Origin of the sequence: Bacteroides sp. 1_1_30 (genome assembly GCF_020982715.1) — a bacterium.
Taxonomy (GTDB): Bacteria; Bacteroidota; Bacteroidia; order Bacteroidales; family Bacteroidaceae; genus Bacteroides; species Bacteroides xylanisolvens.
Window position 1 is genome coordinate 1 of record NZ_JAJKHN010000005.1, and the last position, 57,671, is coordinate 57,671.

Sequence of the window (57,671 nt, forward strand, 5' to 3'; positions counted from 1 at the left end):
TGACACGTCTATATGAGGAAAAGTAACTAGGAAGACTTTATTTATTATTAGATATACAAGAGTATTGCCATTAAATATGTTTTGAGAAGAGAAGGGAACTATTGATTATTAAATAATTAGCACTCATGCGTTTTCCCTGCTTAAGCAACTGATACTTTGGTACTAATCCAAAAGAAGTTTGCAAAGGGATAAGAGTAACTTTTCTATTAATAGATTACGGGATAGATAGCGTACTTTATCCCTTATGTTCTTACTTTAAGTAATTCTTTAACGGGCAATCGCTCTTTTTCAACCCTTCAACAATGCTTTTCGCATTCATGTGCGCTCCTTTCAAAGAAGAGTGTGTATGGTCATGATTATAGTAAGTTGCTGCTTTCTTCACACCTTTCTTTTCTAGTTTATCGGCACTAATCTTATTCAGATCGATAAAATAAGCTCCCGTAGCTTCCGCAGCTTCACGTGTCCACTTGCCAAAAGACTCGGTATTACGTTCTATTTTTCCATCTTTCCATTTGTTGCGTGGCGTATGACTAAGAACGATGGGAATGGCACCTTTCTCCTGAACATCCATGATGAACTTTCGAAGATACCAGCCGAAAGTATAAACAACTTGATATTTGCCTGTCTTTTCCATTAGAAAGACTTTGCTCTCATCTCCCGAACCGCGCAATTCGGCACGGGCTTTCCCTTTGTTTATATCTCCTGCATCATTATGTCCGAACTGAATCAGAACGAAGTCCCCCGGTTGCAAGGCATTGTATACCTTATCCCAACGACCTTCATCGAGGAAAGTACGTGCACTACGTCCTGCCATCGCACGATTTTCTACAGAAATTTTATTTAGATTGAACTCGTCAGCAATTACGCTTCCCCAACCCCACATACCGTTTTTGTCTTTATCTTCATTTCTGACCGTACTATCTCCGATAGTAAACAATACCGGACGTCCCTCTTTCCGACTGGAACCTGTCACTGTATCTTTCTCAACAGGTTTCAGATAATTGGCTAATTCCAGTCCTTCATACGCACGTATTCCGTCAGCAGCAGATTCAGCATTTACTTTAGCACCGAAAGCACTTGTATGTATACGGTCGATGTAGAACATATATTTCACCTTATTCTTGCCGAACTTTTCAAATTTGCGGGCACTGATATCATTCAAATCAATAAAAGGAACATGCTGTTCTTCGGCTACTTGCTTTGCCCACAATCCAAAAGTCTTGTTGACACGTGTGATGATGGTGCTGTCTTTGTCTTCCCAAGCATTGCGGGGAGTAAGCGAAAAAAGGATCGGATGAGCACCTTTGGCTTTTACATCTTGAATGAAACGACGCATATATTCCCCGTAGGTATATACGGTTTCTTTTACTCCGGTTTCTTTAATCGTTACGTTCAGTGTATCTTTGCCAATTCCGGGAATGGAAGCACGGGCACGTCCGCTGTCGTATGGGCCGTTGTCATTGTGCCCCAGTTCGATGATAACCCAGTCTCCCGGGCGTACTCCTTTGATTACATCCGGCCATAAACGGTTATAGAAAGTACGGCTACTGGTTCCACCCAGTGCATGATTTTCTACAGTAATCCGGTTAGAGTCGAAATAATCGCCTGCATAATAGCCCCATCCCCATTGTCCGTTGTTGCCGTTTCCTAAAGTTCCGGTACGCATGGTAGAGTTACCTACCAGGAACAGAACAGGGTTGTCACCTTTCCGGCTCGAACCGGCTTCCGGTCGCGAGGTACGTGCTTTATTCAGGCTGTCCAGCGTGTTGTCAATTACCTGATTGACATCTGCCATGGGAGCGGAAACTTTATTTTGTGCTTGCAGTTGCAAACTAAATGTAATGGCCATCAGCCAACATATATACGGGAATAATTTGTTTTTCATGAATCTGTTTTCTTTGAAATCCCTCACTGACCGGTGTCTAAACAGTCAGTGAGGGAACTAGCTACTAACTAACCTCTAACTAAACCTAATGAATGATTATCTTTAAACCTAATGAAAAAACTGTGTATGTTATTTTAATTTATAAACTTCTGTTCCGGCAAGCAGGAAACAACCGACTCCGTAGTCTTCAAAGTCGGGCACACTCTTATAAGTAACCGGCTGTCCGTCTTTAGGCTCTTTGCCTGTTCCCTGCACATATCCCAGGAATCCGTTCGGGTGTACTGCATCTTTCACCATAGCGTTCCATGCTTTTAAAAGGACGGGAAGATATTCTTTGCGGTCGAGCAGTCCGTTACGGACTCCCCAAGCCATACCGTATACAAACAGCGCTGTTCCGGAAGTCTCTTTGCCTCCGAAGTTCGTCGGATCATGAAGACTCACATTCCAGAAACCATCTTCACGCTGACATTTTTTAAGTGCCTTGCTCATAGCGAGAAAATCATTTATATAATCCTGGCGATGTGTTTCATTAGTAGGGATTTCATCCAATACCCGTACAAGAGCTGCATATACCCAGCCATTTCCACGACTCCAGTAGCAATCTTCTCCATTCGGTTCTTTGTAAGGAGGATCAAAATCCTGATCGCGCCACCATAAGCAATCTTTAGGATTATACATTCCGGCTTCTCCGTGCACGTTACGAGTGTAAGAATACATATCCCACATCTTATCGTAGTATTTCTGTTCACCGGTCATTTTTCCAAACTTAGCGTAGATTGGCATTGCCATCTGGATAGCGTCAATCCACCACCAATCGTTCACCTGCGGAGTGTTGACTACCATATCGATACTTGCTTTTATATTCCGGATCATATTCGGATCGGACGGACACATATTATAAAGGTCGATATACGTTTGTCCGCAGCAATGGTCGTCTGCGTTACGGGTCGTATTGCCGTTTCTCATTCCCCATTTGTGGAAATCAGCCCAATCGTAGGCATACTTATAATAATCCTCACGAGGGTAAATGCCATACAGAGCCATTAATCCTTCATAATATACGCCTCTCGTCCATATATTGCTTGGACGAACTCTGCCATAGAAAGAAGGCAATGTGTAATCGGCATACTTTTTCATAAAGTAGTCGTTTACTTTTACGATAGTCTCTAAAGTCTCTTTTTGTGCAGGTAACTCTTGTGCCATGACCGGCTTTCCTGTCATAAGACAAAGAAGGGTTACTGTAAAGAATGAGAGTAGTGATTTCTTCATGGTGAAATAATTCTGTTTTATTAATTGGGTGTTCATTCTAATTTTCATTGGCAAAGATAAGGGACGCACTTTTCTTTTTCAATGGATTTCCGTTCAGATATATTCATTTTTGTTCACCAGGTAGTTATAATGCGGTTTAAAAGTGGGCTATATGATGATTTCTACATAGATCTGTACAATATTCTATTTTATAAGTAGGCTGTGCCGCTTACTTTTGTGTTGTAAATTGATTAACGATAAAACTATGAAATGCATAAGTGCTTTTTTAAGTCTGTGTCTGATAGCTGCTTTTGTAGTGGCGCAGCCGAACTATGACTTTTCGAAACTGAAACGCGAACATTTGGGACGCGGTGTAATTGCCATCAGAGAGAATCCATCTACTGTTGCCGTGTCTTGGCGTTATCTGTCCTCCGACCCGATGGACGAATCTTTTGATGTTTATAGAAACGGTGAAAAGGTAAACAAATATCCGATAAGAAATGCGACTTTCTTTCAGGATATATATAAAGGTACGGAATCCGTACTTTATACCGTCAAAGCTATCCAATCAAAAACGGAAAGCTGTTATCAATTGCCGTCCGATGCTCCGGCTGGTTATCTGAACATCCCGCTGAATCGTCCTGAAAACGGTACGACTCCGGCAGGGCAAAGTTATTTCTATGCTCCTAATGATGCCAGTATCGGCGATGTAGACGGTGACGGGGAATATGAGATTATCTTGAAATGGGATCCGTCGAACGCACACGATAATTCGCATGACGGTTACACCGGAGAGGTATATTTCGATTGTTATAAATTAAACGGGCAACATTTATGGCGCATTAATCTGGGACGTAATATACGTGCTGGTGCACACTACACCCAGTTTATGGTGTTTGACTTCGATGGTGACGGTAAAGCGGAAGTAGTAATGAAAACCGCCGACGGAACAGTGGACGGAAAAGGAAAAGTGATTGGAGATGCGCAAGCTGACTATCGGAATGAACAGGGACGTATTTTGACCGGACCGGAATATCTGACTGTCTTCAACGGACTGACAGGAGAAGCGATGCAAACGATTGATTATGTAACCGGAAGAGGAAACCTGATGGACTGGGGAGACAATCGTGGTAATCGTAGCGACCGCTTTTTGGCTTGCGTAGCCTATCTCGACGGTATCCATCCTAGTGTTGTGATGTGTCGTGGATATTATACCCGTACAGTATTGGCAGCATACGACTGGAATGGAAAGGAACTGAAAGAACGCTGGATTTTCGACAGTAACCATCTCGGTTGTGAAGACTATGCCGGACAAGGTAATCATAACCTTCGGGTAGGTGACGTAGACGGTGACGGATGCGATGAGATTATCTACGGCTCGTGTGCCATCGACCATAACGGCAAAGGGCTGTACACAACGAAGATGGGACATGGGGACGCGATTCATCTGACTCATTTCGACCCTTCTCGCAAAGGATTGCAAGTATGGGACTGTCACGAAAACAAGCGTGACGGAAGTACGTACAGAGATGCGGCAACCGGAGAAATACTTTTCCAGATAAAAGATAGTACAGATGTCGGGCGTTGCATGGCGGCTGATATTGACCCGACCCATCCGGGCGTTGAAATGTGGTCTCTTGCTTCCGGAGGAATAAGAAATATAAAAGGAGAAGTGGTGAAAGCCCGTGTCAGAGGATTGTCATGTAATATGGCTGTCTGGTGGGACGGTGATTTACTGCGCGAACTATTGGATAGAAACATAGTCAGCAAATATAATTGGAAGAAAGGAGTCTGTGAGCGTATAGCCATTTTCGAAGGAGCTCTTTCCAACAACGGAACGAAGGCAACACCTTGCCTGCAAGGAGATATTGTAGGCGACTGGCGGGAAGAAGTACTGTTGCGCACAGCCGATAATACCGCTTTGCGGCTTTATGTCTCTACCATTCCCACTGATTACCGCTTCCACACCTTTTTGGAGGATCCTGTTTATCGCATCAGTATCGCTACCCAGAACGTAGCCTACAACCAGCCGACACAACCGGGATTCTACTTTGGACCGGATTTGCAGGGAACCCTATTCAGAGGATGTAAAATACCTAAAAAATAAAATATGAATATTCGTATCATAGCCATTGCTTCGTTGCTGATAGCTTTGCCTGTCAGCGCGCAGAAAAAGAAAACTGTAGTGAATGACTCAAACACCCCTTTGCATTTATTGCAACCTGCTTATCAGGGCACGTATGGTGATTTGACACCGGAACAGGTAAAGAAAGAGGTAGACCGTGTATTTGCTTATATAGATAAGGAGACTCCCGCCCGTGTGGTAGACAAGAATACGGGTAAAGTGATTACCGACTATACAACGATGGGAGAGGAGGCACAACTGGAGCGTGGAGCTTTCCGTTTGGCAAGTTATGAATGGGGAGTGACCTACTCTGCCTTGATAGCGGCATCCGAAGCTACGGGCGACATACGCTATATGGATTATGTACAGAATCGTTTTCGTTTTCTGGCCGAAGTAGCACCGCATTTCAAGCGTGTTTATAAAGAAAAGGGGACAACGGACCCGCAGTTGCTTCAAATCCTCACTCCGCACGCACTGGATGATGCGGGAGCCGTATGCGCAGCGATGGTGAAAGTCCGTTTGAAAGATCCCTCGCTTCCTGTGGATGAACTGATACGTAATTATTTTGATTTCATCATAAATAAAGAGTATCGTCTGGCAGATGGAACTTTTGCACGCAACCGTCCGCAGCATAACACTCTTTGGCTGGATGATATGTTTATGGGTATTCCGGCAGTAGCACAAATGAGTTATTATGACAAGGAGCAAAAAGATAAATATCTGGCAGAAGCAGTGAGACAATTCCTGCAATTTGCCGACCGCATGTTTATCCCCGAAAAAGGACTGTATCGCCACGGTTGGGTGGAAAGCAGTAGCGATCATCCTGCTTTTTGTTGGGCGCGCGCCAACGGTTGGGCTATGCTGACGGCTTGCGAACTGCTCGACGTTCTACCGGAAGATTATCCTCAACGTGCGAAAGTGATGGATTATTTCCGGGCTCATGTACGTGGAGTGACAGCCTTGCAAAGCGGAGAGGGACTTTGGCACCAACTGCTCGACCGGAATGATTCTTACCTGGAAACTTCCGCTACTGCAATATATGTATACTGTCTGGCACACGCCATCAATAAAGGATGGATTGACGCCATTGCTTACGGACCGGTTGCTCATCTGGGATGGCATGCCGTAGCCGGCAAGATAAATGCGGAGGGGCAAGTGGAAGGCACCTGTGTCGGTACGGGAATGGCTTTCGACCCTGCTTTTTACTATTACCGTCCGGTCAATGTATATGCGGCTCATGGTTACGGACCGGTTCTTTGGGCAGGTGCGGAAATGATTCGCTTGTTGAAAAATCAATATCCGAAGATGAATGACAGTGCCGTTCAATACTACCAGGTGAAACAAAAGACGACAGCACCTATTTTTGCTATCGACACGGAAGAAAAGAAAGATTAACTTTAAATAGATTGAAACCATGAAACGAGAAGCATTTAAAATGTATTTGAAACCCGGATGTGAAGCCGAATATGAAAAAAGACATGCTGCCATCTGGCCCGAACTGAAAGCACTGCTTTCACAGAATGGAGTGTCGGACTATTCGATTTATTGGGATAAAGAAACAAATATCCTGTTTGCCTTCCAAAAAACGGAAGGGGGAGCAGGTTCGCAGGATTTAGGCAATACGGAAATCGTACAGAAATGGTGGGACTATATGGCGGATATCATGGAAGTGAATCCGGATAACTCACCGGTATCCATTCCTTTGCCGGAAGTATTCCACATGGATTGAGTTTTCAGTAATTCTATCAGTCTGTAATTTTTTAGACGCGGATTACACGGATGACACAGATTTAAGAATAAAAAAACCGCGTCATCCGTGTAATCCGCGTCTAAAAAATGGTAATAATTGTCCTTTAGCATATTCACTTCCTACTATTTAATGGAGTGTTTCTTTTATTATCTCAACTATCTTGATTATTTTTGTCCAACATTTATTATTAATCTTGGAATCTTTATGACGCAAAGACACCTTTTAGTCTTCACTTTCCTTGTTAGCTTTGTACTGAATGCCTATAGTGCAATAGAGCTTCGTTCTACAATTAGGAGAACTAGTGATGGTCTTCCCAACAACTCTATCCGATACATCTATCAGGATAGCAAAGGCTTTTTGTGGCTGGCTACCTTGAACGGATTAAGTCGTTATGATGGCAACTCTTTCCTGACCTTTCGTCCGGAAGCCGGAGATAAAGTGTCTTTGGCCGACAACCGGATTTACGATCTCACAGAAGATAAAGATGGCTTTTTATGGATTTCCACTACACCTGAACTATATAGCTGCTATGATTTGCAACGTGCCCGTTTTGTTGATTATACGGGTTGCGGCGAGTTAAGGCAGAATTACTCTACTGTATTTGTTACAGCCAACGGAGACGTATGGTTATCACATCAAGGCAATGGTTGCCGACGTATGGTGCATCAGAAAAACGGTGAAATGACATCCACCGTATTCAGGACAGAACGTGGAAACCTGCCGGACAACCGGGTGAAATTCGTGAATGAAGATGCCAGTGGACGTATCTGGATCGGCACTCAATGCGGATTAGTTTCTGTCTCCAACGGACAATATCGGATAGAAGACCGGTTGATTCATTTCACTTCTTCTCTGGCTTATAAGGATGACATGTATTTCCTTACGGCAGATGGAGATATTTATTATTACCATTCGGCTACGCAGAAGATGCAGAAGCTGGCTGCCCTTTCAACCGTTGCAGGGCAGACGTCGCCTACCGGAAATTTCTTGTTGAAAGATAAATGGATGATTCTGACTACGACCGGAGTATATACTTATGATTTTACGACCGGAGAAGTAGCCGCTGATCCTCGTCTGAATATTAAAAAGGGCGAACTGATTCGCGACAACCACGGAGACTATTGGATATATAATCATACAGGACGCCTCACCTACGTGGTTGCCGCAACCGGTGAAAGTAAAGATTTCCAGTTGATCCCTCAAGACAAGATCAGTTACATCGACTTCGAACGTTATCATATCGTACATGATTCCCGCGGAATCATCTGGATTTCGACCTATGGGAATGGGCTTTTTGCTTATAACACAGCCGAAGATAAACTGGAACATTTCGTTGCCAACATCAACGATCAAAGTCATATCAGTTCGGATTTCCTGCAATATGTCATGGAAGATCGTGCTGGTGGCATCTGGGTAGCTTCGGAATATTCGGGTTTATCCCGCATTTCAGTGTTGAATGAAGGAACTTCTCGCATCTATCCCGAGTCCCGTGAACTGTTCGACCGTTCGAATACCATCCGTATGTTGACCAAGATGTCTAATGGCGATATTTGGGTAGGTACGCGTAAAGGCGGACTTTATACTTTTGACGCGAATCTTCAGTCGAAAATGACGAATCAATATTTCCATTCCAATATTTATGCAATCGCTGAAGATCGCCAGGGACGGATGTGGACTGGAACCCGTGGTAATGGATTGAAGGTGGGAGATACCTGGTATTATAATACCCCGTCCGACCCGACTTCATTGTCGGATAATAACGTTTTTGCTATTTATCGCGATCGTAAAGACCGTATGTGGGTGGGTACATTCGGCGGGGGGCTCGAATTGGCTGAACCTACTTCTGACGGGAAATATAAATTTCGGCATTTCTTCCAGCAAACGTTCGGAATGAGGATGGTGCGTGTGATAGAAGAAGATGAAAACGGAATGGTCTGGGTAGGAACCAGTGAGGGGATTTGTATCTTTCATCCGGACTCACTGATTGCGGATGGTGATAATTATCATCTCTTCAGTTATACAAACGGAAAATTCTGCAGTAATGAAATCAAATGTATCTATCGTGATACGAAAGGACGTATGTGGATTGGTACTTCCGGTTCGGGACTGAACCTCTGTACGCCGCAGGACGGCTATCATTCATTGAAATATGAGCATTACGGAACTTCCGAAGGGTTGGTCAATGATGTGATCCAGTCTGTTTTGGGAGATAGAAAAGGAAACCTTTGGGTAGCGACTGAATATGGAATTTCCAAGTTCACCCCGTCCACCCGTTCTTTTGAGAACTATTTCTTTTCTTCCTATACTTTAGGAAATGTGTATAGTGAGAATAGTGCCTGTATGCGTGAAGATGGGAAATTGCTTTTTGGTACAAACTATGGATTAATTGTGATCGACCCTGAAAAGATACAAGATAGTGAAACGTTTTCTCCGGTTGTTTTCACTGATTTGTACGTCAATGGGACCCAGATGAATCCGCAGATGGAGGATTCTCCTTTAAAACAGTCTCTTGCTTATTCGGATGAAATTACGCTGAAATATTTTCAAAACTCATTCCTGATAGATTTCTCCACTTTCGACTATTCGGATAGCGGACATACGAAATATATGTATTGGTTGGAAAACTACGACCAGGGATGGAGTGCTCCTTCTCCACTGAATTTCGCCTCCTTTAAGTATCTGAATCCGGGAACCTACATACTTCATGTCAAGTCCAGCAATGGATCGGGTATATGGAACGACAGTGAGACTACACTGAAGATTGTAATCGTCCCGCCGTTTTGGAAGACTACCTGGGCAATGTTGTGCTATGTTCTGTTATTGATGGTAGCCTTGTATTTTGCCTTCCGCATCGTCCGGAACTTTAATGGTTTGCGTAACCGTATTAACGTAGAGAAGCAACTGACTGAATATAAGCTGGTCTTCTTCACCAATATTTCTCATGAATTCCGTACTCCGCTTACCTTAATCCAGGGAGCTTTGGAGAAAATCCAGCGTGTCACAGATATTCCGCGCGAATTGATATATCCTCTGAAAACAATGGATAAGAGTACGCAACGTATGTTGAGGCTCATCAACCAGTTATTGGAATTCAGAAAGATGCAGAATAATAAACTGGCGCTTTCTTTAGAGGAAACAGATGTCATCTCTTTCCTTTATGAAATATTTTTGAGTTTCGGCAACGTGGCGGAACAGAAGAATATGAACTTCCGTTTCTTGCCTTCGGTGCCATCTTATAAGATGTTTATTGATAAAGGAAATTTGGATAAGGTGACTTATAACCTGCTTTCAAATGCATTTAAATATACCCCTTCCAACGGAACGATTATTCTTTCGGTGAATGTGGACGAAGGGAAGCAAACATTGCAGATTCAGGTTTCGGATACGGGAGTAGGGATTCCTAAAGAGAAACAGAATGAATTGTTCAAGCGGTTTATGCAGAGTAATTTCTCCGGTGACAGTATTGGGGTCGGTCTGCATTTGAGCCACGAACTGGTGCAGGTGCATAAAGGTACGATTGAGTATAAAGACAATGAAGGTGGCGGTTCTGTATTTACCGTATGTATTCCGACAGATAAGACGGTGTATTCGGAGAAAGACTTCCTTGTTCCGGGCAACGTATTGCTGAAAGAGGCGGACGGTCATGCACATCATTTGTTACAGCTTTCGGAAGAGCTTCCTGACCCGGAAAAGATGGCTGCTCCTTTGAATAAACGGAAAGTGCTGATTATTGAAGATGATAATGATATTCGTGAGTTTCTACGGGAAGAAATCGGCGCATACTTTGAAGTGGAAGTGGCTGCCGACGGCACGTCCGGATTTGAAAAGGCCTGTACGTATGATGCTGATTTGATTATCTGTGATGTTCTGATGCCGGGAATGACCGGATTTGAAGTGACCAAGAAACTAAAAACAGATTTTGATACGAGTCATATTCCCATTATCCTTCTGACCGCGTTGAACTCACCGGAAAAGCATCTGGAAGGAATTGAGGCAGGTGCGGATGCATACATCGCCAAACCATTCAGCGTTAAACTGCTGTTGGCACGTGTATTCCGTTTGATCGAACAGCGTGATAAATTGCGTGAGAAGTTCTCCAACGAACCGGGTATTGTGCGACCGGCTATGTGTACTACCGAACGGGATAAAGAATTTGCAGACCGCTTGGCTGCCATTCTCGAACAGAATCTTGCCCGCCCGGAATTTTCTATTGATGAGTTTGCGCAGCTTATGAAGTTGGGACGAACCGTTTTTTATCGGAAATTACGCGGCGTAACAGGATATTCGCCTAATGAATATTTGCGTGTGGTGCGAATGAAGAAAGCGGCGGAGTTGTTGCTGTCAGAAGATAATCTAACGGTTGCGGAAGTCTCTTACAAGGTAGGCATCAGTGATCCTTTTTATTTCAGCAAATGCTTTAAAGCACAGTTTGGGGTGGCACCATCGGTTTATCAGCGTGGTGTGAATAATGAAGGAATAAATGAAAAAAATGAGTGATAAGGATTCAAAAAGGAACGGTATGAAAAGAAGAGATTTTGTTTGCTTGGTATCATAATATATTCTAAAATTACTGCTTGTCTTGTAATTCACGCAATACATCATTTATAATATAAGTATCACTCATTAGATGCAGTCCGTAACGGGAGTCATGTAACATGGCACATACATTCGTTTCATAAAACAGATTTAATGCTCTTTCCGGGCTTATCTCCAATCGGGCTGATAATAATAGGACGATGCGACTGATTTTTCTCCAAAGTACTTGTTCTCTCATTTGTTACCTCCTTTTCTGTCCATAGTATCCAGTGGAAAACTATTATCAAAATGTAGATATGTATCAATGAGTTGCTGATTGAGCAAACATATCTGATGATTAGGTTGTGCATATACCAATTGCCCGAGGGCTTGCTCTATGGTGATAATGTCGTTAAGGTAATCTTCTATGGTGTCAATAACCCGATCGTTTGCTACGCCTCCTTCTATAATATCATAATCTTTCCAAGGCTGTTTTCCATTCCTACTAGCGACAATAAAATTCAACCAATGCTGATCGTAAGCATCAAAACGAAGTAGCTTGAATACAGCTTTTATAGCTGCATCCATATCAAATTCGTATACATTAATCCATGCAGTAGTACTTGCCCGTAATAGTTGTACGCGGGCAGCCCACTGTTCTGCTTGTGAGCGTAGTGAGGTTAGATAAAAACCTCTACCGAAATCTAAATCGGCACGTCCCACTTTGGCTAAGGGATGCTCTATAGAAAGGGTGGAGCCATGATAAAGTGTTATTTTCATCCCTTCTCGCCCTCCTGTGCCTCCCAGTTCTTCAAAGCCTCGACCACATCCTCGCCTACATGTTTTAGACTTTGTGTGTGCATCACTTCGTAATTGTCCAGTAGAAGACGTTTGATTAGATTCATTTTCTCTAAACGTCGGCGCATTTCCATAGGAGAAATTCCCATTTCGCGTGCTCCAGCTTCTATTGCCATGACTGCAAAGTGAATCTTTTCACTTTCTAGGATATCCGGTTGTTTACACATAAGCGTTAAAATTCAGTTTATGAACAAAGATACTTGATGGCAGGCAAATAAACAACATTGCCGGAACTTTTTTATTTGATTGTTTCGAGAAACTCAACTTCGATGATTCTCAACTGGTGTTTGCTACTGCTTTTTTCCAATTCCATTGTATTGGCCGCTATAGCCTCTACTTCGATAATCTGTCCGAAAGCATCTTTGTCACTGGTGTTTCCTTTCAAGCGGATGGTTATCGTATTAGCACGTACGGGCTTTTCTACATTGAGATGAATATATCCCAGGCTTTTATCCGTGTTTCCGCTCCAAATCAAGGTGTTGCCGGCATATACTTCCAGCGGGTAACTTCGTGAACGCCATCCTTGCAGTTTGATGCATATATCGTCTATTTCGGCATCTCTTTCCAATGTATAGGTAATCCATGCAGTGCTTAGTTTACCGTCATTCTTCCATTCGGTCAGTTCGATATCATCGTAGCTTTTTTCAGCATCATTATTGTTGGAACCGGCTTTTGCCGAAACGATTCGTACACCCTTTTTGCTGTCTTTGTAAGAAGGGGTAGAAGGTGTTTCTCCTCTATCCAGTCTGCCTTTCAAAGTGGCCTGCGGAAGATAGGTACTCAAACCTCCGGTCACTTTTACAGGCACCGTTTCCAATGTGAGAGAGGCACTTAGAAGTCCTTTAGCCTGTGCTGTCAGAGTTACTTTTCCGGCAGCCGTCGTGCTGCGGATCAGTGCGCGGTTGATACCACATTCTACCGGAAGGTTTGTATCAAGAATATGATTGTTTTTACCTTGAGCGATACCTCCGCGCCATTCCGCCTGACCCTTGAGTGTGAACTGAATAGTGCGGTTGTCCAACGGACAACGTTGTCCGTCTTTATCTACCACTTCCACCTGTATCAATGTCATATCCGCACCGTCTGCATGAAAGCCTTCGGGGTTTTGGATAGCGGTAAGTTTCAGACTGGCAGGTTCACCGGCTGTATTTACAGCATAACGACTGATTTCTTTCCCTGCTTTATTGTAGCTGACAGCTTCCAGTTTGCCCGGTTTGAAGGCTACGTTGTCGAAAGTAAAGAGAAAATTGTATTGGCGTTTGCCTTTACCCAGGGAGTTACCATTCAGGAAAAGCTCCACCTCTTCTCCGGTAGATACTACCTGCACAGGTTTTACCGTATTATCCGGATAGTTCCAGTGTCCGATGATGTAGGTCTGGTCTTTTTCCGTATCTACCCATCCGTCCCACATTACCTGATGTGCGTAGAAAGCATCTTTTTCGATACGCATCGCGTCCGTCACTCCACTTCTTCGGTAGTTTTCCGCACCCCGGTAGTGGGTATTGGTGTCGGAGAAGATAATTTTAGTACCGCCGGAGCTGACTCTGTTACCCGTTCCGGGACGCTCACGCCAATAATCATACCAGCGGGCTATCATGGTGATGGCAAGTTCATCTTGGTTGCGGTTATAGTCAGTGGCCGGTTGTCCTTTATAAAGTGGTCCGTCACCTTCTTTGTGGAAAGGATAGCTATATTCATCCCAGTACTTTCTTAAACCTTCGTCGCGGCAATATTCGGTCGCCCACATCGGATGATGTTCGCTTCTGTTGATGTACAGCATTTCGCCACCGTATTCCGCTTCGCGGATATCCAACATTTCACGTGATCCGATGGCACGTCCGCCGAACGGGTCGTATTTGTCGCGGACAGCTTTCATTTCTATCATGTGTTCGCGGCTGATGGCTTTGTTGCCACATTCGTAGAACAGGATACTCGGATTATTACGGTTGTAGATAATCGCGTCTCGCATCAACTCCACCCGTTGTTCCCATTGACGTCCTTCACGGTCTTTTTCTGCATCTCCGGCAGGCATTGCCTGTATCAGACCTACACGGTCGCAGGATTCTACATCCTGTTTCCACGGAGTAGCGTGCATCCAGCGAACCAGATTCGCGTTTCCTTTCACCATCAGGTCATTAGAAAAATCGCTCAACCAGGCAGGTACGGACAGACCTACTGCCGGCCATTCGTTGCTGGTGCGCTGTGCATACCCTTTCATTTGGATAACACGGTCGTTCAACCATATCTTTCCTTCCGCGAAGCGGGTCTTGCGGAAGCCGGTGCGGGTACTGACTTCGTCGAATATCTGATTATTATCATCTTTCAAAGCGGTTTTTACCGTATACAAGTAACCATATCCCCAACTCCAGAAGTGAAGATTATGAAGGATGGCAGATGCTTTTACCGTCTTAGTCTCTCCGGCTTTCAAAGTCACTTTATCACCTTGGAAAGTTTTCATTAGTTTGCCGTCGGCATCAAGTATAGTCACCTGATAGCTGAATTGCCGGGTAGCTTTACTGTCATTTCTGACTTCCGATTCGGCATGAATCGTAGCTTTGCGTCCTTGGATGTCGAAGTCTTGGGCATAGACGTATACGCCTGTCGTTTTCAGGTTGCTATATAGGGGAAGAGTCTGATATACATTATCAGTAACGTACAAGAAGACGTTTTTAGGAATACCGCCATAGTTGGCATTGAAATTGCGGTCGTTCCACTGGAACTTAGAGTTAGTTCCTTCTTCTCTGTACATCCAGTCGTTGTCGGTGCGAACGGCAATCACGTTCTCACCCTCTTTGATATGTGGAGTCAGGTCGAACCCTACCGCCATAACACCGTTTTCGTGTCTGCCTAGATAATGTCCGTTAAGATAGAAGTCTCCGCGTTGGCGTACTCCTTCAAATTCGACGAATACTTTCTGATTACTTTTCAGTTCCGGAATCTGGAAACTCTTGCGATACCATACCACTGTATCTGTCAATTGTTCAATGGAAAGTTTGAATGCTTCATCTTCATTGAAGGCATGGGGCAAAGTTACTTGTTTCCATTTACTGTCGTCGAATTTTGTATCTTTGGCTTTAGGAAAGTCTCCTATCCGCAGCTTCCATTCGCTGTTGAAATTGTATTTTTTGCGTTCGGATGCCTGTATATTAATGGCGGACAGTATAGCCAGGAGAAATGTGAAAAGAAATAATTTGTGTTTCATGATAGTCTCTTAACTTACTTGAATTGATATCCTCTGAAAGTACCTTTCATTTTTATAAGGTCCGGTCCGAAATAGAATCCCGGTTGTGTTGGCTGGTTATAGCCTACATTTTGGGTAGCGATACTGATTCTGTATATCGGTTCTTCAAGGAAGGTGTGGAATCTGTATTCGGTCGGAATAGTCGAAACGTAGAGCCGGAGAGCAGCGTTGTTCTCGGAGCGTACGAGTACTTCTTCCCGCCAATCGCCTATAATGTCACCTTGGAGACAAGGATTCGATTTCGTTCCATTGTTGAAAAGAGTTCCTGTGAATTTGACAAGCGGAACAAACTTTTTGTTTTCCCAGTCGTATTTAATAATCATGTTTCTATCCAATAGTTCGCGTAATAGGTCTCCATCCCACCAGACAGCCATATTGGTCGGCATATTTCTCATTTTAGGGGCTATGATTTCTCCTTTTACGTTTCGAATTCCTTGTGAATCTCCTGACCACATTTCCACACCCGGATGAGTCGGGTCAATGTCGGCGGCCATACAACGTCCTACATCGGTATTGCTTTTTATCTGTAATAACACTTCTCCGGTGGCGGCATCTCTGTACGTACTTCCGTCACGTTTGTTTTCGTGGCAGTCCCATACTTGCAGACCTTTACGGGAAGGGTCAAAATGTGTCAGGTGGATGGCGTCTCCATGTCCCATTCGGGTAGAATAAAGTCCTTTGCCGTTGTGGTCGATAGCACAGGAACCGTAAATGATTTCGTCGCATCCGTCACCATCCACATCGCCTACACGCAGATTGTGGTTTCCTTGTCCGGCGTACTGCTCGCATCCGGGATGGTTGCTGTCGAATACCCATCGGTTCTTCAGTTCTTTTCCGTTCCAGTCGAAGGCCGCCAGAACGGTGCGTGTGTAGTAGCCTCGGCACATGACAACACTTGGGTGTACTCCGTCAAGATAGGCTACACAAGCCAGGAAGCGGTCGCTTCGGTTACCTTTTGCGTCTCCCCAGTCGGCAACGTTGCCGCGGGCAGGGATATAGTCGATGGTATGTAAGGCTTCACCGGTGTCTCCTGAAAAAACAGTCAGGTATTCTTTGCCTTTCAGAATACGTCCTTGCTTCATCATTTGATTCCTGCTTGGGTCAAAAGTACCGGCTTCGCGATAGTCTGCATCAGCATTTCCAATTACTTTTCCTTTTCCGTCCACTGTTCCGTCGGCAGTCCGCATCACTACTTCCGCTTTGCCGTCACCATCCAGATCGTACACCATAAATTGAGTATAATGAGCTCCTGCACGTATGTTTTTACCCAAGTTGATACGCCATAGTTGTTCTCCGTTCATTCGGTAACAATCGATGTATACTTCGCCTGTATAGCCTTCATGTGCATTGTCGTGTGAATTGCTGGGGTCCCATTTGAGGATAATTTCGTATTCGCCGTCACCGTCTACGTCACCGATGGAAGCATCATTGGGACTGTACGTGTAGGTATCACCTGCCGGAGTTACTCCGTCGGCCGGTTTTTGCAGGGGAATTTCCAGATAGCCGAGAGGCGCGTTTTCCGGGAGTGTGTATGTACCGTCAATGTGATGCGTTTCCTTGCCTTTTAGAACAGGACGTATTTCGTAAACAGCCGTTTTCTGACTGTTATTCTTATCACGGAACAAGGTGCTGACTGTGATGGGAGTGTCTGTCAGTTTCTTCCCGTCTCTGTACACATTGAAACCGGTCTGTATCGGATCGGAAGAAAGATACCTCCACGAAACGATTACTTCTGAAGGGTTTTCGCGAATGGCAACTACGCCGCGGTTTAGTTTCTCCCGTTGTAACTTTGAGTAGTTATAACCAGGTTGTGCTGTCATTGTTGCAACAGGCAGTAACATGAATATGCACAATAGATAAATTGCAATTCTTCTCATATTTGTTTCATCGGTTTGGACCTTATTATATTTATTCACTCGCAAAATTACTCCTTTTTTGAATGTATGAAATGGAGAAATGTACAAAGACTATATACAATTGTGCACCCTTTCAAATTAATTATCCGTATGATATAATATTCTATCTTTTGCGTACATCCGTCCATTACCTCTTTGATGATATGCGATAATTTTGCAACATGAACTAAAAGAAGTAATTATGAAGTATCTTTTATCTATTGTACTATTGGCCTTGATTGGTTTTACAACTCCGAAAAAGACGATTCCTGCTTATGATTGGGGAAGTGTATCTGCAGAGCCGGATTTGTCGTGGGCCGATCAGGTGGGGGCGCAGAGGACTCCGGAAAACACAGAATGGGATGCCGGAAAGTTCGGGTTGCGGAATGACACTTCCGTATTTAGTACTCCTGCTATCCAGGCCGCTATTGATGCTTGTCACCAACAGGGAGGAGGCACGGTAGTTGTTGCTCCGGGGTATTATAAAATAGGTGCTTTGTTTATCAAGAGTGGTGTGAACCTGCATCTTAGTAAAGGTACTACCTTGCTTGCGAGTGATAATATTCAGGACTATCCGGAATTTCCTTCCCGCATTGCCGGTATCGAAATGACATGGCCTTCGGCTGTTATCAATATAATGGATGCGGAAAATGCCGCTCTTACGGGGGAAGGTTTTATCGATTGCCGCGGAAAAGTATTCTGGGATAAATATTGGGCGATGCGGGAAGAATATGAGAAGAAGAATCTGCGCTGGATTGTGGATTATGATTGCAAGCGGGTGAGAGGAGTACTGGTTTCCAACAGCAAGCATATCACGTTGAAAGACTTTACGTTGGTGCGTACGGGATTCTGGGCTTGTCAGATTTTGTATTCGGATCATTGTTCGGTGAGCGGACTTACTATTAATAATAATGTAGGAGGTCACGGACCAAGTACGGATGGCATTGATATTGATTCATCCACCAATATTCTGGTAGAAAACTGTGATGTGGATTGCAACGATGATAATATTTGTATTAAGGCAGGGCGTGACGCGGATGGACTGCGTGTGAATCGTCCGACGGAGAATGTGGTGGTTCGTAATTGTATCGCCCGTAAAGGTGCGGGCTTACTGACTTGCGGAAGTGAGACTTCCGGTTCTATCCGCAATGTACTGGCTCATGATTTGATAGCGTATGGCACAGGAACGACATTGCGTCTGAAATCATCCATGAACCGTGGCGGAACGGTCGAGAATATCTATATGACGCGTGTTGAGGCTGATAGTGTGACTCATATCCTGTCTGTCGATTTGAACTGGAATCCGAAATATAGTTATTCTGCCTTGCCGAAAGAATATGAAGGAAAAGATGTTCCTGAACACTGGACTACTATGTTGACTCCGGTAGAGCCGAAGGAAAAGGGGTATCCTCATTTTCGTAATGTGTATTTCTCTCACGTAAAAGCAGATGGAGCAAAACGTTTTATTTCCGCTTCGGGATGGAGCGCAAGTCATCGCATCGAGAATTTTTATCTGTCTAACATTAATGCGGAGGTGGAATCTGTCGGAAAGATAACTTATGGAAAGAATTTCCAGTTACAGGATATTCATTTGACGGTAAAAGATAAAAGCCGATTGCGGCAAACGGATAATATAGATAGTAAGATTGAGATTAATTACAAATAATTCTCCTTACAGGCAGGAAGCTCTTGACAAAGCCTTTTTTATGTTGTATATTTGTAGGTGTGAATATCAATGGATAAAAGGTTTGATTAAAAAGAATGAAAAAGAAACTAGTACAATATGATGACAATATATCAGGAAGTCCTTACAGTAGTTAAGCTGTGAGAGTTTCTGTATGAGCCAAAGGCTGCGAATCTTTATGGGATTTGCAGCCTTTTTTGTTGCGAAAAATCACGGTTATATCCTTAATTCGGAGATTCATCGTTTATAATAAACTTGGATACCGTTTATAATAAACTCTTCAATAGTTTATTAAGAACGTTGACGAAGATTATGAAAGAAGAGTCATCTTTTTTCTTTTTTTGTTCAAGATAAATTATGTTTTATCTTGGATATGTTATGAAAAGTAAATGATATAGACGTTATTGTCACAAAATTCTATTCTTTGCGTACGATATTACAGCTCTTATGGTATAAAAAACAGTAGCTTTGCTGCTACATAATACTTGATATACCATGAAACGCATTAGCCTTCTTCTTTTTTTTATAAGATGTTTCCTCTTTTCTCTTTCGGCTACGAATTATTTTGTGGCTACTAATGGAAGCGATTCAAACAGTGGGACGATTGATAAGCCTTTTGCCACGTTGGGCAAAGCACAATCAAAAGTGATGGCAGGAGATACTGTATATATCCGGCAAGGTACATATCGAGTGACGGAAGCGGAGATAATGGAACATTATACTGCGGGAAGTACTACTTGGAGCCGGGTATTTAAAATGTCAAAGAGTGGAACTGGACCGGACAAACGAATTTGTTACTCCGGTTATAAAAATGAGCGTCCGGTTTTTGACCTTTCGGCGGTAAAGCCGGAAAATGAACGTGTTATTGTGTTTTATGTAAGTGGCTCTTATTTGCATTTCAGAAATATAGAGGTGGTGGGAACACAAGTAACTATTGTGGGACATACCCAGTCCGAATGTTTTCGCAATGAAGGGGGAAGTGATAATATCTACGAACATCTGTCGATGCATGACGGTATGGCGATCGGTTTCTATATAGTGACGGGTAAGAACAATCTGGTGCTGAATTGCGATGCCTATAATAATTATGATCCTGTATCCGACGGCGGTAAAGGTGGAAATGTAGATGGATTCGGTGGACATCTCACTTCTCCCCAATATACGGGCAATGTATTCCGGGGGTGTCGTGCGTGGTATAACAGTGATGATGGTTTTGATTTGATTAACTGCCAGGCGGTTTTTACCATTGATAACTGTTGGTCTTTCTTGAATGGATATACGAAAGACGGGGGTAAAGCTGGTGACGGCACCGGGTTTAAGTCCGGGGGATATGGGATGAGTGATAATCCTAAAGCACCAAGTGTGATTCCTATGCACATTGTTCAGTACTGCCTTGCTTATATGAATAAGAATAAGGGGTTTTATGCCAATCATCATTTAGGAGGGATAGCGTGGTATAATAATACGGGTTATCAGAACCCGTCCAATTTCTGTATGTTGAACAGGAAGACTGCATCGGAAGCGGTTGACGTACCGGGATATGGTCATATTATAATGAATAACTTGTCACATACACCGAGGTCTTCGGGAAAACATATCATAGACGTTAATCAAGCGGAATGTGAAATAGCAAACAACTCTTTTCTTCCGGTAGACATGGCTGTGACGGATGATGATTTTGTTAGTTTGGATGCTTCCCAGCTTACCTTGCCTCGTAAGTCAGACGGAAGTCTTCCTTATGTAGAATTTTTGCGGCTGAAGACGAATAGTAAATTATATAATGCCGGAATGGGTTGTTTCCTTACCGGGGGCGGTGAAGATACTAGCTATGGTTGGCTGGAAGATGCGGCAATACTTGTTGAGGGAAATGTGGCAAAGATAGTAGGTCATGGCGCAGAAGCATTTGTGTACTTCTATATTAATGGTAAGGCAGTCTCTTTCTCTGATAGACAAGTGGATTTATCGGCCTATAAGGGAGAAATTGATTTGAAAGCGACAACAGATAATGGTGGCGTAACTAAATTGAAAGTGATAAGGTAACGCAGAAATGTAGAATTATGAAACCGATTCATAAAATAAAGAGAATATGAATAGAAAAACGATCATAAACAGACCATTGGATGTATTTAGGAAAGCAATGCTTTTCCTGTTGCTTTGTGTGCTTATCGCATCATGTAGCAAGGAAGATGTTATTACGGAAGAAACGGGTATAACCGGAACTCCTCATTTCACCTGGGATATTGCGGTCGAACTTGAACAGCCCAATAATTGGTGCATGACTTTGGCTACAGAAAAAGTAGCAATAACTAATCTAACAGAAGGAAAACAATATATACTCACTTGGAAAGGAGGACTTTCAACTGGGCGGAAAACAGGCGGGGTATTAAAAACGGTTATACGCGGGGAACAAACAAAGAATACGGATTTGGATCTGCTGGAAATAAAAGAATCAGGAAATAGTACTTATGAAATCTTTCTTCGTGGTGGCGGACGTAAAGGAGAGATTGTGTTTACAAAATAATAGTCTACCGGATTGTTCATCCCGGAATAAATGATATAAGAAAAACTTAACTCTATTCGTAGCGTGTCTTCTTTTATAAAGAGGATGCGCTTTTTTTTGATACTGTGGAGAGCGTTTTATTTTAATTCGATGTATGTACAAAAATAAGTCTGAATATGGAATATTGTATATAGATAAGTAGTATTTGAATCTGTTGCATAGAACTCCATAAGAAAATCAATATCTCCATATCCTTTGCTTTGGGGCAAATGGAAACATGCGGTACTTTTGCAAAAAAAGTAACGAGATATAGAAAATGATAAAGTCAGCATTTTTAATAGTAGCAACATGTTGTAGTCTGCAACTGTTTAGTCAGGAAAAATTTCCCGATGGTAAGATTATACCGGATTGGTTTTACAAAAATGAAAAAACTGATATAAATGGATTAGGAAAGAATTTCTTGATTACCGACTATGGAGTAGTGAATGATAGTACACTATTACAGACAGAGAAAATTCAGGCTGTTATAGATTTGGCGTCTAATAATGGAGGCGGAGTCGTTGTTATACCTGAAGGTACTTATCTTAGTGGTGCGCTTTTCTTTAAGCCGGGAACACACTTGCATCTGGAAAAGAAGGCTGTATTGAAAGGTAGTGACGATATTAGCAACTTTCCTGTAATAGAAACACGGATGGAGGGACAGAACCTAAAGTACTTTTCAGCTTTGATTAATGTTGATAAGGTAGATGGTTTCACCCTTTCCGGAAAAGGAAAAGTTGATGGAAATGGTGAACGATATTGGAAGTCATTCTGGTTACGGCGTAGTGTTATCCCTAAATGTACTAATATGGATGAATTGCGTCCTCGTCTACTTCATATATCTCATAGCAATAATGTACAAGTTTCAGATGTGCGACTTGTTAATTCTCCGTTTTGGACAACTCACATTTATAAATGTGATAGCGTAAAACTTTTGGATTTGCATATCTTTTCACCTTCTTCTCCCGTAAAGGCTCCAAGTACGGATGCAATTGATATTGATGCATGTAAAAATGTACTTGTCAAGGGATGCTATATGTCGGTTAATGATGACGCAATTGCATTAAAAGGCGGTAAAGGACCATGGGCTGATCAAAATCCCGATAATGGTGGCAATTGTGATATTATCATTGAAGACTGTACTTTTGGATTCTGTCACGGAGTGCTGACTTGCGGTAGCGAATCGATATATAATCATAATATAATTCTTCGACGCTGCAATCTGGATCAGGCTAAACGCCTGTTGTGGTTGAAAATGCGTCCGGATACTCCCCAACAATATAAGTACATCCTCGTTGAAGACATAAAAGGAAATGTCCGCAATTGTATCTTTATTGCTCCTTGGACACAGTTTTATGACTTGAAAGATCGCAAGGATATGCCAGTCTCGTATTCCAGCTATATTACAATGCGTAATATTCATCTGGATTGTGATTCCTTTTTTGCTGTAGAGAAATCAAAACAATATAAATTATCCAATTTCTGTTTTGACAATTTGACTATTACGGCTAAAAAAGATGTGAAGATAGATGAAAATATTATTGATGCATTGGTTATGAGAAAGGTTGAGATAAATAAAGTGAATTAAAAAAGAATGGTAGATGGTAGAAAGACTGGAAAATCGTACATAGCCTGTAAAATCGTACAAAATAGGCGTGTGATGGGCTGTACACATATGAATTTACATAAGAAAGTCGAATTCTCCATATTCCTTTTCTTTAACTCTACCATGTAATGCGGTATCTTTGACATGTGCTTATTCAGTAAAATATTGAATCTAAAACTATAAAATACAATGAAATTCTGTAGAATTATTTTTTGTCTGTGGTTATTGGTCTGTTTCTTTCCAATAGGTATTCATGCAGATATACAACTTCCCTCTATATTATCAGATAATATGGTACTTCAGCAAAATGCGAAAGTACGTTTCTGGGGAAAGGCACGTCCCGGAGAAAAGATTTTGGTAAAGACTTCATGGGATCATAAGAAATACAAGGTGACTGCTTTAGAAAACGGTCATTGGGAATTGATGATACAAACACCGGCTGCTACTTCCGGACAATCTGTAATGTTGAAAGGTGATAATAAGATCCGGATCAATAATATATTAATAGGTGAAGTCTGGCTTTGTACGGGACAGTCAAATATGGAATTTCCCGTAGCCCGTAATCCGCAAGTGAAATGGAAAACAGGAATGTTGAATGAAGCGGAAGAAATGAAAGATGCTGATTTCCCGGAAATCCGCCTGTTTCATGTAGAGCATCAACTGGCACCTGATGATGAAAAAGAAGATTGCGTTGGAAAGTGGGTGGTTTGTAATCCGGAGAATCTGAAGGACTTTTCTGCTGTAGGATTTGTCTTTGGACGTAAATTGTATAAAGATTTGAGTACACCGGTTGGATTGATTCAGTCTACTTGGGGAGGAACACATGCTGAATCATGGACAAGTATGAAAGTGATGGAAAACAATCCGCTGTATGCTGATGTCTTAAAACAGTATTCAAAAGAAAAGGTGAGTAGGGAAAAAGATAAGTGTAAGGTTCCGGCTACTTTGTGGAATGGTATGATTGCTCCTATACTAGGGTATACAGTGAGAGGAAATATCTGGTATCAGGGAGAATCCAACTCTGTACGCTATGAGAAATATCAGGAAGTATTTACTAACCTGATAAATAGTTGGCGGAAAGAGTGGAATCAGCCGGATATGCCTTTCTATTTTGTACAGATTGCACCACATTACAAACAACCGGCAGGTATTCGTGAAGCACAATTAAAAACATGGTTAAGTGGACTTGAAAATATTGGTATGGCAGTAGTGACGGATGCAGCCGATTCTACCGACATACATCCACGAAATAAAGTTGCACCGGGCGAACGGCTGGCAGCTTGGGCATTAGCAAAGCAATATGGTAAAAAGATTGTTTATTCAGGACCTCTCTACAAATCAATGAAAGTGAATGGGGGAGAAATTACATTAGATTTTGAATTTGCGGAAGGTGGCCTGCAGACACCCGGCAATGAACCGGTAAAAGGATTTTTTATTGCCGGCAATGATGCGCGGTTTTATCCGGCTGAAGCTGTAATTGATGGAAGTTTGATAACACTTTCTTCAACTTATGTCTCTGCACCTGTAGCTGTACGCTACGGTTATGGGACTTTCTTTAGAGTGAATCTGTTTAATAAAGCCGGACTTCCGGCAGTTCCTTTCCGTACGGATACTTTTTCTTCCGACACTTATTATCGTCTGTTTGCCGATTCGGAAATTCGTCGTTTTCCGGAAGCGTGGCAACTGGATCATGGAAAACGCCTGTATTTTGGTTATGCGCAAGGAGTAGGTTGTTGTGCGATGTTACAAGTTTGGAAGAAAACAGGAGACCGTAGGTACTTTGATTATGTAGAGGCATGGGCTGATTCTTTGGTAGACGACAAAGGAGAGATTCATTTATATAAGAAAGAAACCTATAATTTGGATTATATCAATTCCGGAAAAGTTCTGTTTGATTTGTACAATGAAACCAAAAAGGAGAAATATAAATTGGCTATCGAGAATTTGATAGATCAGCTAAAAAAGCAACCTCGTACAACAGATGGAGGTTTCTGGCATAAGAAAATATACCCTAATCAGATGTGGTTGGATGGATTGTATATGGCTTCTCCTTTTATGGCTCGATATGGAGCTGAATTTAATCGTCCGGAATGGATTGATGAGGCTGTTAAACAGTTCACTCTCTGCCATCAGCATACATACGATACCAAGACGGGACTTTATTATCATGCATGGAATGAGGACCGGAGCCAGCGCTGGGCTGATCCGGAAACTGGCCATTCTCCTAATTTCTGGGGACGTAGTATTGGTTGGTGGTTTATGGCTTTGGTAGATGCTTTGGAATATATTCCCCAAGATCATTCAGGCTATGCTGATATGATTAAATGGACGAAAGAATTAGCAGAAACTCTTTCAAAATACCAAGATAAAAATGGTTTATGGTATCAGGTAATTGACCAACCTTCACGTACCGGTAATTTCCCGGAAGCTTCTGTTACGGCGCAATGTATGTATGCCTATATGAAAGCTGTGAATAAAGGATACATTGATAGTCAGTATCGTGCTATTGCAGAAAAAGCCTTTAAGGGGCTGTGCAATAAACTGCTAATCTCAAATTCGGACGGAACATTGACATTGACAAGATGTTGCCAAGTGGGTGGATTAGGCGGTAAGCCTTATCGTGACGGTAGTTTTGAGTATTATATAGGAGAGAAAATGAGAGATAATGATGCTAAAGCAACAGGACCTTTCATTATGGGATGTATTGAACTGAACAAATAATATAGAAATAGAAATGATAGGAAATTTTCGACTACAGTTTCAATTAATGAACAAATAAAATGTAATACCATGAAAAAAGAACAAATTATCAAATCGATGTTATTTTTAATTATTCCTTTGCTTGCTATCTCATGTGATGGTAATGGCCTTATGGAATATGAAGAGACTGCATTGATGCAAGGAGATGTGCAGCAAGGACTGTTAAATGATGGGACAAGTGATAATACATGTATGGTTAATCTGAATTTATTCACAAAACCTTATTTTGATTATCAGTATAATACGGGTGATCATGTAGATGAGTGTTTTGTATATATTGATAATCAGGAAGATCTTACTAGATGCCTTTATCCACAAAGTGGAAAGAATGTAAAAGGTAATTTCTTGATACCTTTCGGAAAACATCGAATTAAATTGAATATAGAAATTGATGATGGTAAATCATATACATATCCGATTGAACTATGCAATGCTTTGGTAACCTTAAAGAACGGTGAAGCAAGTACGGTGCTCTACGATAGAATTATTCTTAAAAGAGCGGATTCTTCTTTCACAAATTCAGCCTTTACTGTTGAATTTGATGTAGATTTTCCTTATACTGAAAACAATGATTACACATTAGATATTACATTAGGATTTTATGATGAAACATACGACGATGGTTCTTCAGGTCCTTATGTAAACGGAAATGTTAGTGTTAATACTTATTATCAATGGAGATCCATTTTTGAACCAGCTAGGCCAACTGATATTGACTTTGTTCTTGGAATTGTATATAATTCTACTCAAAAAGAATATTGTTATAAAGGGTATTGTGAACAAGACTTTTCTATAGATAGGAATGGAATGGCTGTTAATAATGTAAGTTGGCATAAAATGGTAAGATTACCAAATGGTGATGATATTGGCTATAAATTATATTTAATAACAGGTATATGGGCTAAATTACAGTCAAATATTGATACTATGATTGGTGAAACAGAAGTTTCGTGGTATTCAGCTTATTATAGAGTAGAATGGGATGACGGAGAATATTCAGAATGGTATCCTATGGATGAATTAGACGAATCTTCAGTTAGGATAGATGCTACTATTGATTATTATCCTAATATTGAGATTGTATGTTTCAATACCAAAGAAATTCAGGATGCTTATGCATCACAATGGGGCATTGTACCTTAATAACTAAAAAGTCTTGATTTTTACGTATAAAGATGAGGATCAATATTAAAATAGATATTCAACTACTGATTACGTAAATAGCAAAATAATTAAGTATACTTGACAACGGATATACAATTTTTTAGGTTTGAATTTAATTTATTAATCAAATGAGTATTTATTAATTATTTTTTTATATAAAATGAGAAACACAGCAACTTTTCAAAAAAAGGCATGTCCAATTGCCGTGAGATGCTTAACAAGCATTTTATATTTCTTTTTGTTTTCACTCTCGTCGTTAGCGGCTTGCGTGGATAAAGAACCTGTAGATGAGGAGGATGCAGATCCTGCTATCAATCCTTACAGTTCATATCTAGAGGAGGAAGAAAGTGGTGGTAATACAAGTTCTGGTCCGGCATTTCCTGTCTTAGCCAATTATGCACCGGCATTTCCGGGTGCAGTAGGGTATGGTAGAAACGCTGATGGTGCACGTGGTAGTAACAACCGGGAAATTTATGTAGTAACTAATTTGAATAATAGTGGTGCTGGATCGTTAAGAGATGCTGTTAGTCAAGCAAACAGAATTATAGTGTTTAACGTGTCAGGTGTGATTGATTTGAATAAAGAAGTACTTGTGTTTAAGGACAATCAAACAGTCTTGTTTCAGACAGCTCCCGGTGATGGCATCGAACTTTATAATGGTAGGACTTCTTCCACCAATGCAAATAATCTGATTGTACGTTATATGCGTATGCGTACTGGTCGCCAGGTTAGTGGCAGTGACAACATAGACGCAGGAGGAGCTGCCTATGGGCATGATCAAATTTATGATCATTGTTCTTTCACATGGGGAACAGATGAATGTTTTTCACTCAATAATGACAAGCAACCGAAAGGTCTCTATAACATAACATTGCAGAATTCAATTTTAGGACAAGGATGCCAGAATCATTCTTGTGGAGGTTTAGTTCAAACTAGTGATGAAGAAGGAGTTACTGTTTTCCGAAATCTATTTATTGATAATAAAACTCGTAATTTTAAAGTGAAAGGATTGAATCAATTTGTTAACAATGTTATCTATAATTGGGGAAATGGAGCGGCTTATAATATGGGGGGGGAATCTTCAGGGCACTCTAACACAGTTATTGAAAATAATTATTTTATCAAAGGACCAGCTTATACATGGGTGAATACGTCATATCCTATAGAAACTACAGATAAGAGTATGTTCGATGATGAAACGAAATATCATTATAATGGAATAAGTAGTGACAATAAAAATTATTTGGTAGATACTTATCAACAAGTAAATCCAACTAAACCTTTTATAGGTGGTAATGGTGATGGTGATTTTGATACTTATTGTGTAGGTAATTATTATGATAACGATAAAGACGGCACATTAAATGGATTCGAAATCACTCAGGGTAATTGGCAAACCTATTGTAGTGCCACTCCTGTCTTTCTGAGTAAACCAGATAGCCAACATTCGGAAATCAGCATAAAAACTAGTGCTACAGAAGCTTATCATTGGATTGTTAAAAATGTTGGACCGGTTTTACCCAATCGTGATTTGGTAGATAAATTCATGATTGATGAACTGACTTCATTAGGTACTAAAGGAACAATTTTTAGAAATCAAAACATAGAGACACAATACCCTCTTGCCAAGACTTGGCAAAATATTAATGTTGGCACTGCTAGAAAAGATACGGATGGCGACGGCATACCCGATGATTTTGAGGACAAATGGGGGCTAAATAAAAATAATGCAGGAGATGCCGTTCGTATTGCAGAGAACGGATATACGATGATTGAAAACTATGCTCTTTCACTCGAATTCCCAGATGAGTATGAAAAGGCTTGGAATGAAGCATACGGTGAATAAATAGTGAAATACAATAAATAATGAAGATTATACATTATCAATTAATCTGAATTTTGAATAATGATAGAGAGAACTCCTAATTTTAAATTAATAAAAAAAATGAACAACAAAGTATTTTTACGGAGAATGCTTTGGCTGCTATGTCTTCCATTACTCTTAACTGCATGTAAAGATAGCATGGATGAGCACTATGAAGTACCTGATTGGGTAGCAGACAATGCATGGGAAGTGTTAAGTTCCGGTGAACACGGAAACTATTCTATTTTCTTGCAGGGGCTAGAGATTGCTGGCTACAAGCAAATGCTGGAGGGTAAAGCAATTTTAACTATTATTGCTCCAGACGACGATGCTTTTCAAACTTATTTGAATAAGAGAGGATTTACCAGCATCAGTGATATGCCTGTTAACGAAGTGAGTAAATTGATTGGGTACCACGTGCTCTATTATTCTTATAATAAGGAGAAACTAGTCAATTTCCGTCCAACAGGAAGTACGGAAACGGAAGAGGAGCAGAACATAAAAGCAGGATTGTATTACAAACACCGCACAAGAAGTAGCGATGCTCCTACTGTTGAGACAACCCCTACAGGGGCTTCTGTCATGGTGTATCACTTAGAACGTTATTTGCCTATATTTTCCTACCGTTATTTCCAGACGAAAGGTATAGATGCTAAAAATAATTACGAGGCTTTCTACCCCAATTCTACTTGGACGGGAGATGATGGTTTCAATGTATCTAATGCATCTGTAAAAGAATATGGAATTATTGCTAATAACGGCTATATTCATGCTGTTGATCGAGTCGTTGAACCGCTAGAAACGATTTATACGGAACTGAAAAATAAAGAAAAATACTCGACTTTCCTTGATTTGTATGATTCGTTTGGCGTTTACGTTGCAGATGATGAATTGAGTAAGTCATATGCTAAAGCATACGGAGTGGATACGCTCTATCAGTATCAGCATGGGGGATTGCCAAATATTGCTTGTGAATGGCCTACAAGCAGCTATTTGAATTTTACGGCGTTGACAGCTCTTTCTTATAGTATTTTTGCACCGTCAAACACTGCTATTAATAGTTTCTTTGATAGCTTTTGGAAAATCGGTGGTTATTCTTCTATGCAGGAAGTAGATGCGCTAGCGTTGAATTATTTCCTCTATCAATTTATTTATGGAGGTAGTATGTTATTCCCTGAAGAGTTAGGAGACGATGAATTGAAGAATTTGGCGGGCTCATCTCTTAATATTAATCCTGCTGCATTGAATGAAAAAACGATGTGTGTTAATGGTGCTCTCTATGGTATGGATGAAATTAAGGAACCTAGCACATTTGCTTCCGTTATCGGACCTTTGTTTCAATATAAAAGTGCACGTTCTTTTCTCTACGCATTGTTAGGGAGTTCACTGTTCTCTTCTTATGTGTCTGACTTGAGTAAATATATTGTCTTGGTTCCTACAGCCGAACAATTTGAAGCCTCTGGCATTCGGACGGTTTACAGTACACAGGGGTTGGAAGCAGAAGGAGATGATGGATGGGCGGAAATCAGCAATACTGCCAAGCAAAATATCGTGTATTTGCATTCAGCTAGTATCTCGAGTGAACAATCAAGTGAATTACCAGAAAGAGGAACGCGTGTGATTCCTACGGAGTCTACCTGGAACTACTGGTTCGTTAAAGATGGAAACATCACTTGTAGCTCAACTTTCAATCAACAGTTGAATCCTCAGTTCAATGGTACAGTTTTTACACCATTTACTAAACTTAAAAATGGAAGTAACGGAAGTACATATAGCTTTGATGCTGAACAATTGTTTGCAGCAGAGAGCGGGGATTTGGCTTATAACATTGCTATCTGTGCGGATCACAATTATCCCTATTACTGTTTTGCTCAGTTATTGCGTGAGGCAAATCTTATATCCAATCAGATTATGATGAATTTATTTGGTAAAGGACGGTTCGTTGCATTTATCCCGACTAACGATGCTATAAAGCGGGCATTGGCATCAAATAAAATTCCAGGAGCGATTGATGCTTCATTTGATGCTGAAGGTAAGTTAAGTGGTACATTTGATGCAAAAGAATTGGCAAATTATTTGAATTCCTATTTTATTACTGCTGCTCAAAACGTTATTCCATCTTATCCGTATATAGGATCCGATTTTAAAAATGGGCGTTATTGGAGTGAACGTGTGGTACAGACGGAAGGAGCTACTGCACCGCAGCTAATTTATACAGATAATGGAACTTCACTAAGTATCCAATTGGAAGGTGGAAACAAATGTCAAGTGGTATCAGATTACGATTACTTCCCATTTGCATACGAAGGAGGTTGTTTCCATCTGATTGATGATGTCTTTTGATTAACAGAAAAACAGAGATTATGAAATTATTAAAATACATACTGATTGCTATCGTATTCGCAGCAACTACTGGCGAAGCTTTCGGACAAGCGAAAGTCCTCTCTGGAAAAGTGACCGAGATGTTCGGGACGACAGCAGAACCTATGATAGGGGTGAACGTAAATATTCTCAACTCCCAAAACCGTTCTTTAGGTGGTACTGTCACAAATCTGGACGGTATTTATAACCTTCCGATCCCGAATGAGAACAATCTGATCATCGTTTTTTCTTATATTGGAAAAAAGAGTGAAAGAATCAAATACAACGGTCAGACACGGTTGAATGTTGTCCTAAAAGATGATACACAGACCATTAATGAAGTTGTTGTGCAAGGAAAACGAATCGAACGGAATGACTTAGGTATCAGTGCTAGAGAACAATCTTCTGCAACGCAGAAGGTTAGTATGGAAGATTTGGTGGCTGTTGCTCCTGTAACTTCCATCGAAGATGCCTTGCAAGGACAGCTCGGTGGTGTGGATATTGTATTAGGTGGTGGCGACCCTGGAGCACGTGCTTCCATACAGATTCGTGGTGGTAGTACACTGAATGCTAATGCAGAACCACTGATTGTAGTAGATGGAGTTCCTTATCCGGCAGAAATTGATGATAATACTGATTTCTCTACCATCAATAATGACGATTTGGGTGCCTTGTTGAATATCTCTCCGCAAGATATTGAGTCTATCGAAGTGTTGAAAGATGCAGCAGCTACTGCCGTTTGGGGTACTTCCGGTGCCAACGGTGTATTGGTTATCAAGACTAAGCAGGGGGTACAAGGGAAAACACGTTTTAGTTTCTCATCCAAATTTTCCGCTAAGTTTGAGCCGGAAACCATTCCGATGTTGAACGGTAACCAATATTCTGCTTTGGTATCTGAAGCGTTGTGGAATAGTGCCAATTATATTGGTCTTGCCAACTCTACCAGCTACTTGCAAATGCTTTACGGTTCTCCTGAGATCGGTTATCAACCGGATTGGACATATTTTGACGAGTATAACCAGAATACAGATTGGCTGTCCGAAGTGCGTCGGAATACTCAGTCATGGGAAAATACGTTTTCTATGAGTGGTGGTGGTGAAAGAGCGACTTATCGTTTTTCTTTGGGTTATTTGGACGAAGGAGGTACGACTGTCGGAACCGATTTCAGCCGCTTGAATTCTTCATTGAATGTAAATTATAAGTTCTCTGACAAATTGAATTTTTATGCACAGTTCTCTTATACTCAATCTGAGAGAAATAATAACTATTATAATGTACGTGGGGAAGCTTTCCGCAAAGCACCGAACAAATCACCTTACTACATTGACGATGAGACAGGGAATCGTACATCACAGTATTTCAATCACAATGAAAATTCTACATTGGATCCTGCTTTTAATGGTGATAAGTACTATAATCCTATTGCTATGGCAAATGAGAGTGTCAACCGAACCATACAGCGGGAAAGTAAAATGAATTTTCGTATTAAATATGACATTTTGAATGGACTGACTTATGAAGGATATGTTAACATGAATATCCGTAATACTAAAGGGCGTATGTTTTTGCCACAGGTGGCTACTGGTCTTGCATGGACAGACAAAATGTCAAATCGTAGTACGGATACCTCTTCTGACTTATTAACTATAAATACGGAAAATAAGTTGATGTATCGCAAAAACTGGAACGATAAACATGCAATTATCGCGACTGCAGTATTCCGTACTACGGAAACGAATAAATCCAGCTATGGAAGCGAAACTTCTGGTAACGTATCTTCAGGACTTGCTGATCCTACCATTGGAAGTGCTGTACGCAAAATTAGTTCTGGTGATTCCAAAACACGCAATATTAACGGTGTAGCTTTAATGAACTATACCTTATTGAACCGTTACATTATCAATGCTTCACTAGGTATGGAAAGCAATTCGACCATGGGTAAATCGGAACGTTTTGGTATGTTTCCTACTGTTGGTTTAGCTTGGCATTTGGCAGATGAGAAATTCATGGATTTTTCGAATGACTGGATGGATGAGTTCAAACTTCGTTTTAGTTTGGGACAGACCGGGAATTCAGCCAGTGGTGCTTCACTCTATCTGGGTTCTTATGCTTCCGGGAATAACTACATGGATATGAGTGCCATTACTCCGAGTTCTATGCAACTTAATAAACTGAAATGGGAAACAACAACCGAATATAACACAGGGCTTGATGCTACTTTCTTAAAAGGCAAACTTCGCTTTACTGTTGATGTCTATCAGAAATATGTAAAAGACCTGTTACAACCAAAGGTAAAGATGCCGACCACTATCGGTTATGGAAATGGTTATCAAATTAGCTACATGAATTCCGGGAAAATGACAAATAAAGGATGGGAATTCCGTGTTGACGCTGTTCCGTTCCAAAACAAAGACTGGCGTGTGGGAGTCTACTTCAATATTGCCCACAATGAGAATAAGATTACGGAAATGCCTGATAATTATATCGAAGAGAATTATACTTTCGGTAATGGTAATTACGCATATCGTAGAGAAGAAGGTCGTCCGATGGGATCGTTCTATGGTTATCGTTACAAAGGCGTTTATCAAAATAAAGACGCAACTTATGCACGTGACATTGAAGGTAACGTGATGAAAGATATTTCCGGTAATGCAATTGTTATGAGGAATGGATCATATACCGTGGCTCCCGGAGATGCAATCTATGAAGATGTAAATCATGATGGTGTTATCAATCAGTACGATATAGTCTATTTGGGTAATTCAAATCCGAGACTTACAGGAGGTGCAGGACTCAATGTCAGCTATAAGCAGTTTAAGTTATCTGCTATTTTCTATGGGCGTTACGGGCAGGATGTGGTTAACGCTACTCGCTTGAATAATGAGTCTATGCGTGGTATTGATAACCAAAGTACGGCTGTCCTCAGACGTTGGCGTAATGAAGGTGATCAAACCGACATTCCACGTGCACTTTATGGAGAGGGGTACAATACACTGGGATCTGATCGCTTTGTGGAAGACGCTTCCTATTTGCGTTTAAAATCCTTATCATTCACCTATCGTTTGCCGAAGAAAGCGATTCAGCGTTGGGGATTCAACAATATTGATGTGTACGTAACCGGATACAATCTTTTCACATGGACTAATTACACAGGGCAGGACCCAGAGGTAAAGACTGAGAATACGTATGCCAAAGATACAGCCACTACACCTGCTTCTATTCAACTTGTTGCTGGCTTTAATTTAAGTTTCTAAAAGATATACGAAAATGAAAAAAATATTTACTATATTGTTACTATTCGGTGGCTTATTAATGAGCGGATGCAGCGATTGGCTCGATGTACAGCCTAAAGATAAACAATCTACCGATATGTATTGGGAATCTTCCGAAGATGTAGAGGCAATTCTTGCACAAGGTTACAGTCGTTTGCGTGATTGCGTTCCCTATATCATAGATTGGGGGGAATTGAGAGGAAGTTCCGTTATTGTTCCGGTAAGGTCGACTCCGGCTGGTCAAATTCAGAATTTTACAGTATTGCCCAGTACATCAGCCGTTCAATGGGGAACATTCTATCAAGTAATCGGTATGGCAAATGCTGTATTGAAATATGCACCAGGGGTAATTGAGAAAGACGAGAGTTACTATCAATCGCAAATGGATTCACATTTGACGGAAGCTTATTTCTTGCGTGGACTGTCGTATTTATATTTAGTACGCAACTTTCGGGAAGTTCCTTTGATTACTGAACCTTATGTAGACGATGCCATGCCTACTGACGTGCCAAAGTCTTCCGAAGTGGAGATTCTGGAACAAATTAAAAGTGATGTACGTGCAGCATTGGCAACTGATGCCGCTAAAGAAACATTTAACGGAACATGGGCTACTAAAGGACGTGCTACCAAATGGGCTCTATATGCACTAATGGCGGAAACCTGTCTTTGGGCGGAAGATTATGAAGAATGTGTTACATACGCTGATTACTTGATTAACTCCACAGCTCCCATACGTCCCGTGTTTATGTCAACACCTGGACAATGGTACAATATGTTTTATCCTGGTAATAGTAATGAATCTATCTTTGAGATACAGTATGACGAAACGAATTATGCACAAGGAGGCGGAAGTCCGTCAAAACTTCTTCCTTATGGCTCTGATGTCACGGTCAATACTTATATGTATTCAGAACCGATGACTATCCGCTTGATAAATGAATTCTACCAAAATCAGGATGAAGTAAATCGTACCTATTATGGTTCGTTTGCTGGTATAACTTATACCAGCTATCCGGAAAATGGTATTATTTGGAAATACTCAGGGTTGGGTGTAGCCGATCGGGAAGCAGTACGTACAATTTTGGATGCCAACTATATTATTTATCGTATGGCAGATGTGATGTTGATGAAAGCGGAAGCTTTGATTCGTATTGGCGGTTCTGCCAATTGGACAGAAGCATTGGCTATCATAAATAGAATACGTGAACGTTCTGAGTTGAGACCACGAGATGAAGTCAGTGCGGAAAATATTAATGAAGCTACTGAGGAAATATTGTTGGAAATGTTGCTGGACGAGCGGGATATGGAATTTGCTGCAGAAGGAAAACGCTGGTACGATCTGTTACGATATGGCAAGCAACAGAACTTCAAATATAAAAGTCGCTTCAAAATACTTATAATGGAGAATAATCTTACCGCGGAAAGCAGATGGTTGGGCTCTGTTTTAGACAACGACAATGCTTGGTATTTGCCAATTCCTGCCAGTGACATATCCACCAACTCGTTATTGAAGCAAAATCCTTATTATGAATAATTAAATAACGATATGCAATGAAAAAAATGAAAAAAATATACTGGATGCTGTTCATTATTTTATGTGCAGCTTGCAATGATCCGTATGACGGAGATACATATGTTGTTTTCGATATGCAGCCTGCAGGAACTTATTTGTCCAACAGGTCAGACGACTTTTCCGAATGGATTCACATTATGAAGTATGCAGACTTGTACAATGCTGTAAATCAGGCAACACAGTCTTTTACACTTTTTGTACCTAATAATGCTGCTGTAAAAGAATTTTATAATCGAAAGGGAGTTTCTTCCATTGAAGATTTGGGTACAGAGTATGCACGTAGCCTAGTGTCCTATCACATAGTACAGGATACCATTAGTCAGGAAATTTTTATAGAGAAGGAAGGGGCATTAGCAAAAAGGACCGTTTCTGATGATGTCTTGATGGTATCTTTCGGAAGTGCGGAAGTTGGAGGTGGTGGTATGCAGTCTGTTTACCTGAATAATGAAGCTCATGTAATAGAGTTTGCAAATAAGGTATCTAACGGTTATGTATATGTATTGGAAAATACGCTGACGCCACTTACAGAAAGTGTATATGCTCGTATATCTGAAAGCGGACGTCCCTACACAATTCTGAAATCTGCAATGGATGCTACAGGAGTGGGTGCGGAATTAGATGTTATATATGATGATATAGTAGATGATTTGGGTCAGACCACTCAGCAGAAACGCAATTATACATTGTTGGCAGTATCGGACGATGTATTCAAGGAAGCAGGTGTCAACAGTTTGCAAGACTTGGTACAACTGTTAGGAGCAGGCAGTGATTATACTAATCCAGAGAATGTATTGTATCAATATGTAGCTTATCATGTTTTGGATGGAAGCTATGATTTGAGTAAATTACGTAGCTTTGATACACCGGACGCAACCTCCAAAATATGGAATACACTGAATGCTGGAAGCGTGATAAGAATCAGCAAAGAAGACAAGATATTCTATTTGAACTACAGGGATGAGAATCGAGCTTGTTTTGTAGAAGACTATTGTAATTTACAAGCTAAAAATGGTTATATTCATCAAGTTTCTTCTTACTTGCCTGTGGCGGAAGCCGAACCGGAAACTGTTTTGTTTGACGTATGCAATTATTCTATTATTGGCGATTGGATAGCGGCTGGTAACGGAGAAGATGGGATCAAATTCCAAGAATCTTTTGGTACAGCAGAGAAAAAGTGTGATGTTTCAGGTCTCAATTGTTATGAATATAGCCTTAATAATCCTTCTGGAACTTATGGTAGTTATTACAATGTCACTTATTTTACTACCCGAACCAATAATGGATGGAATACTGCAAATAATATGGATTTCCTGATGTTAAACTTGGGTAATACAGGTTGGGTTTCCATGCAAACGCCATCTATTATTAAAGGAAAGTACAAAGTGACATTACGATTTGGTTACGCCACTTCCATGGAATTTATAAGAACCAGTACAGGCGGCAGTAACGGAGGGAAAATGATTTTCAGCTTTGATGGAGAAAACTCTGTTACATGCGCTCCTTATACGACAGTTCCTTCTAAAACATTAGGATGTTATTCCTATGTGCTTTATTCTGAACTGGAATTTACAGAGACTTCTACTCACACTTTCCGATTAGTGATGAATGACCCTGCTGCAAGTAAAGACCCCAACTATCGTATACTTATTGATTACTTATTATTTGAACCTATATTTGACGAATAAATTATGAAAGCAAGAAAATATATATTTGGCATTGCTCTAATCGGATTGATAGGGAGTAGTTGTACCGACACATGGGATGAGCATTATGCCCAAGATACCAGTAAGGTGAATAATACGGAGATTTCTGTAGTTAATGCAACCATTACCGATTATTTGGCTCAGGAGCCTTCATTGAGCGATATGTACCAATTGTTTAACAAAACAGGTATGGTGGAGCAACTATTGGAGAAAGAACAGATGTACACTATTCTAGCTGTAGAATCAGGTATTGCAGCAGGGGATGATCCTATATATACTGCTCAAACCTATATTTCTGATGCATCCATCTCTCCTTCTAATTTGGAAGACGGACAGCGTATTTTGATGTGGAGTGGTAAGTATCTAAATATTTCTACCACTTCTCCTGAGACTAGAGCAGTTGCCGGTGTTCGTTTCAACAATGCAAATGTTACTAAAGTTATTAAGCTAACCAATGGATATTTGTATTTATTGGATCAGGCTGTAGAGTCTCCGAGAAGTCTGTATGAAATTATTGAGAATTTGGGAGACGATTATTCTATTTTTCGTAATATGGTCAGATCACGTTATGTCTTGACATTTGATAAAAATGCAAGTACGGTGATAGGAGTAGATAAGACAGGAAATACTGTGTATGATTCTGTATTTACCGTCAAAGCTCCTTATTTCGAGAATAGAAAATTCAACATCATGTCTGAGAATCTCACTGCTACTATGTTGCTCCCTTCCAATGATGTGGTGAATCAGGCCTTGAGTACCGCACGGAAAAATTTGGCTGATTGGAATATGGTACGCGCAGACAGCATCTTGGAGAATTGGGTGTTCCAAGCTGCTTTTTTTAACAGCGTTTATAGCAAGGAAGATTTTGAAACAAACGAAGATCTGACTTCTGTGTTTGATAAACAATGGCGTACTACTGTACAGGAAGTAGACCTTGAAAATCCGATTCCTATGAGTAACGGAACGGCTTACCGTGTCACAAAAATGAAAATACCGACTAACGTATTGATTTACCGTCTTAAGGAACTTTTCAGAAACTATGAATATCTGAGCGCAAGTGATAAAGAAAAGTATTTCAACACTACGAATCTTTCATTTGAAAAGATCAGTGAAACAGACGAAGCAACTATAAATGGATGGCCGGCATTAGGATTTCCCAAGATAGGATATAGGGTACTTTATTTTACTCTGACAGATTTGGAAAATAAAAATTATACGCTGGACTATACCCCGTTTAGAGGTGAAATGGTAGGAAAAGATTATGTCGCTACTTCATACAAAATTCCACCTGGAACTTACACGTTTGCTATGGGATTCCGGCAAGCTAAAGACTTGGGAGCGATTGATTTTTCAATTTTCAAAGATGGAGAGGAAATTCAAGTTGGTACTTTTTCACAGTCTAAATTAAACAACAATTCTGCTCTCCATTACGACCGTGGTAAAGAAGGGGGATACCCGGAAAATATAGATGAAGCTGTTAAACAAGGATTTAAAGATAAAGCAAAATACGATCGTGACGGTGGTACTGTAGGCACAGTTACTATTCCAGGTGATAAAGCTTCTGAAATTGTGATCCGCTTTAAAGGCTCTGGAAGCAACTTGAAACACGCATCGTTATATCATTGGTGCCTAAGACCAACTAAGGACTGTTATTAATCTTATGAAAATAAAGACAACATGAAAAAGATACAAGTTTTATTTTTCGCCCTGTTAATTTGCCTGTTCGCAGCTAATCTGTATGCACAGGAACAAGGCAAAATAAGCGGTAAAATATTATCTACCCTGAATATTCCGATTGAGGGTGCGGTAATCTCTGTCACCGGAAGTGAAGATGTCACTACGGACAAAAATGGAGTATTTCAAATTCAATGCAAGGATCCGCAGAAAGCCAATATTTCTGTTTGGGCTGCCGGGTATTATACAGTGTTTCAGGCGGTAAATAACCGTAAGGAGATGTCTATTATTCTGATTCCCGAATCGGAGTACAAGTATAATGAGACAACGGTGTTGCCTTTCCGTATTGAGACAAACGGTGTTACTACTTCCGCTGAGAATATTGCCAAAAAAGACTTTGTGCCTGCCGGCATGAAGATAGACCGTGCTTTGGCTGGACAAATTGCCGGTTTGCAGGTAACTCGTGGTAGCGGTATGCCTGGAGAGGGAAGTTATCTCAATTTCCGTGGAGTACGTTCGTTTGTGGGTAACAATGCTCCGTTAGTTGTTATTAATGGTATACCTCATATACCGGACGTGAATGATTCTCCGTTGATTAACGGATTGAGCCGTAATATTTTCCAAGCTTACAATCTGCAGGATATTCAGAATATTACAATTTTGAAAGGTGCAGAGGCTGCTTTATATGGTTCTATGGGTGCTAATGGCGTTATTCTGATTGAGACAGATGGTGCTAATTCGGACAACATGAATACGGAAATCAGTTACTATGGACAATTTGGTATCAATTGGAATAATAAGCGTATGCCATTATTAAACGGAATCAACTACCGTTCGTATTTGTCGGATATGGGTATGAGTTATTTCGGTAATATGGATGAGTTCTTTACTGAATTTCCTTTTATGAGTGATCCTAATAACAGCAAATATGCTAACTACTACAATAACAATACGAACTGGCAGGATGAAATCTACCGGAGAGGATTCGTAACGGAGAATCTGTTTCGGGTAGAAGGTGGTGATGCTATCGCTAAATATGATTTATCTTTGGGGTACTCTAAAGAAGATGGAATATTGAAAAGTACCCAGCAGAATCGCTACCATACCCAGTTGAACGGAAACTTCTTGGTGAGTAAGAATTTTGAAGTCTATGCTACTGTCGGATTGGCATATATCAATGGCAATTATCAGGAACAAGGAATGAATATGCGTACCAATCCGTTACTCACTGCTTATGCACAGTCTCCGTTGCTGGCCCCTTACCAAAAATCTGATAATGGAATATTTACTCCGGTTTATTCTACCTATTATTATGGAATTAGCGAGAATATGGCTTATGCCGTAAGTAATCCGCTGGCTATTGTTAATACATTAGATGCGAGAAGTCGGCAGTATGACGTCAATATCAAAGCTGGTTTCAATTATAAAATGTTTCCCGGATTTTCTCTTGGTGGTGTGTTTGGGTTGTATTATAATTACAATAAAGAACACATTTTTGTTCCGGGACGTACGGATCTTACCATTGTTCCTATCACCGACTCATATGGTACAGAAGAAAATACGATACGAGAAGGTGTAGCGGAAGCCACTAACTACTTTTATAATTTAAATGCGCGCTACAACAAGTTGTTCAACAGCCGTCATGCACTGAACGTTATGGCAGGATTCCAGGCAATGACTACTTTGCAGGAATATGACGGAGCATATGCCCGTAACACTACTAATGATTTCTATCAGGTGTTGGGATCTGCAAATGCTGTTGGTCGTTATTTCGATGGTTATCAGAACAAATGGAACTGGGCGAATATCTATGCTCATGTCGACTATACTTATAATAATGTTCTGAATACTGCATTCAATATGGCAATTGACGGTTCTTCTGCCAACGGAAGATATACAAATCATTTCCAGGTATATCCGTCAGGTAGTGCCACCTGGATGATGAAAAACATGTCTTTCCTGATTGATAAAGATTGGATAAATCGTCTGGATATTCGTGCGGAATATAGTCTGATGGGAAACAGTCGTTTTTCTTCTAATTACGGAAAGTCGTATTATAGTAGTTCGCCATATATGGCAGTGTCAGGTATTTTGCGTACACAAATTCCGAATACACACTTGAAACCTGAAGTAACTTCACAAATGAACTTGAGTTTGGACGCAAGCATTTTAAGAAATCGTATTAACGTAGGGGTTGATTACTATCGTGGAAGAAGTAAAGATGTTATTATGAACATTAGTAAATCTGCAGTTTATGGTACGTCTGCTTATTATGCAAACGTCAGTAAGATTGACAATAATGGAGTAGAGCTTTCTTTACAGGCTTCACTTGTTCGCCTGCGTGATTTTGAATGGATTGTCGGAGGTAACATTTCTTTTATGGAAAGCAAAATCAAGTCGTTAGGTGGCAAGGAACAAGAAGTAATTGAATATGAAGACGGTTCCATGTTGGTGAGTCGAGTAGGAGGTAATCCATATGAGTTTTACGGACTTCAGGCAACGGGTGTTTACTCCACTCAGTCGGAGGCAGAAGAGGCAGCATTGCTGAACAGTAGTAATCAGCCATACCGTGCCGGTGATGTACGTTATGTAGATCAGAATAATGATGGTCGGATCGATTCTAAAGATTATGTATCTTTGGGTAGTGCTACTCCTGATTATTTTGGAGGATTTTACACCAACATCCGTTACAAACAGTTTGCTTTAGCTGCTGAGTTCTCATATTCAAAAGGAAACGAAGCTTACAATGCAGTAAGGCAGACACTGGAATCAGCTTCATCTTTTTCCAACCAAAGTGTTGCTGTAGCCAATCGTTGGAGTGTGGAAGGACAAGTGACCAATATTCCGCGTGCCAATTATGGAGACGCTATTGGCAATAACAAATTTTCTTCTCGCTGGATTGAAGACGCTTCTTATTTGCGCATGAAGAGTGTTACGTTAAGCTATAGTTTTGATAAGCCAGTTTGGAAGTTCTTCCGTTCCGGCACACTGTATGTGACAGGAGAAAATCTGCTTACTGCTACTAAATACTTGGGACTGGATCCGGAATTTGCTTACTCGTCCGGTAATAGTGCAATACAAGGATTTGATTATGCGAAAGTAATGCAACCGAAATCTGTCAAATTGGGTATTAACTTGAAATTCTAATGATGAAGATGAAAAAAATATTATTAAATGTCGCTTTCATTCTAGCGGCTACCTTATTGGGAGGATGTGATGATTTCTTTAATCCCGATACGGATGTTACACTCGATAATGAGGATTATATATCGGAAGAAAGTGAGATGTACTCCGGTTACATTGGTATTATGACTAAAATGCAAGCTATTGGAGACAAGGTGATTTATCTGAATGAACTTCGTGGAGAAATGGTGGTGCCGACTGCAACGGCACCCACTGAACTCTATAACTTGTATAATTATGATGATGATTTGAGTGGTAATTCGTATGCAGATCCTTCCGGATTTTACGAAGTGATTAATGCTTGCAACGATTATCTTCGAAAATTGAAAACATACGAAGAAAATAATTCTATTAACGAAAGCCATTACAAGGCGTTGGTCAGCAGTACGCTACGTGTTAAGACATGGATGTTTATGACAATTGCCAAAATCTATGGAGAGGTAGTTTGGGTGGATAAACCGATGACTTCATTAAGAGACTTGTCAAAGTTTGACGTGTTGAATCTTGATGAAACAATGGTTGCTTGTAAGAATTTGTTGGATATTGGTTTTGATAACATTGATGGAACTTATGAAACGGCTTGGAAAGACTGGGTAGATCCGGACACAGAATTAGCGAACAGTGAATATCGTCGTTGGGATATGATGACTCCGCCTTATTATGCTTTATATGCAGAGATTTGCTTGTGGTTAGGTAGATACCAGCAGTGTATCAATATGATACTTAACAAAATGAATAGTATGTATGAAAAGACCAACAATCAATCTATTGCTTTTTTACGTAATGATATGTTGTTCAGTCATTATAATAATTTTTTTAATAATGAGACACCGTATGATTATGAATCTGCATCAGCAATCATGTATGACTATCAAAACAGACAGACGAACAATCTGTTGAAACATTTCGATTCTGATTATCCGAATAAATATTGGTTAGCACCGGCCGAAGTGGCAGTTGAACGTTTCAAAGACAATGAATTCGATCCGCTGGGTAATCAAACCAAAGATTTCCGAATGGATCGTACGGTTTATGATTACAATGGAAAATGGGTGGTTTGTAAATTTCGTCCGATTTCCAGTCCTTTGCGTGCTGCTTATCGTGATGACGTATTTGTGTATACTTATCGAGGGGCAGACCTCTATTTCATGTTGGCGGAAGCTTTCAATCAGTTGGGTAGAAGAGCGGTAATAGACGCTTTAATTAATGTTGGTGTTAGTGGGTATATTAGTGAATTCGACGTTAATGAAGAAGGAACTTATTCTGGTAACTGGTATGGGTTTACCCCTCATTGGACAAATGCTAGTACCGTATACAATTATTCAAATGGAACTTCAGGAATCGCTAGCCGTAAATATGGTGACAAGGGGATTCGTGGAACGGAAGTAAGTTATAGTGGTTTAGGATCACGTACCTTTACCTCCGATAAGCAAAACAATGACGAAGAAATATTGAAAGAAATGATGCTGGAAATGGCATGCGAAGGAAAAGTTTATCCGGCTATGATTCGTATGGCAAAACGTTATAATGATAATAGTTTCATGGCGAAGTATATTTCGGAAAAGTACGAAACTACCGGCAATGCTGAAGACATTCGTTCCAAAATAATGAATGGAGACTATTTTATCAAATGGAATTTAAAATAAAGATCCTCAAATCATCCTTTGGATTGGATTATTAGGGTGGAGTGACGCGGGTTTTTGAATGAGAATCCGCGTCATTTGTTTCAAAAATAAATACTTTTGTAAATAACAATAATAAAGAATCATGAAAACATTCGCAGTATCTATTGCAGCACTTTTTATTTGGACAGCTTGCGGAGATGGAAATCAGCCGATAATTGACCGCGAGGCATTAGTAGAAAGGAATAGTCCTGTTGTGACGGCATTCGATTCATTAGCTTCACTTTCTGTAGGAAATGGAGAGTTTGCTTATACGGTAGACATAACCGGATTACAGACGTTTCCGGACAATTATAAAAAAGGAGTTCCGTTGGGAACGCAGAGCCAGTGGGGTTGGCATAGCTTCGCCAATCCGGACCGGCTTACTTCGGAAGAAACCCTGAAAGAATACGATTTTGGCAGGGGAAAGAAAGAACTTTACGCTACTCAATTCAAAGAAGAAGGCAGACAGCAGGATGCCGCTAATTGGTTTCGTGTCAATCCGCATCGTCTTCATTTAGGAATTGTCGGTTTTGACGTGGAGGAAGGTACGGATATTGAACAGGTAACTGATGTTCATCAGAAACTTTGCTTGTGGGATGGAAAAATCGAAAGTCGGTTTAAATTAAACGGTGAAGATTATCAAGTAGAGACAGTCTGCCATCCTTCTAATGATATGATTGCTGCAAATATTACCTCTAAGGCGCATACCGGGATTTGTTTTCGCTTTCCGTATCCTACGGGCGCTCATTGTGATGATGCATGTAATTGGGAAGCCGTTGATAAACATACAACGACTATTGTTACTCAAAATGAATCTTCCGCAGTTTTGAAACATACTTTAGATAGCATAGAGTATTTCGTAACTTTGTATTGGGAAGGGAAGGCTACTTTCAATGAGAAAGCAAAACATTATTTTGTCCTGACTCCGATGGACGATCATTTAGCTTTTGCATGTGCTTTTACTAGTACAGCTCCTTCAATGCAGCCTGTTACTGTAGCACAAACTCAAGAAGAAGCAAAAAACTATTGGAATTCGTTTTGGAAGGAAGGTGCAGCTGTTGACTTTTCGGCATGTACAGACCCACGGGCCAAAGAACTGGAACGACGTGTGGTACTTAGCCAATATTTGCTTGCTATTCAGAGCGCAGGTACTACTCCTCCGCAAGAGACGGGGCTTACCTATAATTCGTGGTTTGGCAAATTCCATCTTGAAATGATCTGGTGGCACGAGGCTCAATTTGCTCTTTGGAATCGTAGCAACTTACTTGACCGTACATTAGGCTGGTATGAAAAGGCTGAACCGATAGCGCGTCAAATAGCTCAAAGACAAGGGTTTGATGGTGTTCGCTGGATGAAAATGACCGATCCTTCAGGAACAGAAGCCCCTTCCAAAGTAGGAAGTTTTCTGATTTGGCAACAACCTCATTTAATTTATTTGGCAGAATTACTTTATCGTGCTGATCCGACTAAAGAAGTATTGGAGAAATATAATCGTTTGGTACAGGAGACTGCAGAATTTATGTACTCTTTTGCTACATACGATGAACTGGAAGGACGTTACATATTGAAAGGTGCCATTCCTGCACAAGAAACGTTGCGTGCTGCAGAAACAGTTAATCCTCCTTTTGAACTTTCTTACTGGCATTTTGCCATGCAGACCGCCCAACAATGGCGTGAACGTATGGGACAGCAACGCAGTTTGGAATGGGATGAAATGATCGATAAACTTTCCCCTTTAGCATCTAATAATGAAGGACTTTATCTGGCTGCTGAAACAGCCATAGATACTTATAAAGATATTCGTTATACTTCCGACCACATGGCAGTATTAGGTGCAGTCGGTATTCTTCCGATGAATAAACTTATCCGGGAAGATTATATGAAAAATACATTGCACTGGATTTGGGATAACTGGAATTGGGGTAAAACCTGGGGATGGGATTATCCGATGACGGCTATGAATGCTGCCCGTTTGGGTGAACCGGAAAAGGCCGTCGGAGCTTTACTGATGGACAAACGTACAAACACATACTTGCCGAATGGTCATAATTATCAGGACGGTCGTTTACGTATTTATTTACCGGGTAATGGCGGCTTGCTGACTGCTATTGCGATGATGTGTGCCGGTTGGGACGGATGTACGGAGACTAATCCGGGATTTCCGAAAGATGGAACTTGGAATGTCCGTTGGGAAGGATTGAAGCCATTACCATAATCAAACACAAAAAAATATGAGTTATTTTCATCTGAATCTTATTTTACAAGGAAAGCTGACTGTTTGTTGCCTCTTGATGTTGTCGGCGATGCCATTAAATGCTCAAAGAGAGGCAAAGCAGATCGGTGACTTTAAAGAATCCATCTCCTTGAATGAACATCTGCGAGGTACAAAAAGGACGTTGCAATATCGTCCCGATGGTGATGAGTTTGTTTGTGTCAATGGTAAGAATCGGTATACCCGTGCTTTGTACGGTAGTCACAGTCCCTTTCGGGTAGAAACAAGTGACCGGCCGGTTTTTGCTTTTTATAATAACGGACGCGGAGGAAATATAAGTTTCAAAGTCATTCTTCGTGACGGAACAGAATTGGCGCTTGACTGCACCGGGCATTGTGAATCCCGTTATTCGGCTGGAAAACGTACCTATTATTTGACAGACCCGTCTTGGGGAAAAGGAGAACTGCGTATTTCTGTATTGGCATTAGCCGATATGGATGGAGCTATTTGGCGTTTTTCTCCTTCGAATATGCCTAAAGGAGCTATACTTCGTTGGCAACATGGGGGAGCTACCGGAAAACGTTTGAGTCGTAATGGAGATATGGGGGTAGACCCGGCTGATTGCTTCGAACTTCCTGCCGAAGCGACTGACCTTGTCACAGGTGAACTTTCTTTGCAGAAAGAAGTATACTTGGTACGTGGGGAGGTTTCCGAAGGCTATAATGTCCGTAAACTTTATCAACAAGCGGAGGCAGCCTCTTTGGTATTGGCTTCTCATTTGAAGATAGAAACGCCGGACCCTTATTTGAACACGTTGGGTGGTGCATTGGTCGCAGCTGCCGATGGAATTTGGGACGGACAGGTTTGGTTGCACGGTGCTATTGGCTGGCGTATGCCGTTAAGTGGGTGGAGGGCCGGATATACCGGTGATGCTTTAGGTTGGCATGACCGGGCACGGACTCATTTTGATGCTTATGCAGCCAGTCAGGTGACTGATGTCCCGAATACAATACCTCATCCGGCACAGGATTCTACAATGAATCTGGCGCGTTCGGAAAAACGTTGGGGAACTCCTCAATATAGTAATGGGTATATTTGCCGGAATCCTGGACGTAACAACCAGATGCACCACTATGACATGAATCTTTGTTACATGGATGAATTGTTATGGCACTTCAACTGGACGGGAGATACTGCGTATGTCCGCAAAATGTGGCCTGTGATTACCCGCCATCTAGCTTGGGAAAAATTAAATTATGATCCGGACAATGATGGTTTATATGATGCATACGCTTGTATTTGGGCAAGTGATGCGCTTTACTACAACAGTGGCGCAGTCACCCATTCGTCGGCTTATAACTACCGTGCCAATAAAATGGCAGCTTTTCTTGCTTCTTTGATAGGCGAAGACCCTTCACCTTATCAGAACGAAGCCGAGCAAATATTGAAAGCGATGAATAAGCGTCTTTGGATGCAGGGCAAAGGTTGTTGGGCGGAATATCAGGATTTTATGGGACATCGCCGGCTTCACGAAAGTCCGGGATTATGGACTATATACCATGCACTCGATAGCGACGTTGCTGATCCTTTTCAAGCTTATCAGGCTACACGGTATGTTGATACGGAAATACCACATATCCCCGTGTATGCCGATGGACTGGAAGAGGGGTATGCAACGATTGCCACTACCAATTGGTTACCTTATTCCTGGAGTATCAATAATGTGGCTTTCGCAGAGGTAATGCATACAGCTTTGGCCTATTTCCAGGCAGGACGTCCGGAGGAGGCATATCGATTGATGAAAAGTTCATTTCTGGATGGTATGTACTTAGGTAACAGTCCCGGCAATTTGGGGCAAGTCAGCTTTTATGATGCTGCCCGTGGAGAGTGTTATCGTGACTTTGGAGATCCGATAGGGGTAGCTTCCCGATTACTGGTACAAGGATTGTATGGCATTTTACCCGATGTATTGAACGGGAAGATGGTGATTCGTCCGGGATTTCCCGCAGGATGGTTAAAAGCTTCTATTTCTTTGCCTGACATAACCTATCACTTTGTCAGGGAGAATGATACGGATATTTACCGGATAGAGCAACGTTTTAAGGCGCCTTTGGCATTGACATTACAAGTGAATGTCGGAAGAGAAAGGATTCATTCTGTGAAAGTAAATGGGAAAGAAGTTGACTGGAGCTTTGCGGAAGCTGCTTCTGGTTATCCGGTGGTTGTTATTCCTGCTTCTTCTGCCCAAAAAGCAATTGTCGAAATTGTGTGGAAAGGAAACTGTCTGAATCCGGTTTTGCCTGAAATACAGGCGGAGGCTTTAGCGGAGATCCGTGTTCCATCCATTTTAGGGGCGGTATTCGGTGAAATATATGATCCGCAGGGAGTGCTGATACAACCGAATGTTAGTGATACATCTATAAGAAGTAAGGTCAATGATCATTTGGGGCATCATACATTCTTTGTTCGCATGAAACAAGGACAGATGGAATGGTGGCAGCCTGTAAACGTACAGATTACGAAATCGGAAAAAACATCAGTCATTCTTCCTTTCTCACAGGTGAATACGTCAGAGTGCCGGGTGATGAATATGGATTCTTTGTTCAATGCGAATGTGACTGATATTTTCCGGAATGAGTATCTGACACCCCGTTCGCCTTATACCACTTTGCAACTTCCTGTTCAGGGCATTGGCGAGTGGTGCCATCCCAAATTAACTGCTGATATTGATGATGCAGGTTTGCGTGCCTTGGTACGTGATGAGATGCTGACTACCAAACTGGGTGTGCCATTCCGAACATTGGCTCAAGGAAGCAATATTGCTTTTACTTCGTTGTGGGATAATTATCCCGACAGTTTGAGTATTCCGCTTTCCGGTCGGGCTTCTCATGCCTATTTAATGATGGCAGGCAGTACCAACCACATGCAGTGTCGCATTGCTAATGGTATTGTTCGTGTATACTATACAGATGGAACTTCTGATGTATTGGAATTAGTGAATCCGGATAACTGGTGTCCTATTGAACAGGATTTCTATGTTGATGGTCAGGCATTCACCGTTGTTTCTCCCCGTCCTTATCGCATTCATTTTAAGACGGGTTTGGTTAGCAATGACTTGGGAAAGGACTTAGGCATAAAGGGTGTTTATGGACGTTCCATCGAGGGGGGAGCAGGTGTACTTTTGGACATGCCTCTGAATCCTTCCAAAGAGTTAAGTCATCTGACGTTGGAAACACTTTCAAACGATGTTGTTATCGGTCTGATGGGAGTTACATTGCAATAAAATAAAAATAACATATTAATAAAAGGATAAGAATTATGATGAGAAGAACTATTAATTTACTACTGATGTTGCTTTTTGTGGCAGAGGTAACATCTGCGAATACTGTTGATTTTGATAAAGCATTTAAAGAAAGCGCCCGTATCGAAAAACAGATTAAACGGACCTCTTTTCCGAAACGAACATTTCTTATAACTGATTTTGGAGCAAAAACGGATGATGAGGCTAATCCTTGCCATGAAGCCATTAATCAGGCTATTTTACAGTGCAGTCTGTCAGGAGGTGGCACAGTAATTGTTCCTAAAGGCACTTTTTATACCGGACCTATTACTCTAAAGAGCAATGTGAATTTCCATCTCGAAGAGGGAGCTGTTTTGAAATTCTCTACAGATCAAAGCCTTTATTTTCCTGCAGTTTTAACCCGTTGGGAAGGAATTGATTGCTATAACGCTCACCCCTTGATTTATGCTTATGGTGAAAGCAATATTGCCATAACAGGAAAAGGTATTATTGACGGACAAGGTAGCATGGAAACTTGGTGGCCGATGTGTGGGGCCGTAAAGTATGGTTGGAAAGAAGGCATGGTGGCTCAACGCAATGGAGGTCGTGAACGTCTGTTGATGTATGGTGAAACATCGACTCCTGTCTACAAGCGTCTGATGAAGCCGGAAGATGGTATGCGTCCGCAGCTATTGAACTTACATTCCTGCCACACCATCTTGATTGAAGGTGTTACTTTGTTAAACTCTCCATTTTGGGTGATTCATCCTCTTTTCTGCGAGAGCTTGATTGTTAGCGGAGTGACTGTTTTCAATCGTGGACCTAACGGAGACGGATGTGATCCTGAATCTTGTAAGAATGTGTTGATAGAGAATTGTACATTTGACACGGGTGATGATTGTATTGCCATTAAATCAGGACGTAATGAAGACGGGCGTAAATGGAATATTCCCAGTGAGAACATTATCGTACGTGGTTGCATGATGAGAAATGGACATGGAGGAGTAGTGATCGGCAGTGAGATTTCCGGTGGTTACCGTAACTTGTTTGTAGAAGACTGCCGGATGGATAGCCCGAATCTGGATCGTGTCATTCGTATTAAGACGAGCACTTGCCGTGGAGGACTTATAGAAAATGTATATGTGCGCAATGTAACGGTAGGACAATGTCGTGAAGCTGTACTTCGCATCAATCTGCAATATGAGAATCGGGAGAAATGTAAGAGAGGGTTTGACCCGATTGTCCGTAATGTGCATTTGAAGAATGTAACTTGTGAGAAGAGTAAATTAGGTGTGCTTATTATCGGATTGGAGGATGATAAACATGTATATAATATCAGTGTAGAGGATTCTCACTTTAATAATGTAGCCAAAGGAGCAAATGATATTAAAGGGGCGAAAGATATTACTTTCAAAAACCTTTATATCAATGGTGAATTGGTGAAATAGGGCATAATTGTAATAGATAAAAATCCAGCTATGAATGAAGAAGAATGGAAGACTGTCTATGACGTACAAATTTATGTTACATCTTTATCAGCAATAAGTGATTGTAATTGGAATAAGTTAGAATTCTGGATAAATCTTCATCAGGATGGTTTTATCTATAAGTTGAGACGTTATTACCCTGTACTTTCTGAAGATGATATACATATCATTCTTTTGTTACGTATCGATTTTAGTAATGCGCAGATTTCAGAGTTGTTCCATATTCTAGGAAGTTCTTTTCGGATACGCCGTAGTAGATTGAAAAAGAAAATGAATGTTTCTTGTGAATCTATTACCGATTTTATTAAATCATTACGTTTAGAATAATCTTTCTTTAAAAAACATATTTAAATGCGTATACATTGGCTGTGTATACGCATTTGTATACGGTTGAAATTTGTATTCCAATTTATAAATGTCGTCCTTTGTTACAACAAGAACGATAAATTCTTATTCGTACTAATAATATGGAAAAATGCAGCTCCTTATCTTATGTGATATAGATGGAATTGGAAGTGAATTATACAATTTTTACAAATATATGATATTGCTTTGAAAAAGATATTCAAAATTAGTAATCTCTAAAAGTAATTCTTATGAAAAAGTGGAATTTTGGCTTTGTTATGATTGGATTAGCCTTTCTAATCAGTATTTTAGTACTTAGTTGTCAGACGGATGAAACTGACGAATACTCTCAACAGGCAGTAGATGTGACTGCTGCTGATCTTTTTATTGCTTCGGAAGCTTATCAGAACTTGGAAAAAGAAATAGGAAAGGACATGAGAAGAGAACGAAACGCAATCTCTAAATTGTCTAAAGAAGACTTGGAACAATATCGTTTACTCCGAAAAGGTATGCTTAATGTTGAGACTCGTACAGAAGCAATTACTCAATTAAAGATTCTGACAGGATATGATTATCAAGCTAACCGTGATCGTATTTCTTCCTTGGTCAGGGACGTTTTTAAAGATGTAAATTTTACTAAATTAGAGTTGATGAGGGCACGACAAAAAAGTCGAATGTGTAAAGTTGTGATTACACGAACAGATACCAATGCAGAATTACGTGAAAAATGCAAGAATGATTGTGATGAAACGACTAAAGAAGATATAATTGCATGTCATAACCATTTTAACGAGAATATTAAAGATTTACCTGCTAGTGAATTTCCAGATGGTGAAAGCTATAAATTCTGGGTAAAAGTAAGAGATGCCTGTATATCGGCTGCACAAAGGGAGGAAGAAAATTGTAAAAAAAGTTGTGATAAAAGCTATCCAGATGAGGAATAAATTTTAATTGTAAGAGTTAATATTTAATAGTCGTAATAATGAAAAAATATCTATTCATTTTTATTTTCGTATCTATAGCCCAGCTATTTTACGGTCAAGGAAAATATACCATTCAGGGTGAATTACCCGACCATTCGTTAGATGATAGTTATTTGCGTTTGACTAATAGTTCAGCTCTTAGTCAAGAAAAAGAACGAATTAAACATTTATTTATTGATAGTATATTGGTGGTTGATGGGAAATTCCATTATGAAGGTGTACTTTCACAAAAGCCATTCTTAGCGTATCTTTCTAGTGCAAGGACAGGAAGAAATATGTTGGATTTGGGCCTGTATTTTATAGTTGAGCCTGGTAATATTCATATCCGCATCGCTAATTGGGCAGATGAGGGTGTGGTATCAGGTACTCCTATTAATGAAGATTACAGTACCTATATGATTGGCACAAAGAGAAGTATGGAAAATCAATTACTTTTTTTAGAAAAATATGCCCAATACCCGGATGTCGTACGATTCCACTTATCTTTTTTATTGAACGGACGAAGAATGTCAAGGGATCCTAATTTTCCAAAATATCTACAGATTCTCGACCGAATGCCTAAAGCAGATCGGGATATTCTTTTGGCTTGGCTGGACTATACTATTAAAAAGTATGAATATGAAAAAAAGACCAAACCATTATTGGACAGTATACGTAACAATGCTCCTCGTTTCATCGAGACTATTCCGAGTAATTCATCATCAACAACGATGAAAAATAAGTAGAATTTTAGTCTTATTGTGATTTGTATGACGTGTTTTTGATTATGAAATTGACAATCAGCGGGAGAATAAGTGCCCTATATGTTACTACCTTAAAAATAGTTTTATGAAAAAAAGCAAAGCTTTCTTGAATATGGTTGTGTTAACCTTTTTAATAGCTATATCTATGCTTAGTTGTCAATCGAATGATGATTATTTGCAAATCGGAATAGGCAATTGTGAGAGTAGCAATGGTATGTGTCCTATAACCGTATTTCATTAGGCTTTTTATACATCCATATTTAAGTTATAATCTAATATGAAAGTAAAAAAGCAAATTCTTGTTCTATTTTTGACAATGCTGGTAGAAATTCCGATTCTTTCTGCCCCAAAGCAAAAAAGAACAAAAAAAACAAAAGGCGGAAGTTGTCGGAAAGATTATTACATCAAAAGTCTACAAGATAAATGTAGGTACTTGCATTCTTCCATATAAAGATCCTATATTATTGAATGAGTCTGATTATTCAATAGAAATTAAAAATGATTCAATTTTTTCTGATCTTTTTTATCTCGGTCAAGCTGATATACCATACAGGAGAGGAGCAGAACTTTACTTTCAGGCTCCTTTGAAAAAATATACTGTGGATATAGATAAAAAGAAAAATGCTCACATCAAGTTTTCTGCAAATACAACAATAGGTAATTGCAACTTTTATATTAAGGTATATTCCAATGGAAGTGCGAGCATTTATATCACCTTGCAGCAGGGGAAAAGTATCATTTTTTAGGAGAATTAAATATGTGAAGAGAAGAAACGGAGTCTCTGTAACACTTAAATTATTATCATGAGAAAATATCTATTCATATTAATGTTTGTATCTATAGCCCAACTATTTTACGGACAAGAGAAATACACGATTCAAGGTGAATTTCCAGATAATTCGCGATTAGGGAATCTGAACTCTCTCAATATCTACGCATTATTAATTCAATGCCCCAAGCGGATCGAGATGCTTTTTTGTCGTGGTGGGATTATATTATAAAAGAACGAGAATTTAAAAGGAAGAGCAGAATAATATTAGATAGTTTGATCGGTGATCCACCTCGTTTCATCGAGACTATTCCGAGTAGTTCATCATCAACAACTGTAAAAAATGAGTAAAATCCTTGGTCTTTAAAAAACGCATATACATTGGCTGTGTATACGTATTTGTATACGGTTGAAATTTGTATTTAAATTTATAAATGTCGTCCTTTGTAACAGCAAGAGCAATAAACTTTTATTCGTACTAATATTATGGAAAAATACAGTTCCTTATCTTATTTGATATAGACAGAACTGGAAAATGAGCCAAACGATTATCTACTAATATCTTGGTATCGCCTTGAAAAAGATATTCAATATTATTAATCTCTAAAAGTAGTTCTTATGAAAAAAATGAATTTAGGCTTTATTATGGTTGGATTAGTTTTTCTAATCAGTATTTCTGTGCTTAGTTGTCAGGCGGATGAAGCTGACGATTACTTTCAACAGGCAGAAGATGTGACTGCCGCTGATCTCTTTATTGCTTCGGAAGCCTATCAGAACTTACAAAAAGAAATAAGGAAGGGGATTAGGCGAAGGCGAAACGCAATTAACGAATTATCTTCAGAAGGGAAGGAACAGTATCATCAGCTTAAGAAACAATTGTTGAATTCTGAAACTCGTATGGAAGCAAGAGTGCAATTGAATATTTTGTTAAAATATGATGAACGAACCGAACGGAATAGAATTTTTTCTATATTTCAAGAAGTTTATGAGGGAGTTGATGTCACCCGATTAGAATTAATAAGAGCTCGGCAAAAATATCAAATGCATAAAATTGTTATTGGTACACGAGCGGAAGATCCAGAGGCACTTGAGAATTGTAATAAAAAATGTGATGGTGATATGGAACAAGGTGTAACTAATTGCTATGAGATATTCAATACATGTCTTGAAAATGTACCGGCAAAGGAAAAATTATATCAAGAGGGACCTAGATATGAGGCATGCGTAGATAGTCATGATTTCTGTTTGGATTGTTGTTATTTTGATTTAACTGGGTGTCAAGATGCTTGTCAGGCGGCATATGGTAAAAAAGAAAAATGATAAATTTAATATATATAAAAATGAAATATAGTAGTATATTGCTAATTATCGCATTCGTTTCTATAGCTCAACAGTTTTATGGACAAGAAAAGTACACCATTTGGGGTGAATTACCCGACCATTCGTTGGATAATAGTTATTTGCGTTTAGTTAACAATTCTGCCATTGGTCAAGAGTATGAGCGCATGAAACATTCATTTATTGATAGTATATTGGTGGTTGACGGGAAATTCCATTATGAAGGTGTACTTTCACAAAAGCCATTCTTAGCGTATCTTTCTAGTGCCAGAACAGGAAGAAATATGTTGGATTTGGGCTTATATTTTATAGTTGAGCCTGGTAATATCCATATCCGTATCGCTAATTGGGCAGATAAGGGTATTGTATCAGGTACTCCTATTAACGACGATTATAACAGATGTATTATCGAACAGCAAAAAAAAGTGGATAGAGAGCGTTCTCTTCAAAATAGAAGTGCATCTTTCAGAGATGCATACATACATGCCAACGAATGTAGACTTTTTTTCTTAGAGAAATATGCTCAATATCCAGATGTCGTACGATTCCACTTATCTTTTTTGTTGAACGGACGAAGAGCATCAAAGGATCCTGATTTCCCAAAATATCTACGGATTCTCGACCGAATGCCCAAAGCCGATCGAGATATTCTTTTGGCTTGGCGGGACTATACTATTAAAAGAGAAGAATATAGAGAAAAGACCAAACCGTTGTTGGATAGTATACGTGATAATGCGCCCCGTTTCATCGAGACTATTCCGAGTAGTTCATCATCAACAACTATAAAAAATGAGTAAAATCCTTGGTCTTATTGTTATTCTGCTGATTTGCGTTTCTTGCAATCAAAAAAGGAAGGCAGAGGTATCTCTGTCTTCCTATACACACGATTTCGGAATAATTAGTTCTGATATAATTTGTCGTGATAGCATTACAATCACCAATGTAGGCAATGCCAGATTGGAGATAGGAGAGATCGAAACTGGATGTGGATGTACACAAGCATCGGTGGAGAAGTATGAATTAAATCCTGACGAATCGTGCTCGCTTCATTTTTCTTTCAATCCGAAAGGAAAAGGAGCAGGGGCAAAGGAAGAACTAATTATTATCAATGCAAACACAGATTCCCTCTTTTATATTCTGCAAGTTAAGGCAATTATTCAGTGATAATGTTTTTACGTTTTCTTTTTTACTTATCACCACCTTATACTTATCGGCTGATTGGTTTATGGATAGGTATTTTATGCCTAAAAATATAAGTTTCGTTGTCGGCATCGTAATATGGGGAGGTATTTGCATAGGGAACTGGAAGCGAAAAATTAGACTGTCTGTTGATTTTCTATTTGTGTCCTTTACTGTTTTTATAGGATATGTTTTCGTTTGCAGTCTCTTTACATCGCAATATATACACAGTGTATACATCGTATCTGGATGGATTCTTTTTGTGTTGATGCGTAATGGAAAAAATTCTACAGAAACATTTAATAGCATTTTAGCTGCCGTTGGAGTTTTGTCGGCCTTATATGGCTTATTGCAATACACAGGATATATAGAAACTCAATCTTATTTTTCTGTTACTGGTTCTTTTGATAATCCCGCCGGATTTGCTGCAAGCATCGTTCTCTGTTATCCTTTTCTTTTGTGCCAGACTTCTAATGGAAAAAGAAAAACGCTCAAGTTTATGGCGTGTCTTCTCCTCATTATAGTCGTTATCTTATCCGGTTCGAGAACAGGTATACTTACTTTATGCGTAGTAACACTCCTTTTTTACGCTCTCCGCTATCGGAAGTTAATTCATAGAAGGCGCATCTTTTTTATCAGCGGAGGCGCTTTGTTTCTAATAGGTTTATTCATTGGACTGATTTATCTAAAACCAGCTTCCGCTTCCGGTCGTGTTCTGATTTGGAAAGTATCTGCCGGATTGTGTAAGGAACATATAATTCAGGGAAACGG

The 57,671-nt window shown here is 40.3% G+C and carries 36 protein-coding genes (1 of these 36 running past the window's edge); 29 read left to right on the plus strand and 7 right to left on the minus strand.

The window, feature by feature from the left end:
• Window positions 1-250: 250 nt before the first annotated feature.
• The gene (locus LPH68_RS02045; RefSeq protein WP_015532407.1) at window positions 251-1,885 is read right to left on the minus strand and encodes a rhamnogalacturonan acetylesterase; all 1,635 of its coding nucleotides are present in this window, start codon (window positions 1,883-1,885) and stop codon (window positions 251-253) included.
• Window positions 1,886-2,014: 129 nt separating this feature from the next.
• The gene (locus LPH68_RS02050; RefSeq protein WP_008775427.1) at window positions 2,015-3,154 is read right to left on the minus strand and encodes a glycoside hydrolase family 88 protein; all 1,140 of its coding nucleotides are present in this window, start codon (window positions 3,152-3,154) and stop codon (window positions 2,015-2,017) included.
• A gap of 244 nt (window positions 3,155-3,398) precedes the next feature.
• On the opposite strand from LPH68_RS02050, the gene LPH68_RS02055 reads away from it, so the two are divergent.
• The 4 genes from LPH68_RS02055 (at window position 3,399) to LPH68_RS02070 (ending at window position 11,505) form a co-directional block, all read left to right on the plus strand.
• Window positions 3,399-5,240: a rhamnogalacturonan lyase gene (locus LPH68_RS02055; protein WP_141408911.1), complete on the plus strand. Its 1,842-nt coding sequence runs from the start codon at window positions 3,399-3,401 to the stop codon at window positions 5,238-5,240.
• 3 nt (window positions 5,241-5,243) lie between these two features.
• Window positions 5,244-6,653 (plus strand): glycoside hydrolase family 105 protein, encoded by a 1,410-nt coding sequence (locus LPH68_RS02060; RefSeq protein WP_151923280.1) that lies wholly within the window; start codon window positions 5,244-5,246, stop codon window positions 6,651-6,653.
• A gap of 19 nt (window positions 6,654-6,672) precedes the next feature.
• Window positions 6,673-6,987: an L-rhamnose mutarotase gene (rhaM, locus tag LPH68_RS02065; RefSeq protein ID WP_004308498.1), complete on the plus strand. Its 315-nt coding sequence runs from the start codon at window positions 6,673-6,675 to the stop codon at window positions 6,985-6,987.
• A 225-nt stretch (window positions 6,988-7,212) separates the two neighbouring features.
• Window positions 7,213-11,505 carry a two-component regulator propeller domain-containing protein gene (locus LPH68_RS02070; RefSeq protein ID WP_230296842.1) on the plus strand — a complete coding sequence of 1,431 codons (4,293 nt, stop codon included), beginning with the start codon at window positions 7,213-7,215 and terminating at the stop codon, window positions 11,503-11,505.
• Window positions 11,506-11,575: 70 nt separating this feature from the next.
• On the opposite strand, the gene LPH68_RS02075 is transcribed toward LPH68_RS02070, so the two are convergent.
• The 5 genes from LPH68_RS02075 to LPH68_RS02095 form a co-directional block, all read right to left on the minus strand.
• Complete coding sequence (locus LPH68_RS02075; protein WP_004308500.1) at window positions 11,576-11,782, minus strand: DUF3791 domain-containing protein; 207 nt, start codon at window positions 11,780-11,782, stop codon at window positions 11,576-11,578.
• On the minus strand, window positions 11,779-12,303 hold the full coding sequence (locus LPH68_RS02080; RefSeq protein ID WP_049701949.1) for a DUF3990 domain-containing protein: 525 nt from the start codon (window positions 12,301-12,303) through the stop codon (window positions 11,779-11,781). Before LPH68_RS02080 ends, LPH68_RS02075 begins: the two co-directional genes overlap by 4 nt.
• A complete protein-coding gene (locus LPH68_RS02085; RefSeq protein ID WP_004308502.1) occupies window positions 12,300-12,548 on the minus strand; it encodes a DUF3791 domain-containing protein in 249 nt (82 codons plus the stop codon). Before LPH68_RS02085 ends, LPH68_RS02080 begins: the two co-directional genes overlap by 4 nt.
• Before the next feature lie 71 nt (window positions 12,549-12,619).
• Window positions 12,620-15,583: a sugar-binding domain-containing protein gene (locus LPH68_RS02090; RefSeq protein WP_004308503.1), complete on the minus strand. Its 2,964-nt coding sequence runs from the start codon at window positions 15,581-15,583 to the stop codon at window positions 12,620-12,622.
• Window positions 15,584-15,597: 14 nt separating this feature from the next.
• Window positions 15,598-17,499, minus strand: coding sequence for a rhamnogalacturonan lyase (locus LPH68_RS02095; RefSeq protein ID WP_117810884.1), 1,902 nt, complete (start codon window positions 17,497-17,499; stop codon window positions 15,598-15,600).
• Window positions 17,500-17,719: 220 nt separating this feature from the next.
• Between LPH68_RS02095 and LPH68_RS02100 the strand changes: the two genes are divergently transcribed.
• From LPH68_RS02100 to LPH68_RS02220, 25 genes are all read left to right on the plus strand, one after another.
• Window positions 17,720-19,183 carry a glycoside hydrolase family 28 protein gene (locus LPH68_RS02100; RefSeq protein ID WP_049701951.1) on the plus strand — a complete coding sequence of 488 codons (1,464 nt, stop codon included), beginning with the start codon at window positions 17,720-17,722 and terminating at the stop codon, window positions 19,181-19,183.
• Between the two features lie 513 nt (window positions 19,184-19,696).
• Window positions 19,697-21,241, plus strand: coding sequence for a rhamnogalacturonan lyase domain-containing protein (locus tag LPH68_RS02105; RefSeq protein ID WP_117810860.1), 1,545 nt, complete (start codon window positions 19,697-19,699; stop codon window positions 21,239-21,241).
• Window positions 21,242-21,287: 46 nt separating this feature from the next.
• Window positions 21,288-21,722 carry a hypothetical protein gene (locus LPH68_RS02110; RefSeq protein WP_049701953.1) on the plus strand — a complete coding sequence of 145 codons (435 nt, stop codon included), beginning with the start codon at window positions 21,288-21,290 and terminating at the stop codon, window positions 21,720-21,722.
• Between the two features lie 295 nt (window positions 21,723-22,017).
• Window positions 22,018-23,328 (plus strand): glycoside hydrolase family 28 protein, encoded by a 1,311-nt coding sequence (locus LPH68_RS02115; RefSeq protein WP_049701955.1) that lies wholly within the window; start codon window positions 22,018-22,020, stop codon window positions 23,326-23,328.
• Between the two features lie 309 nt (window positions 23,329-23,637).
• Window positions 23,638-26,067, plus strand: coding sequence for a glycoside hydrolase family 88 protein (locus LPH68_RS02120; RefSeq protein WP_369867983.1), 2,430 nt, complete (start codon window positions 23,638-23,640; stop codon window positions 26,065-26,067).
• A gap of 69 nt (window positions 26,068-26,136) precedes the next feature.
• Window positions 26,137-27,249, plus strand: a complete 1,113-nt coding sequence (locus LPH68_RS02125) for a hypothetical protein (protein WP_008645558.1) — start codon at window positions 26,137-26,139, stop codon at window positions 27,247-27,249.
• Window positions 27,250-27,430: 181 nt separating this feature from the next.
• The gene (locus tag LPH68_RS02130) at window positions 27,431-29,116 is read left to right on the plus strand and encodes a polysaccharide lyase family 1 protein (protein WP_008645557.1); all 1,686 of its coding nucleotides are present in this window, start codon (window positions 27,431-27,433) and stop codon (window positions 29,114-29,116) included.
• Between the two features lie 99 nt (window positions 29,117-29,215).
• A complete protein-coding gene (locus tag LPH68_RS02135) occupies window positions 29,216-31,477 on the plus strand; it encodes a fasciclin domain-containing protein (protein WP_049701958.1) in 2,262 nt (753 codons plus the stop codon).
• Window positions 31,478-31,497: 20 nt separating this feature from the next.
• Window positions 31,498-34,749 carry a TonB-dependent receptor gene (locus LPH68_RS02140; RefSeq protein WP_120143742.1) on the plus strand — a complete coding sequence of 1,084 codons (3,252 nt, stop codon included), beginning with the start codon at window positions 31,498-31,500 and terminating at the stop codon, window positions 34,747-34,749.
• A 13-nt stretch (window positions 34,750-34,762) separates the two neighbouring features.
• Window positions 34,763-36,301, plus strand: a complete 1,539-nt coding sequence (locus tag LPH68_RS02145; protein ID WP_049701960.1) for a RagB/SusD family nutrient uptake outer membrane protein — start codon at window positions 34,763-34,765, stop codon at window positions 36,299-36,301.
• 17 nt (window positions 36,302-36,318) lie between these two features.
• On the plus strand, window positions 36,319-38,025 hold the full coding sequence (locus LPH68_RS02150; protein WP_049701961.1) for a DUF5108 domain-containing protein: 1,707 nt from the start codon (window positions 36,319-36,321) through the stop codon (window positions 38,023-38,025).
• 3 nt (window positions 38,026-38,028) lie between these two features.
• A complete protein-coding gene (locus tag LPH68_RS02155; protein WP_049701962.1) occupies window positions 38,029-39,699 on the plus strand; it encodes a hypothetical protein in 1,671 nt (556 codons plus the stop codon).
• Between the two features lie 21 nt (window positions 39,700-39,720).
• Window positions 39,721-42,864: a SusC/RagA family TonB-linked outer membrane protein gene (locus LPH68_RS02160; RefSeq protein WP_049701963.1), complete on the plus strand. Its 3,144-nt coding sequence runs from the start codon at window positions 39,721-39,723 to the stop codon at window positions 42,862-42,864.
• On the plus strand, window positions 42,864-44,546 hold the full coding sequence (locus LPH68_RS02165) for a hypothetical protein (protein ID WP_008645534.1): 1,683 nt from the start codon (window positions 42,864-42,866) through the stop codon (window positions 44,544-44,546). The genes LPH68_RS02160 and LPH68_RS02165 overlap by 1 nt, the downstream gene beginning before the upstream one ends.
• Window positions 44,547-44,667: 121 nt before the next feature.
• On the plus strand, window positions 44,668-46,779 hold the full coding sequence (locus tag LPH68_RS02170) for a hypothetical protein (protein WP_008645533.1): 2,112 nt from the start codon (window positions 44,668-44,670) through the stop codon (window positions 46,777-46,779).
• A 16-nt stretch (window positions 46,780-46,795) separates the two neighbouring features.
• Window positions 46,796-50,059 (plus strand): DUF4450 domain-containing protein, encoded by a 3,264-nt coding sequence (locus tag LPH68_RS02175; protein ID WP_008645532.1) that lies wholly within the window; start codon window positions 46,796-46,798, stop codon window positions 50,057-50,059.
• A gap of 35 nt (window positions 50,060-50,094) precedes the next feature.
• A complete protein-coding gene (locus tag LPH68_RS02180) occupies window positions 50,095-51,504 on the plus strand; it encodes a glycoside hydrolase family 28 protein (protein ID WP_178286125.1) in 1,410 nt (469 codons plus the stop codon).
• 30 nt (window positions 51,505-51,534) lie between these two features.
• The gene (locus tag LPH68_RS02185) at window positions 51,535-51,870 is read left to right on the plus strand and encodes a hypothetical protein (RefSeq protein ID WP_008645528.1); all 336 of its coding nucleotides are present in this window, start codon (window positions 51,535-51,537) and stop codon (window positions 51,868-51,870) included.
• A 269-nt stretch (window positions 51,871-52,139) separates the two neighbouring features.
• Window positions 52,140-52,832 carry a hypothetical protein gene (locus LPH68_RS02190; protein ID WP_009040119.1) on the plus strand — a complete coding sequence of 231 codons (693 nt, stop codon included), beginning with the start codon at window positions 52,140-52,142 and terminating at the stop codon, window positions 52,830-52,832.
• A gap of 38 nt (window positions 52,833-52,870) precedes the next feature.
• On the plus strand, window positions 52,871-53,596 hold the full coding sequence (locus LPH68_RS02195; protein ID WP_008645522.1) for a DUF4369 domain-containing protein: 726 nt from the start codon (window positions 52,871-52,873) through the stop codon (window positions 53,594-53,596).
• 437 nt (window positions 53,597-54,033) lie between these two features.
• Window positions 54,034-54,360 carry a DUF4251 domain-containing protein gene (locus tag LPH68_RS02200; RefSeq protein WP_230296849.1) on the plus strand — a complete coding sequence of 109 codons (327 nt, stop codon included), beginning with the start codon at window positions 54,034-54,036 and terminating at the stop codon, window positions 54,358-54,360.
• Between the two features lie 641 nt (window positions 54,361-55,001).
• Window positions 55,002-55,703 (plus strand): hypothetical protein, encoded by a 702-nt coding sequence (locus tag LPH68_RS02205; RefSeq protein ID WP_008645514.1) that lies wholly within the window; start codon window positions 55,002-55,004, stop codon window positions 55,701-55,703.
• A 20-nt stretch (window positions 55,704-55,723) separates the two neighbouring features.
• Window positions 55,724-56,518 carry a DUF4369 domain-containing protein gene (locus tag LPH68_RS02210; protein ID WP_008645512.1) on the plus strand — a complete coding sequence of 265 codons (795 nt, stop codon included), beginning with the start codon at window positions 55,724-55,726 and terminating at the stop codon, window positions 56,516-56,518.
• The gene (locus LPH68_RS02215) at window positions 56,511-56,885 is read left to right on the plus strand and encodes a DUF1573 domain-containing protein (protein WP_151923284.1); all 375 of its coding nucleotides are present in this window, start codon (window positions 56,511-56,513) and stop codon (window positions 56,883-56,885) included. Before LPH68_RS02210 ends, LPH68_RS02215 begins: the two co-directional genes overlap by 8 nt.
• Window positions 56,886-57,399: 514 nt before the next feature.
• Window positions 57,400-57,671: the 5' portion of an O-antigen ligase gene (locus LPH68_RS02220; RefSeq protein WP_230296844.1), read on the plus strand. 892 nt of this gene lie beyond the right edge of the window; the window shows 272 of its 1,164 coding nt (coding positions 1-272); the start codon lies at window positions 57,400-57,402; its stop codon lies off the right edge, out of view.

What these genes read in the sequence shown, in the direction of transcription:
- LPH68_RS02045 (WP_015532407.1), bottom strand. Translation starts at nt 1,885, where the DNA reads ATGAAAAACAAATTATTCCCGTATATATGTTGGCTGATGGCCATTACA.
- LPH68_RS02050 (WP_008775427.1), bottom strand. Translation starts at nt 3,154, where the DNA reads ATGAAGAAATCACTACTCTCATTCTTTACAGTAACCCTTCTTTGTCTT.
- LPH68_RS02055 (WP_141408911.1), top strand. Translation starts at nt 3,399, where the DNA reads ATGAAATGCATAAGTGCTTTTTTAAGTCTGTGTCTGATAGCTGCTTTT.
- LPH68_RS02060 (WP_151923280.1), top strand. Translation starts at nt 5,244, where the DNA reads ATGAATATTCGTATCATAGCCATTGCTTCGTTGCTGATAGCTTTGCCT.
- rhaM (WP_004308498.1), top strand. Translation starts at nt 6,673, where the DNA reads ATGAAACGAGAAGCATTTAAAATGTATTTGAAACCCGGATGTGAAGCC.
- LPH68_RS02070 (WP_230296842.1), top strand. Translation starts at nt 7,213, where the DNA reads ATGACGCAAAGACACCTTTTAGTCTTCACTTTCCTTGTTAGCTTTGTA.
- LPH68_RS02075 (WP_004308500.1), bottom strand. Translation starts at nt 11,782, where the DNA reads ATGAGAGAACAAGTACTTTGGAGAAAAATCAGTCGCATCGTCCTATTA.
- LPH68_RS02080 (WP_049701949.1), bottom strand. Translation starts at nt 12,303, where the DNA reads ATGAAAATAACACTTTATCATGGCTCCACCCTTTCTATAGAGCATCCC.
- LPH68_RS02085 (WP_004308502.1), bottom strand. Translation starts at nt 12,548, where the DNA reads ATGTGTAAACAACCGGATATCCTAGAAAGTGAAAAGATTCACTTTGCA.
- LPH68_RS02090 (WP_004308503.1), bottom strand. Translation starts at nt 15,583, where the DNA reads ATGAAACACAAATTATTTCTTTTCACATTTCTCCTGGCTATACTGTCC.
- LPH68_RS02095 (WP_117810884.1), bottom strand. Translation starts at nt 17,499, where the DNA reads ATGAGAAGAATTGCAATTTATCTATTGTGCATATTCATGTTACTGCCT.
- LPH68_RS02100 (WP_049701951.1), top strand. Translation starts at nt 17,720, where the DNA reads ATGAAGTATCTTTTATCTATTGTACTATTGGCCTTGATTGGTTTTACA.
- LPH68_RS02105 (WP_117810860.1), top strand. Translation starts at nt 19,697, where the DNA reads ATGAAACGCATTAGCCTTCTTCTTTTTTTTATAAGATGTTTCCTCTTT.
- LPH68_RS02110 (WP_049701953.1), top strand. Translation starts at nt 21,288, where the DNA reads ATGAATAGAAAAACGATCATAAACAGACCATTGGATGTATTTAGGAAA.
- LPH68_RS02115 (WP_049701955.1), top strand. Translation starts at nt 22,018, where the DNA reads ATGATAAAGTCAGCATTTTTAATAGTAGCAACATGTTGTAGTCTGCAA.
- LPH68_RS02120 (WP_369867983.1), top strand. Translation starts at nt 23,638, where the DNA reads ATGGTACTTCAGCAAAATGCGAAAGTACGTTTCTGGGGAAAGGCACGT.
- LPH68_RS02125 (WP_008645558.1), top strand. Translation starts at nt 26,137, where the DNA reads ATGAAAAAAGAACAAATTATCAAATCGATGTTATTTTTAATTATTCCT.
- LPH68_RS02130 (WP_008645557.1), top strand. Translation starts at nt 27,431, where the DNA reads ATGAGAAACACAGCAACTTTTCAAAAAAAGGCATGTCCAATTGCCGTG.
- LPH68_RS02135 (WP_049701958.1), top strand. Translation starts at nt 29,216, where the DNA reads ATGAACAACAAAGTATTTTTACGGAGAATGCTTTGGCTGCTATGTCTT.
- LPH68_RS02140 (WP_120143742.1), top strand. Translation starts at nt 31,498, where the DNA reads ATGAAATTATTAAAATACATACTGATTGCTATCGTATTCGCAGCAACT.
- LPH68_RS02145 (WP_049701960.1), top strand. Translation starts at nt 34,763, where the DNA reads ATGAAAAAAATATTTACTATATTGTTACTATTCGGTGGCTTATTAATG.
- LPH68_RS02150 (WP_049701961.1), top strand. Translation starts at nt 36,319, where the DNA reads ATGAAAAAAATGAAAAAAATATACTGGATGCTGTTCATTATTTTATGT.
- LPH68_RS02155 (WP_049701962.1), top strand. Translation starts at nt 38,029, where the DNA reads ATGAAAGCAAGAAAATATATATTTGGCATTGCTCTAATCGGATTGATA.
- LPH68_RS02160 (WP_049701963.1), top strand. Translation starts at nt 39,721, where the DNA reads ATGAAAAAGATACAAGTTTTATTTTTCGCCCTGTTAATTTGCCTGTTC.
- LPH68_RS02165 (WP_008645534.1), top strand. Translation starts at nt 42,864, where the DNA reads ATGATGAAGATGAAAAAAATATTATTAAATGTCGCTTTCATTCTAGCG.
- LPH68_RS02170 (WP_008645533.1), top strand. Translation starts at nt 44,668, where the DNA reads ATGAAAACATTCGCAGTATCTATTGCAGCACTTTTTATTTGGACAGCT.
- LPH68_RS02175 (WP_008645532.1), top strand. Translation starts at nt 46,796, where the DNA reads ATGAGTTATTTTCATCTGAATCTTATTTTACAAGGAAAGCTGACTGTT.
- LPH68_RS02180 (WP_178286125.1), top strand. Translation starts at nt 50,095, where the DNA reads ATGATGAGAAGAACTATTAATTTACTACTGATGTTGCTTTTTGTGGCA.
- LPH68_RS02185 (WP_008645528.1), top strand. Translation starts at nt 51,535, where the DNA reads ATGAATGAAGAAGAATGGAAGACTGTCTATGACGTACAAATTTATGTT.
- LPH68_RS02190 (WP_009040119.1), top strand. Translation starts at nt 52,140, where the DNA reads ATGAAAAAGTGGAATTTTGGCTTTGTTATGATTGGATTAGCCTTTCTA.
- LPH68_RS02195 (WP_008645522.1), top strand. Translation starts at nt 52,871, where the DNA reads ATGAAAAAATATCTATTCATTTTTATTTTCGTATCTATAGCCCAGCTA.
- LPH68_RS02205 (WP_008645514.1), top strand. Translation starts at nt 55,002, where the DNA reads ATGAAAAAAATGAATTTAGGCTTTATTATGGTTGGATTAGTTTTTCTA.
- LPH68_RS02210 (WP_008645512.1), top strand. Translation starts at nt 55,724, where the DNA reads ATGAAATATAGTAGTATATTGCTAATTATCGCATTCGTTTCTATAGCT.
- LPH68_RS02215 (WP_151923284.1), top strand. Translation starts at nt 56,511, where the DNA reads ATGAGTAAAATCCTTGGTCTTATTGTTATTCTGCTGATTTGCGTTTCT.